Here is a 56840-nt window from a genome sequence, read left to right on the forward strand (position 1 = left end):
TGCTGCGGGAGTGGAATTCTACTCAACCGCCTTCTCGAGTCAAGCCTTATTTTCAAAGGCTTTTCGAGGTTACCGACTTGGCTTTCTGCGTTGCCGCTTGCCCTGTCGATGGACGCGCATTATAGAGATCCAGCTCACATTGGCAAGGCTTTACCGCAATAAAATTGCAAAAAAGTGCAATTTCTTGGTTATTCATATCAATGCACAGCCTTTATACAGACTTATCCACAGGGGGTGGGTGAAATGCGGGGTTTTGTCTCCGGATAAGCGCCTCACAAGGGGACAGGCACTCATCCATCATCGCAGCACCGTCGCGTCCGACGCACTGCACCAACGGCCGCTTCTATATAAAGAGGCTTATATAGCAGTGCTTATCCCAATCCAGCCTCTTTGACCCAGCACGCTATCAGCTCGCCAGCGGGAAGATCCCGGCAGCCCGATACATTCTGGCCAGCCCAGAGCGGAGAGAAGCCACTGTCCCCCGCCTTCTCGGCGGCGGCACGCAGCGGTGCCAGTGCGCCACTGGCATAGGGGAAGTGAGGGGCAAGATCCGAGAGCGGGCCCAGCTCACGCATCAGACGGTTGACGATCCCCCGCGCCGGACGGCCACTGAACAGATTGGTCAGTGCCGTCTGCTGGCCCTCTGGTGAATGGATGGCGGCGCGATGCAACGCCGAGGTGGTCGCTTCATGGCAGCAGAGAAAGACGGTGCCCATCTGCACGGCACTCGCCCCCATTGCCAACGCGTTGGCGATCCCCTTGCCATCGACGATACCGCCAGCGGCAATCACCGGCAGATCGGTCACCGCGAGGATCTGCGCCAGCAGGGTCAGGGTGCTCTGCTGCAAGGCGAGATCATCGGAGAGGAAATGACCGCGATGACCGCCCGCCTCCAATCCCTGAGCGATGATGGCATCGGCGCCGTGTTGAGCCAGCCATACTGCCTCCGCCACCGTGGTGGCACTGGCAAATACCTTGGCCCCCGCAGCCTTCACTTGGACAAGCAGCTCGGGCGCGGGCAAGCCGAAGTGAAAGCTGACCACCGCCGGTCTGAACTCAGCCACCATGGCGGCATGATCCTCATTGAAAGGGGCACGGCTTGGCGCCGTCGTAACAGCTGGGGGCTGTACGCCGAACTCGGCGTAGTAGGGAGCAAGGCGCTGCTGCCAGCGGGCTAGTGCAACGGGATCCGGTTCCCGTTGCCGATGGCAGAAGAAGTTGATGTTAAATGGCCCAAGACCGCTTTGGGCAAGACGCCCCAGTTCGTTGCGTAGCTCCGCTGATGTGAGCATGGCGGCAGGCAAGGAGCCCAAGCCGCCCGCACGGGTCACGGCCAGCGCCAGCTCGCTACCCTGCACACCGGCCATCGGTGCCTGAATAATGGGATAACGCATCCCCAGCTCGGCAAACAGGCTCATCCGTTCACCCCGAGCAGCATTGCCCGCTCTTGCGGGCCAAACCGGTTGTTGCCATCCATCTGTCAGACTCCTTTCCGATAACCGTGGTTACACATCAGGCCCGCAAGGGGCCTGATGAAGAGAGTGGAGGCTTAACGCACGCTGCGCAGCAGGAAATCCGGCTGACCGCAGGAGCGGCGCTCGCGCTTTTGCATCTCGGCGGAGCAGGTGACCGCATCTGTCCCCTCTTTATTGACGCAGATGTAGATCTCCCGCAGGAGGCGGCCACCATCGGCGCAAGCCACCGTGATGTTGTCGGGGGCTAGCCACTCGTTGGCGCTCGCCAAATCGGCCTTGAGCTGGAAACTGGTTTTGCGCAGCGGCTCTTCCGGGGATTGATAAGCCGCCGGGATCTTCACCTTCTGGCGCAAATCGCTCGCCAGCTGATGGAAGGCCTGCTGGCTCAAGCCGGAGCAGGTGCCGTGCTTCTCCCACTCATGGCGATAGAGGAAACGACTGGGGTAGAGGTCGGCAAACTCACTCTCCATATCGGGATTGAGCCGTTCGCGGGTGCAACTGCTGGGATAACCGCGATCGTACTGGGGCCAGAGACCGTGCAGCACAAAGCCCAGCTTGCGGGAACACTGGTCCCGATCCGCCGGTTTGACGGCGCAATGCTCGGGCGACCAGGAGAGCGCCATGGCGTAATAGTCAAACTCCCCCGCCTCCCCTTTGGCCTGCACGGCCGAGGAGAGCAACAAACCACCCGCCAACAGGGCAATCATCTTCTTCATCTTTATATGTCCATTTCAACCAACTCGGGAATGGCTGCAATGCTCCCATATTCCAGCGCGCGGAAACAGTGATCCCGCCAAGGCTTGCGACAAGGGTCAGACCACTTCGGGGTTTCACCAGATAATAACGAGGCGTAAGCTGGCATCCTGGCGCCGGGTGCGCCACCGCATCATTTCAAGCAACCACAGGATGTAACATGATCCGCAAGAATCCCTCCGGCCATCTGCCTGTCATCGACGAATCCGCCTATATCGACAAGACCGCCATCATCTGCGGCAAGGTGATCATCAAAGAGAATGTCTTTGTCGGCCCCTATGCGGTGATCCGTGCCGACGAGGTGGATGAGAGTGGAGATATGGAACCCATCGTCATCGGCGCCAACTCCAATATCCAGGATGGCGTGGTGATCCACTCCAAATCCGGCGCCGCCGTCACCATCGGCGAGTACACCTCCATCGCCCACCGCTCCATCGTCCACGGACCGTGCGAAGTGGGAAACCGGGTCTTTATCGGCTTCAACAGCGTGCTGTTCAACTGCCATATCGGTGACGGTGCCGTGGTGCGTCACAACTCGGTGATCGATGGCTGCGATCTGCCGCCGGAATTCTACGTCCCCTCCACCACCCGCATCAACCAGCAGAGCGATCTGACCCATATCCCGCGGGTTTCGGTAGATGCCGCCGAGTTCTCCGAGGACGTGGCCCACACCAATATCGATCTGGTCAAAGGGTACAAGGCGCTCTCCAACGAGTTCTGATCCCTTTCTTTATTAACAGAGAACAAAACGGGCGCCGAAGCGCCCGTTGCTGTTTCTATCTCTACTTATATATGTGCGGGTCAGGAGCACTTCTTCAGGCTGATATGCCAGTTGGCACCGGATTGCACCTGATGCTTGGCGGCGAAGCTGTCCATGTTCAGCGCCACCGACACCTGCAGCAGGCTGTTGAGGTAGACCAGCGGCTGACCTTCCGGCACGTCACCGAAGCTGCTGACGTAAGGGGCCTTGCCGTCATATTTGACCACATCCCCTTCGCGGATCTTGATGCAGGCGTTATCCCCCTTGTTGATCCCCGCCTTGGTCAGCAGGACATCATCGATATTGGTCCAGACGTTGCCGTACTGCACATCGAGGATCGGGATGGTGCCCTTGAGGGTGCCATCTTTCTCGGCGACCGCAGGCTGATAGGGGATCTTCACCACTTCGGCAGGCAGCAGCGGGCCAACCTGCTCATAGCTGATGGCGCCAGAGGCGAGCCGTGCGCCCGTATAGGCGTACACATCGCGGCCATGGAAGGTGTAGGACTTCTCGGAGCCCTTGAGGCGGTTGAGCTTCTCATCGATCTGGCGCACCGCCTCGATGCCGAAGTGCTCGGCCACCAGGGTCAAAGTGCCATTGTCCGGGGTCACGATGTAGTGGCCGCTCCTGGTCTTGAGCACTACTGACTTGCGCTCGGTGCCGACACCGGGATCAACCACGCTGACAAACACAGTCCCCTTGGGCCAATACTGCAGGGTCTGGTAGAGGCGGTAGGAGGCTTCCCAGATGTTGTAAGCCGGGATCTCGTGGGTCAGGTCATAGAGCGGCAGAGTGCGGTCCACCCCGAAGGCAACCCCCTTCATGGCCGACACGGCGCCATCTTTGAGGCCGAAATCGGTCTGGATCACCAGCGCTTCGTTGGCGGCGGCGATGCCGCTTGCCAGCATGAGAGCGAGCGCGATGGCACGGGGAGCGGTGCGAATATCCATATCTGAACTCCTGAATCATCTGAGGATAACGAAACGGCGAAAGCCATTTAGACATCCAGACTGCCACCAATGAATTTTTTTGCAAGGGGTTTGCCACAAAGTGAGGGACGACTCGCAGAAATTGTGCTCGCCAAACGGCGACAGCAGGGGTATCAAAGGCGGAATGGGAAAACGTTTACAATACAGGAGCTCAGCACCATGACACAACCCGAACCGGAGATGATGACCCTGCTGCTGGAGGTTGGTGAACAGAGCAGTCAGCTCTGGCTGAGCCAGCCAGATGCGGCCCCGTCACACTACCCGCTGGCCTTTGGCACCCACGCCATCCAGCCAGGACCATTTCGCCACGCGCCGCCCACCCCGCTCGAACTGGAGCGGGCCATCATGGTGGTGGAAGATGAGCTGATGCGCATCGCCCCGCAGATCCCGCCCGGCTTGCAGCTGACCCTGCGCAGCCAGCCATCACTGGCCGAAGCGCTGGGGGACAACCAGCTCGACCGGGATCTGGTGGAGCAAGCCTTTGGCCAGCTGGCCGCCATGGCGGAAGGGGATCCCCTCGCAGCCAGCTTGCTGCCACGCGACGAGCACTTTGCCGCCGTGCTGCTGATCGTCAGGGAGTGGCTGCACCATCTGGCTAGCGAGAGCGTGCTGATCGTGGAGTAGGGATAAATAAGTGGTGAGGTCTTCAGCTTCAGGCAAGGTTTGTCGGTGGATCCTGTCGGGATTTCATTCGCGTATACTTTGCCCGTATGGCGCCCACGCCCCTATCGGTACTCTAACCAGACACCTATGACCTTATTTTCAGGTAACCCCCCAGCCTTGCGCTGGCCACCGGCGTTTGCTCGCCAGTTCATCGTCAAAGTGGCCGGATTGGCCCTGCTCGCCCTGACCGGGTTGGGCACTGTCTTCTACTACACCTATCTCACTATCCAGCACGACATGGATCTCATCACCGCCAGACAGAAGAACGTGTTCGAGGTCTTCTACCAGCGAGCCAAAATCCTCAAGGTGGAGAACATCACCAGCTATCTGGCACAACACCATCTGCTCGATCAGCCACCGCCCCCGAATAGCATTGGCAGCGACTATCTCTACGGGTATGACCTCAAAAGCAAATACCGCTTTGCCGATATTCCGCTGCGATACCCGGCCGCCAATATCCTCAACACCTTCCGCTATGCCCTCTCCTATCCGGAGGTGATCAACATCTACACCATCTGGAATGACTACCGGCTGATCGGCATGGTGGCCGACAACAATGTGCTGCCCGCCAGACTGGCGCCGATCAAGGTGGATCTGATGACCCTGCCCGCCTGGTATCACTACTTCGGTTGCGCCAGCTTTGCGCCCGGCCGCCCCTTGTGCAGCGCCGATGAAGCCTTTGTCTCCGATATCGAGATCGACAGCTTCAGCATGCGCAACACCATAGTGATGTACTTCCCCTTCATTCATCAGTCGGGGCGCGGCGGTTACAAATACGGGCTGCTCGGTATCGATATCGCCGTCGATGAAGCATTTAACGATGTGTTGCGCCCCTTCGATACCATCAACCCGACCCGCACCAACATATCGTTTGAAGCCGCCGAGCCCTGCAGCCCGAGGCATCTCTGCCTGAGCAAACCCTTTATGCGCACCAAGGCGGGGGATGATCTCTATCTGAAGTGGTCCTACAGCGGGTTCGATTTCGTCAAGCTGGCCCTGCATGGCGCAGCATTCAAGGTCTATCTCATCGTGCTGTTGCTGGGCATGGTGGCCTGGAAGCAGATCTACCTGCGGCTGCGCACCCTGGCGCACACCGACCACCTGACTCGGCTGCCACGCAGGGATGTGCTCTGCCAGAGTCTGCTCCATGAGCACGACTACCTGATGATCCTGGATATCGACAACTTCAAGTCGATCAACGACACCTATGGCCATGGCGTCGGGGATCTGGCACTGGTCGCCTTTGCCCGCCACCTCAGAAGCAATATCCGCAAGGTGGACAGCCCCATCCGTTGGGGCGGCGAGGAGTTTATTGTGCTGTTCAAGGGGATGGAGGATGACGAGATAATGATCCACTCCGCTGGCCGCCTGCTGGATCGCCCATTGGGGATCCCCGAGCTGCCCACCCCCATCACCTTCTCTGCTGGGGTGATCCGCATTCGTGACTATCTCACCGTCACCGAGGCAGTGCATCTGGCCGACGAGCTGCTCTACCACGTCAAACAGCACGGCAAGCACAACATCGCCTGCTACGAGGGCAAAAAGATCCGGCTGATCCGCCCGTTGCCGGACGACGCAGAGGCATAGCCGCCTTCTGCCGCTCCCCCAGCTTCTGTTACCATCGCGGCCACGATCACTCATTGCATCGCGGCCGCTGGCCACGATAACCCCGACTGGTGCCCCTATGTCCACAGCCTCCTTTGCCGAACTGGCCCTCTCCCCCCGTCTGCAGCAGACCCTGACCGAGCTCGGCTATGCCGCCCCCACCCCCATTCAGGCTCGTGCCATCCCCGTCATTCTGGCAGGGCGGGATCTGATGGCGGGGGCCCAGACCGGCACCGGCAAAACCGCCGCCTTTGTGCTGCCGCTGCTGGAGCAGTTGCTGGCGCAGCCGCAAGCAGAATCCCCGCGCCCAATCCGTGCGCTGGTGCTGGTGCCGACCCGCGAGCTGGCGGTGCAGGTCGCCGAGAGCGTCGCGCGCTACGGCCAGGGGACAGGTCTCACCAGCACGCTGGTCTACGGCGGGGTGAGCATCGCGGCGCAGGTAGAGGCGCTTCAAGCCGGGGTGGATCTGCTGATCGCCACCCCGGGCCGTTTGCTCGACCATCTGCGTCAGGGGGCCTTGAGCCTGGATAGCCTGCGCCATCTGGTGTTTGACGAGGCCGATCGCATGCTCGACATGGGCTTTATGGACGAGATCAAGGCGCTGCTCAAACAGATCCCGGTGGATCGCCAAACCCTGCTCTTCTCCGCCACCTGCGACGACAACCTGTTTGCCCTCTGCAAGGTGCTGCTGCGCGACCCCGAGTTGATTGAAGTTACACCGCGCAACACCACGGCGGCCGAGGTGGAGCAGCGGGTCTACACGGTGGACAGCGATCGCAAGCTGGCGCTGGTCGAACACATGCTGAAAGTGAAAAGGTGGGCACCGGCGCTTATCTTCAGCCGCACCCGTCAGGGGGCGGACAAACTGGCCCAGCAGCTTGGCAAGACGGGCATCAATGCGCTGGCCTTCCACGGCGATCTGTCGCAAAGCGCGCGGGAGAAGGTGCTGCTGGAGTTTCGCACCGGCACCTTGCAGGCGCTGGTCGCCACCGACGTGGCGGCCCGCGGCCTCGATATCACGGATCTCAACTATGTGATTAACCTCGAGTTCCCGTTTGTGGCCGAGGATTACGTCCACCGTATCGGTCGCACAGGCCGTGCCGGCAACAAGGGGCTCGCCATCACCCTGTTCAGTCCGGAAGATGCCCCCCTGTTGGAGAAGGTGGAAGCTGTGCTCGACACCCGTTTGCCCCAGCAGTGGTTTCCGGGCTTTGAGCCAGATCTCACCCGCTTCGAGCCCGAGCCGCGTCGCAACAGCAAGGCGGCTCAGAAGCAGCGCGCCAGAAAGCAGGCCCTCGCTGGCAACAAGGGTGGCAAGGGCAAGCGTTAAACCTCCCCTGCGCCGCCAATAAAAAAACGCCCGCACGGGCGTTTTTTGTTATCTGACAGGAGCCTGCTCTTGGCGAGTAGCACCCTAGCGGGTCGCCAGCACCAGTGGCAGGGATCGCAAGATCTGCCGCTCCGCCAGGGTCGAGAGAATAAACATCACCATATAACCGAGCCCCAGCGCCACGATAATCGCCACCACGTTGGCGGTGAACTCGGCCACCAGATAGTAGGCGGCGACCAGTGCCACTATGCCCGCCAGCCGGATCAGCAAACTCTGGGTAAAGTGACCGTGAGCCTTGATATAGGCGAGCTGATAGCCGTTAAGCATCATAAAGATAAAGAAGATGGAGAAGTGGAACAGCACAGGCACCGCCCCCACGTAGTCGGCGGGGAAGAACAACAGCACCAGCGGTTTGCCCGCCAGCAGCATCAAACCAAAGAACGCCAGACTGACGATGGCGGAGAGGCGGAAGATCCAGCGGCGAATAAGCCTTATCTGGCGGTGATCGCCGTTGCGCAGATTGACCGCCAGCTCAGGCAGCACAAAGCGGTAGATGGGGAAGACAAACAGGGTGGTCATATAGGTGAAGATGGGGCGAACCACCACCTGAAAATCCCCCAGCTCGTCGATGCTGAAGTGGCGGATGGTGAGCAGCACAGTGATGTAAATCATCAGGATGCTGGCCCCCGCCTCCAGGGATGCGGTAAAGCTCTTCTTCACATAGCTCACCATCTCGGGGCCGAGCGCTACCTTGGCCAGCGGCCTGGTGGCGATGGCCCGACGGCGCGAAACATACATATAACCGGCGATGGCGAGCGACGAGAAGGTCAGCCCGTAGAAGAGCGAGGCAAGCGCATCCATCCCGAGCCCGAAATAGCAGGCCATAAACAGCAGACCGTTGGCCAGCGGCTCCAGCCAGGTGACCCGGTTGGAGAGCTGATACATCCGGTACATGGCCACCAGATTGGTGAAGTAGACCTTGAGCCCCAGGCCGAAGATGACCCCCACCAGTTGCAGATACTCCACCCGGATATGGAGCCCGTGCTTGATATAGGGGATCACCGCCCCCCAGGTGAGCAGCACGATGCCGATGAGGAAGTAGCGAAAGATATTAATGATGTCCCGATCGTTCTTGGTCTGGGAGTAGCTCACCACCATGGAGGAGCGAAAACCTGTCATCAGGATAAAGGAGAGGGAGATCAAATCCACCACGCTGTTGAACAGCGCCAGCTCCCCCTTGGCGACCCACTGCGCCAGCCACACCTTGAAGGCGAAGCCGATAACGATGCTGACCAGTGAGGCCCACATCCCGGTGATAAAGGCCTGCTTGAGGCGCGCGAGAGAGGCGTATTGCATAACGAAAATGGATAACTTTCAGGGAAAAGAGAGAGGGCCATCTTATGAAAGCCCACCCGTCTTGAACAGCCTTAATCCCGCCAGCCCCCCAGGTCGCAACGACTCCTTCACTCACCTCTTCATCAACCCGAGCTCACAAAGCCAAAGACGCCGTTAAAAACAGCCGCAATTAATCGAATGCTCATTTGGTGTAATTGATGGATTTGGCATCCACCATTACCCCTCTTATAGTAGGGCCGAAGCGGCCTCAATCGCTCCCTCCCTACTCATTCCGGACAGGAATCTTATGAAAAAACTCACTCTCGCCCAGCTCGCCGCACTCGTGACCGTGCTGCTGGCTATACTCTGCTGGCAGCTGCCAGCCCCGGCCGGACTGGCACCGGCGGCCTACCACACCGCCATTCTGTTTATCGCCACCATACTGGTCATCGTCACCAACATAGCGCCGACCGGCTATATCGCCATCCTCTCCCTCGGGCTCTACGCCGTGCTCCATACCGGTGGCGAAGCGACCCCCAAGGCGGCCATCGAAGGGGCGCTGGTCGACTTCAACCACCCGCTGATCTGGCTTATCGTCATCGCCTTCATGATTGCCAGCGCCTTTGCCAAGACCGGTCTTGGCAAGCGGATCGCCCTGCTGCTGCTCAGCCGCTTTGGCCAGTCCACCCTGCGCTCCGCCTACTGTCTGGCGGTTGCCGACTTTATTCTGGCCCCCGCTACTCCGAGCAACACGGCCCGCGCCGCCATCGTCGCCCCCATTGCCGACTCGCTGGCCAAGACCATCAACAAGGATGACCGCAAGCTGGGGCAGTTCCTGCTCTCCAGCGTCAGCGCCATGAACGACGCCTCGGCGGTCGCCTTCAGCACCGGCTTTGCCGGCAATCTGGCGCTGGTCGGCATTGCCGCCAGCGTCGCCGGGCTGACGGTCGGCTTTCGCGAGTGGGCGCTCTATCTGCTGCCGCCCGCCATCGGTCTGCTGCTGATCATGCCGCTGGTGCTCTATCTGGTGATCCGCCCCGAGACCCGCGACACGCCGGATGCCCCCCGCTTCGCCCGCGAGGAGCTGGCCAAAATGGGCCCCCTCTCCCGCCATGAGAAGAGCCTGCTCGGGGTCTTTATCGGTCTGGTGGTGCTCTGGGTTGGCGGCAGCAATCTGGGGCTGGATGCCACCACGGTCGCCTTTCTCGGTCTGGCCGCCCTGCAGCTGCTCGGGGTGCTGAACTGGAACGATGTGAAGGGCAACAGCGCCGCCTTCGATACCCTGATCTGGTTCAGCGTGCTGATGGGGATGGCCGACAACCTGAAACGGGTCGGCTTTACCGGCTGGCTGGGGGATGAACTCTCCGGCTTTATGCACAGCACCCTCGGCGGGCTCGGCACCATTCCCATGCTGCTGGTGGTGATGGGGCTCTACCTCTTTACCTCCTACGCTTTCGCCTCGGCCACCGCCAAGGTGGTGGCACTGGCGCCGGTGATTGCCGGGGCCCTGCTGGCGGTCGGCGTACCTGCCGAGCTCGCCATCTTCAGCATCGCCGCCATCACCAACGTCGGCTGCAACCTCGCCACCTACTCCCACGCCCGCATCCCGCTGCTGATGGGGATGGGCTATCACACCAGCGCGGAGTGGATGCGCATCGGTCTGGTGATCGCCATCGTGGGCTTTGCCGTGGTGATGAGCATCGGCCTCACCTGGTGGCAGAGGCTGATCTGATAGCAAAAGGGCCCGTAACGGGCCCTTTTGCATAGAGGGTGTGCAGCGTTGCATACCGGCGCTGCGCTTGCCACAAGCGGCGGCATTGTTAAAAACAGCGCGGGTCAGCTCTGCGGCGCCGCCTTGATCAACTCCTCGTAGTGATCAATCAGCTCGGGGCCATGCAGCGGCGAGTCGTGACCGCCAATCACCGTCTTGATCGGCAACTTCATCGCTTTAAGCCGCTCGATGGTCTGCGGATAGGCCTTCACATCGGCAAAGCTCAGGTTGCCCAGCTTCTCCTTGAGGATGCAGTTGCCATAGAGCACCTGCTCGTCGGGGAAGTAGACAAAGATGCCGTCTGGCGTATGGGCCGGTCCCGCATAGAAGGCGCGCACCTTGCCCTCTTGCAGGGTGAAGTCGCCATCGTGCACCACGTTGGGCAGCACCAGCGGCAGATCCGGATACTCCGGCAGCCCCTTGCGGGTAAAGGCGACAATCTCGGCCCAGTCGCTCTTCATCAGATCCCGGGTCTGGCGGGTCGAGACCACCTTGGCGCCAATGGACTTCCAGTAGGCGTTACCACCCGCCCGATCGGTGTGGTAGTTGGTGTTGATCACCTCCAGCACCGGCTTGCTGCTGACCCGTTTGATCAGCTTGTGCAGCTCGCGGGCGGTATCCGGCGTCCAGGTCGCCCCCACCACCGTCACCCCCTTGGCCCCGAAATAGACCATGGAGTTCTCTTTGACGTAGTAGTTGTCCTCCACCACATAGACAGGGCCGCTCACCTGCTTGAGGGAGATCCCCGCCGCCCGCACGCTGCCGCCCCAGAAACTCGCCATCAGCACCACGGCTCCGGCCAACCCGCATTTCATCCAACCTTTCATCATCTTGCTCCCTCGAACCAATCGCCCCCTCGCCACCCCTGTGGCAAGCCGGGCCTTTTAAGCAGTGAGCAGAAGATACGGGGGATTTGTGAGGGGAAAATGAGGTTGTGTGAAGTCTGAGTGAAGTCAGGATCAATCTGCAGCGACCCACTATTCGCGAACGTCCGAATACGCTGCGCCATTCGAACCTGTAACACAGATAGCGGCCCCTCACCCTAACCCTCTCCCGAGGGAGAGGGTTAGGCCCGTGCCAATTCCAAACTCTCATCCCCACCCGAACCTCGTACGTAAAGCACAATCAGCGGAGCCTATTTGCTCCCTTCTCCCCTTGCGGGAGAAGGGCTGGGGATGAGGGGGAGGTAACAATAAGCCACATCATGTAGGGTCGATTAGCGCAGCGTAATCGTCCGCATACCGCCACGCACCGAGTCATGGCAAGACCGCTAATAAATTCCAGATATCAGCAGCCTCTCGGCCACGACCTGTTCGCGATCGTCAGAATCCGCATCTCTAATCTACTGCCCTGCATCATTCCTGCATTATAATCCCCTTCATTAAACAATATTTGTAACTCGAAAGGCTGTATATGTTTCAACATTTGAGAGAGCATAATAAGTACTTGTATCACTACACTAGCACTCACACAGCTATAAATTACATTCTGAAAAATAAAACACTAATGTTTAACTCCCTACGAGGAACCAATGATCCCAAGGAGTCAAAAAATTGGAAATTTGATTTCCATATTTTAGAAAACATCTCGCCTTCTCATGATGAATCAATAGAGTTATGGCAAGAAATATCAAACGAGATAAAAACAAAATGTAAGGTTCTTTGCTTTACAAAAGACATGCCACATTTAGGAAAAGATTTCCTGAATGATATATACCTTAGAGGCTTTGCAAAACCAAGAATGTGGGCTCAATATGGGGATAATCATAAGGGGGTCTGTCTAATATTTGATAGGCAACGCATTGAAACTCTGTTAAAAGAACAATATAGCTCTATAGCAGATTTATATGCAAGTGACATTAAATACAAAAACACTTTATTGAAAGGGGATATATTTAAGAGCCCTTACACTTTGAACTATCCACTTCTAAAAGAGATTGGAATAACAGAGTATGTTCGTCAACACATTGACGAATACAACAACGAACTGATTTTTGAAAAATCTTTGGATTGGCGAGATGAAAATGAATTCCGCTACTTAATGTATATTGACTCTACAGAAAACCAATTCCTTAAATTTGGTAACGCTTTGAGTGGCATCGTTTTTGGCACTGATACCACTGAGGAAGATCAACGTTCAGTATTCCAGGCCACATATAAAGAGGGGATTCAATTTGAGCAAATCAGTTATTCTAACTCTACACCTTGGCTTTCGTATAAAGATTTTCGCATTTATAATAGAAAGTGAAACACCATACAAACATCGAGAGCTCAATTATTTTAAAAGCTGGATGAAATTCGTATTTCATCGTTATTTATATGAATATTGTCGGACGTTAACCATCCCGAAATTGAGCCAATTAGTCAATCACTGTCAGCTTTTAATTCTCCCTGCACTAAAAATAAAAAACCACCCGCATAACGGGTGGTTTTTTCATTATCTCAGAATGAACCCGAGAGATTTAACTCACACCAACAATCACCCCAACGGCGGCGTCCGCGGCGGCACCATACGCTTGCTGCCGGTGGACTCGAAGGCCGAGGCGAAGCGCAGCAGGTTGTTGTCGTCATAGGCGCGACCGGCGAAGGTCAGCCCCACCGGCATACCGATATCGGCCATCACGCCCATGGGGACGGTGACGGTCGGCACGCCGAGGTGGCGAATGGCGAGGTTGCCGTTGGCGACCCAGATGCCATTGCTCCAGGCGATATCGGCGGAGGCCGGGTTCACGTCCGCGTCAGCCGGGCCCACGTCGGCCACGGTGGGGAACAGCACGGCGTCGAGCTTGAGCCCGTCCATCCACTCTTCCAAGTCCAGCTTGCGGGTTTTCTCCAGCCCGCGCAGGCCGTCCGGCACTGTGGGGATCTCGTCAAAGCGCTTGAGGCCACGTTTGGCCATATTGACGTACTCGTCCATGCCCGCCGCCAGATCCCCCTCGCGGTTCGGCAAGGTGCCCGGATCGTGGGGGAAGATCTGGGGGCCATCGACATCGGCCAGCTTGTTCAACTTGGGATCGCCGTTGGCGCGCAGGAAGTCGTCGAACGCCCAGCCGGAGAGCTCCCACAGCTCGTCGTTGAGAAACTCCGGGCTCACGATGCCGCGATTGAACACGGTGGGCGCGCCGGGTCTGTCCCCTTCGCAGTTGGAGACCAGCGGGAAGTCCACTTCGATGACTTCCGCGCCCGCGGCTTCCAGTGCCTGACGGGCCTGCTCCCACAGCGCGATCACAGTCGGACGGGTATGGATGCGCTGACCGGTCGGGCCGCCGATACCGGGGTTTTCGCTGGTGCCGGCCAGTTCATCCTTGTTGATAAACATGCGCGGCACGCCGAGCCGCTTGCCCTTGAGGGCATCGGGCTTGGCGGCCAGATCCAGATAGGACGCCGGACGCACCTCGGAGGCCTTGGGCAGTTGCACCCAGGGCTGCATCCGCCACAGGTCACCACGAGTCTCGGCATCGTCGGCGACGACCACATCCAGCACTTCCAGCAGATCGGCCATGGTGCGGGCGTAGGGCACGACGACGTCCATGGTCGGGGTCAGCGGCCAGTTGCCACGCACAGAAATCACGCCACGGGACGGGGTGTAGGCACACAGGCCGTTGTTGGAGGCCGGGCCACGGCCGCTCGACCAGGTCTCTTCGGCCAGACCAAAGGCGGCGAAGCTGGCGGCGGTGGCGGTGCCGGCACCATTGGAGGAGCCGGAGGCAAACGGCGCGGTCAGGTAGTCGGCGTTGTAGGGGCTCTCGGCGCGGCCATAGACGCCGCGCTGCATGCCGCCATTGGCCATGGGCGGCATATTGGTCTTGCCAAGGCAGATGGCACCGGCGGCGCGCAGCCGCTCCACGGTAAAGGCGTCGCGCTGGGCCACCAGATCCTTGAAGGCCGGGCTGCCGGAGGCGGCAGTCAGCCCCTTGACCAGGTAGCTGTCCTTGGCGGTGTAGGGGATGCCGTCGAGCGGCCCCAGGGTTTCGCCACGGGCACGGCGCGCATCGGACGCTTGCGCCTCTTTCAGGGCATCGGGGTTGGGCACCACGACGGCGTTGAGGCGGGTTGATGTCTCGGGGCCGTCATAGGCTTTGATCCGCGCCTGATAGGCCTCGACCAGTTCGACCGCTGTGGTGCGGCCCGATTCGAGCGCGGCACGCAGCTCGGCAATGGAAACCTCTGTCACTTCGATCATGGGGATCTCCTGTAAAAGGGTGACTGTTTGTCATGATGATCGCCGCATCGGCGCCTGCGACCATCACGTCATCAAGGGATAAAACCCCACTGAGTGGGGTTTTGAATACCAATCTCTGCTGGCTTGGAACAGGTTCTTACTTGCCGGAGGGGATCTGCTGAGTAATGCAGTGGATATTGCCACCGCCCAGTAGGATCTCCCGGGCCGGTACGCCGACGACCTTATGCTCCGGGAAGATCTCTTCCAGAATGCGCTGGGCTTCGCCGTCGGTGGCGGCATCCAGCAGCGGGTAGACGATGCGATCGTTGGTGATGAGGAAGTTCACGTAGGAACCCGCCAGACGACCTTCCGCCTCGCGCGGCACACCGGTGCCGCTCTCGACGCCGGCGGACTCTTCGAAGGTCGAGTAGAGCGGGCCCGGCTGGGGCAGCTTCCACACCTTCAGCTTGCGACCCTTGGCGTCGACCGCCGCTTCCAGCACCTTGAGGGCGGCCAGGGAGCGGGCGTACTGGGGATCGGTCTCGTCGTCGGTCCAGTGCAGGGCCACTTCACCCGGACGCACGAAGCAGCACATGTTGTCGATGTGGCCGTCGGTTTCGTCCATGTAGACGCCTTCGTCCAGCCAGATGAAGCTCTTCACACCCAGATAGTCGCGCAGGTGAGCCTCGATCTGATCCTTGCTCAGGTGCGGGTTGCGGTTCTCGTTGAGCAGGCACTCGGCGGTGGTCAGGCAGGTGCCTTCGCCATCCACGTGGATGGAGCCCCCTTCCAGAATGAGCGGCGCGACGTAACGATCCATGCCGTGCTGCTCCAGCATCCGGGCCGCCACTTTCTCGTCCTGATCCCAGGGATAGTAGAGACCGCCCTTGTGGCCGCCCCAGGCGTTGAAGCCCCAGTCCACCCCGCGGCACTCGCCGGCGGCGTTGGTGACCACGGTGGGACCTGTGTCGCGGGCCCAGCAGTCATCGCTGGCCATCTCCACCAGGGTGACGTGGGCGGGCATGATGGCGCGAGCCTGCTCCATAAACTGGGCCGGTACCCCCATAAAGACCGGGGTGGCTTGCCCGATGGCATCCGCCACCTTGGCGAAGGTGGCCTGCGCGAAGCGACCGGCGACGCGCCAGTTGTCCGGGCGGAACGGCCAGATCATCCAGACGGCCTGCTGGTGCGCCCATTCGGCGGGCATGATGAAGCCGTCGGCGGCCGGAATGGAGTTGATGGTCTTGATGCTCATCGCAAGGCTCCTTGCATGGATTGAGGCCCCCGGATTGATGCAGGAACCCTGGAAAAATAAGAGTGGACGCAGTGTAAGAAGTTGCGCGCCCATCCATCAAATGAATAGGATGGATTGTCCCATAAGCACGGCGAATAATCCTCCATGAAACTGCACCAGCTCGACCTCAATCTGCTGCTCGCCTTCGACGCCCTGATGACGCAAGGGAGCGTGACCCGCGCCGCCGAGTCGCTCTTTATCAGCCAGCCCGCCATGAGCCACTCCCTCAACCGGCTGCGCACCTTTCTCGGCGACCCGCTGCTGGTGCGCACTCCCCAGGGGATGTTGCCGACTCCCCGGGCCCAGCGGCTGCACCTCGGGGTGCAGCAGGCGCTGCGGCTGCTGGAGCAGCAGCTGTCCGAGGAGGACGAGTTCGCGCCGAGCCAGTCGAAGCGCCGCTTCGTGCTCTGCACCACGGACTACGTGGAGTGCGTGCTGATCCCGCCGCTCATCCAGCGCCTCAGGACGCTCGCCCCCGGGGTTACCATCGAGATCCGCATCCTGCGCGACACCCTGCCGGAGGCGGAGCTGGCGAGCGGCGAAATCGACCTGGTGCTGGGGTTTGACGAGTACATGCAGGTGCCGGGGTATCTGGGCAAGGAGACCTGGCTCACCGAGCCCCTGGCCGGGCTGGTGCGCGCCACCCTGGAGCTGGAGGAGGAGCGCATCACCTTGTCGCAGCTTATCGAGATGCCCCATGTGTTCCACTCGCCGCTCGGCACCTCGGAGGCGAGCCTGGATCGCTATCTGAAGACGCTGGGATTCAGTCGCACCATCTCGGTCAACAGCCAGAGCTATATGTCCGCCGCCGCCATCGTCAGCCAGAGCGACCACCTGCTGGTGCTGCCCAGCATGGTGGCCGAGCTGCTGGCCAGCCACTGGCCGCTCAGGAGCCTGCCCCTGCCCGAAGACGTGCCGGACTACCACCTCAACTGCGTCTGGCACCCCGTTCATGCCCAACAACCCGCACTGGTATGGCTGAAAGATTTGATGAAGGAGCTGGTGGGGCCGAGGTGAGGCCGCAGCGTCTGGCATACCCCATCGGCGCATACGCAACAACCGGCGCAGGTGTGGCTCAAGGATTTGATGAAGGAGCTTGTTGACCGACCATGATGCCCAAACCGAACCTCGATCAATTCCCTCTCCCTCCGGGAGAGGGTTAGGGTGAGGGCTGCTCCTGCTCCATCCCCTCATCCCCAGCCCTTCTCCCGCAAGGGGAGAAGGGAGCTGATCCAGTACAATCGGCAACATCACGGGTAACCAACTAGCAGGGCAATGCCCATCCACTCATCAGCTCATCAGCTCATCAGCTCATCATTACCAAACACAACGATAGCTCGGTTGGGGTCAACAAATCCTGACAGCACCTAGATCTGTTCCCTCTCCCTTTGGGAGAGGGCTAGGGTGAGGGGACGCAATATCCAACCGGTAAACACAAAGGAAGCTGGCTATATCTATAGGGCCAAACAGAACTGGAGCCCTTTATGGAAAGCAACCGCTTTGCCAAACGACTGAGACGTGATGCCACGCTGGCAGAGCAGAAACTGTGGCAACACTTGCGCAATCGCCGTCTGGCGGGAGTGAAATTTCGCCGCCAAATGCCCATCGGCCCCTATGTGGTGGATTTCATCAGCCTTGAACAGGGATTGATCATCGAAGTGGATGGTTCGCAACATGGAACACTAGCGAACCAGATGCATGATGAGGCTCGGACAGCCTATCTCAATCAGCAGGGATTTCGGGTGATACGAGTGTGGAATAACGATGTACTGGGCAGGCTCAACTCCGTGCTGGATTTTATCCTGTTCTCATTACGTCAATCCGATTGACCCCTTCCCCTCAATTCAAAAAGCAAAAACGGAGAAGGGGAAACCTAACTTACGCCCGCAGGGCCCGCATCAGCTGGGCGACTACGTCGTCGAGCAGGGGGCGATCGGGGCGGCACTGGGCGAAAGTGACCAGCCCTTGCAGGTTGATCAGCAGCAGTGCGGTGAGGGTGTGGATATTGCTATCCGGGGCCAGTTCACCCTTGGCCTGCGCCTGTGTCAGCAACTCGGCCAGATCCTGCTCCAGCTCGCCATAGATCCCCTTGACCCGCAGGGTCAGCTCCTCATCCTGCTCGCTCAGCTCCATCATGGTGCGAGTCACCAGACAGGAGCCGCAGAGCGCCTCCCCCACAATCCGGTCGAGATAGGCAGCAAGACCCGCCAACGGGCTCGGGTTGTCGAGCAGGGAGCGGCGCAGGGTGCGTTTGCCCTCGACATAATGATCCACCGCCGCCAGCAGCAGGCCGCGCTTGTTGCCAAAGGCGCCGTAAATGCTGCCCGGGTGCAGACCGGTGGCAGCCACCAGCTCCTGCATGGTGGTCTTGGCATATCCCTTGGCGCGAAACGCTTCCATGGCATTTCGCAGTACCTCGTCCCGATCAAACTCGGCTATGCGCATGGTTCCTCCCGTGGGAAATGGTTCACCGGCAAGGAGCAACAGGGCCCGCCGATAAAGAGTGACTGGAAAGGGCGGCAAGTTTACCCCAGCCGCCCGCTCGGGCCAACCTTCTTGAACGCGCATTCAAAAAAAGCTTGCGCCCGACGCAAAAAACGTCTTGAATGCACGTTCAAGAATAACCCGTTCAGGACAACCTATCATGAATACCCTGTTTCAGCCGTATCGACTCAATGACACTCTGACCCTGGCCAACCGTTTCATGATGGCCCCGCTCACCCGCTGCATGGCAGGCCCAGGTCTGGTGCCGACCGAGCAGATGGCTGCCTATTACGGCCGCCGCGCCGACATCGGCCTGATTGTTTCCGAGGCCGTCATCATCCGCCCCGACGCGCAGGGTTACCCCAATACCCCGGGCCTCTTCACCCAGGCGCAGATCGATGGCTGGAAGAAAGTGACCAGCGCCGTGCACGCCAAGGGCGGCAAGATCTTCGCCCAGCTGTGGCACGTAGGTCGCCTCTCCCACCCCTTCTTCCATCAGGCTGAAGTGTTGGCCCCCTCAGCCGTGGCGCACGAGGGCACTGTGCCCCGCATGCGCGAGCTCACCTATCAGGTGCCGCGCGCCCTGACCGAGGCGGAAATCGCCCAGCTGGTGCTGGATTACGCCCAAGCCGCTGCCAACGCCATCGAGGCGGGCTTTGACGGGGTGGAGATCCACGGTGCCAATGGCTACCTGATCGACCAGTTCCTGCATCACTCCACCAACCTGCGCACCGACAACTACGGTGGCAGCCCGGAAAAGATGAGCCGCTTCGCGCTGGAAGTGGTCGATGCCATCAGCACCCGCATCGGCGGTGATCGGGTTGGTATTCGCCTCTCCCCGGGTGCCTATGTCCATCTGGCGGGCAGCCCGGAAGATCGCGCCGTGTTCGACTACCTGCTGGGCAAGCTCAACGATCGCCCGCTGGCCTATATCCACCTCGGCATCTTCGATGACAACCTCACCTTCGATTATCTGGGTGGCCGCGCCTCCGACTATCTGCGCGCCCACTACAAAGGAAATCTGGTCGGGGTGGGCAACTACGACGCCGAGCGCGCCGCTGCGGCCATTGAGGCCAACCGCTTCGATCTGGTGGCTATCGGTCGTCCGCTTATCGCCAACCCGGACTATCTCGCCAAAGTGAAAAATGGCGAAGCACTGGTGCCCTACGCCGACACCATGCTGGCTGAGCTGGTATAACCACGAAGCCATCGCCAGACGACAGGCAATAAAAAACGAGGGGAGCAGTTGCTCCCCTCGTGCTATCTGGCTGATGCCGTATTCCGTTGCTGCGGACTTAATTGGTGCGGAAGAGAGCCTCAATGGAGAGCCCCTGGCTCAGCAGGATCTCCCGCAGACGGCGCAGCCCCTCCACCTGGATCTGGCGTACCCGCTCGCGGGTCAGGCCAATCTCGGCCCCCACATCCTCGAGGGTAGCGGGCTCGTAGCCCAGCAGACCGAAACGACGGGCCAGCACTTCCCGCTGCTTGGGGTTGAGCTCCTCAAGCCAGTGGACAATGCTGCTGCGCATATCATCTTCCTGTGACTCCAGCTCCGGCCCCATGCCGCGCTCGTCGGAGAGCACATCCAGCAGCGCTTTGTCGCGATCGCCACCAATGGGGGTGTCCACCGAGGTGATCTTCTCGTTGAGCTTGAGCATGCGGTTCACATCATCCACCGAACGATCCAGCGCGAAGGCGATATCCTCGGCGGTCGGTTCATGATCGAGACGGTGAGAGAGTTCGCGCGCGGTGCGCAGGTAAACGTTTAACTCTTTGACCACATGAATGGGCAGACGGATGGTACGGGTCTGGTTCATGATGGCCCGCTCTATGGTCTGGCGGATCCACCAGGTAGCATAGGTAGAGAAACGGAAGCCGCGCTCGGGGTCAAACTTCTCGACCGCGCGGATAAGACCGAGGTTGCCCTCTTCGATAAGATCCAGCAGCACCAGGCCACGGTTGTTGTAACGGCGGGCGATTTTCACCACCAGTCGCAGGTTGGACTCGATCATGCGCTTGCGGGCGGCTTTATCACCTCGCAAGGCACGACGGGCGTAGTAGACTTCCTCTTCGGCAGTGAGCAGCGGGGAGAAACCTATCTCCCCCAGATAGAGTTGCGTGGCATCCATCACCTTGTTCAGTTCCGGTGCCAGCAACTCATCGGAGATAGTCTCGTCCGCCTCGGCGGCTACCTCCTGCAACTCTTCTACTTCATGAGATTCGGGTTCAGCGTCAAACTCTAACTCTGCATCCTGCATTACCAGTTGTTCTTGGCTCATGGTGTGTCTCCCTGACGTTACCAGAGTAAGACGGTCTCTCTGGGGTTAACGCTTTGGCAAATAGCTCATCGGATTGATCGACTTGCCTCTGTACCGGATCTCGAAATGCAATCGCACATCCGGCGCGTCCGTGCTACCCATGTTGGCAATGACCGAGCCCCCCTTGACGCTGTCCCCTTCCTTCACCCGCAACTCGTCGTTGTGTGCGTAAGCGGAGAGATAGTCATCATCATGCTTGAGGATAATCAGCTTGCCGTACCCCCTTAAAGCACTGCCAGCGTATACCACTTTACCGCTGCTGGCGGCGTAGACGGGTTGCCCCTTCTGGCCGGCTATGTCGATCCCCTTGTTACCCTGTTCTGCAACAGAGAACCCCTCGACAATCCGGCCCTTTGCGGGCCAGTGCCAAGCAAGTCTCGACTGGGAGTTGTTTGTTTTTTGTTCTTTGACCTGAGCGTATTCCTTCGGTGCTGCCGGAGCAACGGATTTCTGAGAGATGAACGGCGTGGTCTGACCAGATCCACTCGGCTCGGCCAACGGACGCGGACCGCTGCTCGGACGGCTCACGGCCACCGGCGTCACGGTTGCCGGACGAGCCGCAGCCACCATCTGGGTCGAACCGCCGCCTGCGGTCTGGACATTGAGCACCTGACCCGGTTGCAGCGCATAGGGGGCGCTCAGGTTGTTGCTCTGGGCCAGCGCCTGCGGCGTCATGCCGAACTGGCGGCCGATGCTGCTCAGGGTATCGCCGCGGCGCACCTCATAGGTACCGGCACTGCGGCTGCTGCCAACACTGGCGCTGGAACCATCGAGTCGCAGTCGCTGCCCCGGATAGATGTTGTAGGGCGGGCTGATGTTGTTGAGGCTGGCCAGCGACGGCACGTCGTTGCCGGAGTTGAAGGCGATGGAGTAGAGGGTATCGCCCCGCTTCACCACATAGCTGCCGCCCTGAATGGGGGCGCTGACCTGGGCACCGCTCTGGCGAGCCGGAATGGTCGAGACAAACTGCCCCTCATCAACACCATCTACCGGAGCTGCATTTTTACTGGAGGAGCAGGCAAGCAGCAGCCATGACAACACCACGACACTGCTTCCTTGCCAAATACGCGAACGCATAATGGATCCTTAACGACTAAACCAGAAATAGGCCACCACGGCCAGACCAATACAGAGCCAACCGAGCACATCTACATAGTGCATCAGTTTGCGTTCCATCTTCTCGCCACCCCAGCGCATCAGGCCCGCCACCAGGAAAAAGCGCATGCCACGACCGATGAGGGAGGTGATGATGAAGGGCAGCAGAGCCATTTGCAACAACCCTGCCGTCACGGTAAACACCTTGTAGGGGATAGGGGTGAAGCTGGCAATGAAAATGACCCAGATCCCCCACTGCTCAAACCAGTTGCGAGCAATCTCGATCTTGTCCTGATAGCCCACAGACTCCACCAGTGGCAGCACGACCGGATCCCACAGGGCATAGCCAAGGGCATAGCCAAACAGGGCGCCCAGCACAGAGAAGAGGGTAGCCAGTGTGGCGTAGTGCCACGCCTTGTGGGGCTTGGCGAGCGCCATCGGCGCCAGCATCACATCCACCGGGATCGGCCAGAACACCGACTCGATGAAAGCAGTGATGGAGAGATACCGGGGGGCATGCTTGTGGCGAGCCCACTGCATCACCAGTACGTACAAACGGGAAAACAACTTCACTCAACATCTCCGTCAATCAGGGGAACAAAACGTACCGGCTCCAGAATACGGCTGGTCAGCTGGGATCCGGATCGTTCGATCAGCTGCAGGGTCTGCTGGCTGTCACCCACGGGCAACACCAGTCGGCCCCCTTCGGCCAGCTGATCGGTCAGTGCCGTCGGGATCTCGCTCGCCGCGGCCGTCACCAGAATGGCGTCATAAGGCCCCTTGTTGGGCCACCCCAGCCAGCCGTTGCCGTGCTTGGCCGAGACATTGTGCAGATCGAGCTGGCGCAGTCGGCGTCTGGCCTGAAACTGCAGCGACTTGATCCGCTCCACGGTATAAACATGCTCCACCAGATGGGCGAGGATCGCCGTCTGGTAGCCCGAGCCAGTGCCAATCTCCAGCACATGGGCCGGATTGTTTTGCATCAGCAACTCGGTCATTCGCGCCACCATATAGGGCTGCGAAATGGTCTGGCCGTGGCCAATGGGCAGGGCGGTGTTGTCCCACGCCTTGTGCGCCATGGCCTCGTCCACGAACAACTGGCGCGGCACTTTCGCGATGGTCGCCAGCACACGAAAATCGCGAATATCCTGCGCAATGAGCTGATTTAACAGGCGCTGTACTATCACACCACCCTCATCCCTGCAGATCTAACCAGGCCCCCAGACCGGCGAGACTGTCATAGGCAGTCATATCGATGGTCAGGGGGGTAATCGAGACATAGCCCTGCTCGATGGCAGCAAAATCGGTGCCTTCACCGGCATCCTGCTGGCTACCGGGGGGGCCGATCCAGTAGATGGGCTGGCCACGGGGATCCTCGGTGCAGATCACCGACTCCGCCCGGTGGCGATTGCCAAGGCGGGTGGTCTTGATCCCCTTGATCTGCTCGAGGGGCAAGTCCGGCACGTTGACGTTGAGGATCTGATCGGCAGGCAGGGGGTGTTTCATCAGCCCCTTCACCAGCAGGGCCGCATAGTGGGCCGCCGTGGCGAAGTGGGTCTTGCCCACCAGCGAGATGGCGATGGAGGGATAGCCAAGATGGCGCCCCTCGGTGGCCGCGGCGACCGTGCCCGAATAGATGACATCATCCCCCAGGTTGGCGCCGTGGTTGATACCGGCCACCACCATGTCGGGTTCAGGGCGCACCAGCTCGTTGACCGCCAGATGCACGCAGTCGGTCGGCGTCCCCTTCACCGCATAGCTCTCGCACCCATTAAAGCCGTTTTCTGCAATGCGGGTAACCCGCAGCGGTACTTCCAGCGTCAGGGAGTGACTCGCGCCGCTGCGGTTGCGATCCGGCGCCACCACAATGACCTCGCCGCAGGCGCGCAGCGCCTCGCTGAGGGCACGAATGCCCTCGGCATGCACACCATCATCATTACTGACCAGAATTCGCATCGGTCTGATTCCTGAAACCGTGATCGGCCTCTTCGGCCTGCAATAACTCGCGCACCACGCTGGTGGCAAACGCGCCCGCCGGCAGGAAGAAGGAGAGGGTCAGCGCCTCGCCGTCCAGCTGCCAGCTCATCTGCTCCGGCTTGAGCAGCAGGGGGCGCCTGTCCTGATCCAGCCCGGCTTTCTCCAGCCCGTCACACCAATCGCTGTAAGGGGCCAGCACGCCCTGTTCGAACTCGGCAGCGGCGCCCTGACTGGCCAGACGGCCACGGCCCCACTGGGGGGCGGTGAGCTGCACGTCGCCGGAGGCAAGACGCGCTTCCAGCTCGGGGGTCACGCTCTCTTCGCTGAAGATGGAGTGGCTGCCCTTGAGCATCACGCAATCACCGGCCAGCAGCTGATGAGCCAGCCCCTGCTCGATACGGGCGCTGACAATGGCGTTGAACAGCATGCTGCGGGCGGCAGAGAGGTAGAGGGAACGTTTGTTGCGATCCTTGATCCGCTTGCCGGCAAACATCGCCTTGGCAGCTTCCAGGTTGTTGCCATCGCGGCCAAAACGCTGTTCACCATAGTAATTGGGTACGCCCTGAGTGGCGATGGCCTGCAGGCGCGCTTCCAGCCCGTCGGCCTGTTCCAGACCGGTGAGACGCAGGGTGAAGTGGTTGCCCTTGAGGTAGCCAACCCGCAATTTGCGGTTGTGACGCCTGGCTTGCAGGATCTGGATGCTGTCGCTCTCGATAACCGACAAGTCCGGTTCGGCCTTGCCTGGCAGGTGAATACCAAACCACTGCTCGGTCACCGCGTGACGATCTTTCAGGCCCGCCCAGGTCACCGCATTGCGGTTGACCCCGGCCGCATCGGCCAGCAGACCCGCCACCCAGGCGGTGTTCTCGCCGGTTTTGCGCACCCGGACGAAGATGTGTTCCCCTTCACCGCAAGGCTCAAACCCGAGATCTTCATTGACCACGAAGTCGGCGGCCTCGGCCTTGAGGATACCGCGGGCAGTGGGCGCCCCGTGCAGATAGGCAAGTTGTTCCAGCATTATTGTTTCACCAGTAGGACGACGGCTTCGGTGGCGATCCCTTCCTTGCGCCCCGTAAACCCAAGCTGTTCGGTGGTGGTCGCCTTGACGTTCACCCGGTTCAAATCACATTGCAGATCGGCGGCCAGCACGGCGCACATGGCGTCGATATGGGGCGCCATTTTGGGGGCCTGGGCGATGATGGTCACATCCAGGTTGCCGATGGCATAACCCGCCTTCTGTACCCGGGCAAAGACATCCCGCAGCAGGATGCGACTGTCGATCCCCTTGAACTCGGCAGCGGTATCGGGGAAGTGGCGACCGATGTCACCGGCACCGATGGCCCCCAGCAGGGCATCGCTCACCGCGTGCAGCACCACATCGCCGTCAGAGTGGGCAACCAGCCCCTGCTCGTAGGGAACCGGCACGCCACCCAGCATGCAGGGGCCAACACCACCAAATTTATGGACATCAAAACCATGACCAATGCGCATCATCAGCGGCAACCTCCCAACATGCTGAAACCAACCCCATCAATTTTGTGTACGTCCACACCATGTCCAATCCGGATCATGCTAACTCCTTGTTCGGGCCTGTTTGTTCGAGACACTCTGCTCTGAACGGTCTGTTCTGACTGAGGGGCTTATGCCTGCTGGCTTAAAAACAGCCCCGCCAGCGACAAATCTTCCGGCCGGGTCACTTTGATATTGTCGGCGCGCCCCTCCACCATCCGCACCGTGAATCCGGCCCGCTCCATGGCGGAGGCCTCGTCGGTGATGGTGGCGCCCAGCAGCAACCCCTCTTCGAGCGCCCGTTTCAGGGCACGGGTCGGAAACATCTGCGGCGTCAGGGCATGCCAGAGCTGCTCGCGCTCGACGGTGGCGATGATATTGCCCTCCCCATCGGAGCGTTTCATGGTATCGCGCACCCGGCTGCCGAGAATGGCACCGCCGCAGTTCATGGCCGCGGCAATCAGCGCATCGAGATCGCCGTGAGTCAGACAGGGGCGGGCCGCATCGTGCACCAGCACCCACTCCCCTTGCGCCACATGGAGACCATTGAGGACGGAAAAGGCGCGCTCGGCGCCTCCCTCTACCCGCACAATCCGCGGGTCGGCCGCCACGGGCAGTGCCTCGAACCAGCGATCATGGGGCGCCAGCGCCACGATCACCTGGGCGATGGCCGGGTGGGAGAGCAGCCTCTCCAGGGTATGTTCGAGAATGGTTTTACCCGCCAGTTGCAGGTACTGTTTGGGGCAATCGGCCCCCATTCGGCTGCCGATACCGGCGGCAGGGACGATCGCCGTCAGGCCGGATACCCGGCTGGCATCAGTCATCGTAGGGCTCATCGTCCGGCGCTGTCTCTTTGTCTTTCTCTTTGGGGATGATCCGGTAGAAGGTCTCCCCCTGCTTGATGTAACCCAGATCGTTGCGCGACAACTCCTCGATGGCCTCGAGGCCAGAGGTGAGATCATCTATCTCGCGGTAAATGAGGTCGTTACGATCCTTGAGAGTCTGGTTGTCCCGCTGTTGCTGCGAGATGGCCTCCGACAGGTTCTGATAATCGGATAGCCCGTTCTTCCCCAGCCAGAGGTCATATTGCAGTCCCCCCAGCAGGAGGATCAGGATCAGGGTGAATAGCCGCATGCACTAGGTCTCCTTCAGGCGGCCTAGTGTCCCATATTCGGTGCCAAGACAAAAGAAAGCGAGCACACGGGAGCCACCGGCCGAACATAAAAAAGTGCCCAAGAGTGAATCAGATAGCACAAAGCCCCGCCAAACCGGTGCAAGGATGGCCAACCAGGGCGCTCCTTGTCCGGGGGCGGGGCTCTCAATCAGAAAGCGGTAAGGGGGATCAGTTCACCGCGACCGGCTCTCCCGCGCTCTCGGCCGGGGTGTTGTACTCCTCCTCGGCATCGCGGAAACGCTCCAGCATCGCTTTTGAGGGCGCTTCGCCCAGCAGACTGCCCACCACGATGGCCAGCAGCGCAAACAGGAAGCCCGGGATGATCTCATACAGCCCCAGCCAGCCGAACTGCTTCCAGACGATGACGGTGATGGCACCGACCAGCATGCCGGCCAGCGCGCCGTTGCGGGTCATCCGCGGCCACAGCACGGAGAGCAGCACCACGGGGCCAAAGGCGGCACCGAAACCGGCCCAGGCGTAGCTCACCAGCCCCAGCACCCGGTTTTCCGGATTCATGGCGACGGCGATGGCAATCACCGCGATCAGCAGCACCATCAGGCGACCCACCCACACCAGCTCACGCTGAGAGGCGTTCTTGCGCAGGAAGGGCTTGTAGAGATCCTCGGTGATGGCGCTGGAGCAGACCAGTAATTGACAACTTAGAGTGCTCATCACCGCCGCCAGGATGGCGGAGAGCAGCACCCCGGCGATCCAGGGGTTGAACAGGATTTTGGAGAGCTCAATAAAGACCCGCTCCGGGTTGCCGGTCACTCCAGCCGCCACTTCCGGGAAGCGGGCAAAGTAGGCCAGGCCGAAGAAGCCGATGGCCACCGCACCAGCGAGGCAGAACACCATCCAGGTCATGCTGATACGGCGGGCATTGGCCATGGAGTGGTGGGAATCGGCCGCCATGAAACGGGCCAGAATGTGGGGCTGACCGAAGTAACCAAGACCCCAGGCCATCAACGAGATGATGGCGATCACATCCAGATTCTTGAACATGTCGAGGTTGGTGGCGCTCTTGGCGGCCACCTCGATCATGGCGCTGTCTATCCCGCCGACGGCGATGATGACGAAGACCGGGGTCAGGATCAGGGCGAAGATCATCAGGGTCGCCTGTACCGTATCGGTCCAGCTCACCGCGAGGAAGCCGCCGAAGAAGGTGTAGGTAATGGTGGCGGCGGCACCGACCCAGAGGGCGGTGTTGTAATCCATGCCGAAGGTGCTCTCGAACAGACGGGCACCGGCCACCACGCCGGAGGCGCAATAGATGGTGAAGAAGAGCAGGATCACTAGCGCCGAGAGAATGCGCAGCACCTTGCTGTGATCTTCAAAGCGGTAGGTGAAATAGTCCGGCAGGGTCAGGGCGTTGCGGTTCTTCTCGGTATGTACCCGCAGGCGACCCGCTACCCAGCGCCAGTTGAGGTAGGCGCCGATGACCAGACCGATGGCGATCCAGCTCTCGGAGATGCCGCTGACGAAGACGGCGCCGGGCAGCCCCATCAGCAGCCAGCCGCTCATGTCGGAGGCGCCGGCAGAGAGAGCGGTAACCCAGCTTCCCATCCGGCGGCCGCCCAGAATGTAGTCATCAAAGTTGCGGGTGGCGCGATAGGCGACGAAGCCGATCAACACCATTCCGAGGATATACACCAGGAAGGTGATTAACATGGGTGTGCTAGCTGTCATGCAAAACTCCGTTTTGTGTCATTTTCTGCCCGCTCTGGTGACGGGCTCATCCCTAAAAAACCGGCCTAGCTTAATCAGCCGTTCGCGCCAGCTCAACCACTTTTAACAAACACAAAACACAATAAAAACCTTTGCGCATCAAATCATCTGCCGCATCAAGAGGATGGCGCCAGATTTCCTGCCGTGGCCGTGACGGCCATATCGTCGCAACGGCGACTATTGAGCGTTATGTTTTCACATTTTGTTACTATCCATTTTTTACAAGCCGGCGCCCCGCTCCTACACTCCCCGCCCTGTCTCATCACTCCAGTCAGAGGTCGGCACCATGTCATCTCATCTGTCACACCTGCGAACCCTCGCCCGCCGCCTTCATCCGGTGGAGGAGTCGGGTCATCTCATCCGACGGGCCAAGTATGTGGGGCGTCTCTGGCTCAATCCTGGCGCCCGCGCCCTCTATCGCCAGCAGCAGGAGCAACCGCTGCTGGCGCAGGCGATCAGCCGCTTCCCCGATATTCTGGAAAAGCCGCTCCACCCCTATCGCCACAAGGGGCTCCGCAAGCGCCTGCGAGCCGGGCTTATCAGCGGCCACTACCAGCAGCTGGCACGTCAGCTGCCCAAGGCGCAACAACTGGCAATCTACAGCGGGCGCGGCCTGCTGCTGGCCCAGTGGCAGAGCGACAAGCTGACGGCCCCCCTCACCCTGCAACTGGATTACCAAACCCACATGGGCAAAGAGGGGGAGATGAGCCTGACCCTCAAGCTGGGTGACGCTGCGCTCTATTACATGGCCCTCAATCTGCGTCCCGCGCCAAACCCGACCCTCGAGATCTGTTCGCTGCAGGGCGGCAAGGGGCAGAGCGAGGAGATCAAGCTGGTCACCAAGGCGTGCGGCGGGCTGCGCCCTATGTCCCTGCTGGTCTATATGGCCGCCGAGCTGGCCCGAGGATTGGCGTGCAAGAGCCTGCTCGGGATCCGCACCCAAAGCCACGTCTATCAGTGCAGCAAGCGCACCGCCGATCGGGTCAAGTTCGATCTCGACGGCTTGTGGCAGGAGCATCAGGGCTGCGTGCAAGATGAACTCTGGATGAGCCTGCCGCTGGAAGTGCCCCGCAAGACGCTGGAGGAGATCCCCTCCCGCAAGCGGGCCAGCTACAAGGCGCGCTACCAGCTGCTCGATCAGCTCGGCAGCGAGCTGCAGGCAAATCTGCTGCGAAGCTGAGTCAACGCAGCAGAAACAAAAAGGGCGAACAGCTTGCTGTTCGCCCTTTGTCATGACGGGGATTTGCCCTTAGCGGTTGATCGCCATCGGCATACCGTTGCGCTGCTCCAGCGCCTGCTTCACCAGTTGGGAGTCGCTGTCGGCGTGGGCAATGAAGCGGGTCACCGCCGGAGTCATCGGCAGCGGTGCCGGCAGCTTGGAGTTGAACTCCTCTTCGCTACGCGACAGCGGCTGGTGCACTTCCAGATAACGAACGCCGTTGGGCTCGAGAGAGGCCTTGATCGGCTGGTTAACGAACTGGACGCGGGTACCGACCGGCACCTGCTTGAACAGGTACTCGATATCGTCGTTACGCAGCCGCACACAGCCGTGACTCACCCGCAGACCGATACCGAAGTTGGCATTGGTGCCGTGGATGGCGTACATCTTGCCGATATAGAGTGCAAACAGCCCCATGGGGTTGTCCGGGCCGGCCGGCCATACCGCTGGCAGGCTCTCGCCACGGGCGGCATATTCGGCATGCATCTTGGCAGTCGGGGTCCAGGTCGGGCCCGCTTTCTTGCGCTGCACGCTGGTCACCCAGTTTTCCGGGGTGTCGGTGCCGAGCTGGCCGATGCCGATGGGCAACACTTCTACCACCTTCTTGCCTTTCGGGTAGTAGTAGAGGCGCATCTCGGCCACGTTCAGCACAATGCCTTCACGAGGGGCATCCGGCAGGATGAGTTGCTGGGGGATCACCAGCTTCTCGCCGGTCTGTACCAACAGGGGATCCGCATCGGGGTTGGCCTCTATCATGTTGGTCAGCCCCAGCTGGAATTTGGCAGCAATGGCCTCCAGCGGCTGGCCATTCTCTTCGGCCGGAACCACATATTCCAGATTTTCCCCCACCAGACGGCTGTTGGCCGCAGGCAGAGCATATTCAACAGCGAAAACCGGCGCAGCGGTCAGCAGCAGGCTGTAGCAGAGTGTTGCCACACTATTGCGAAGGAGCTTCATAACTTTCCCATGATAATGACTGAATTGACATCTCTGAGCTGACGGCTGATCAGCAGAAGATCAGGGGCGCGAAGAGAAGGCCGCCATTTTTCTCCTCTGCTGACCAAATATCAACTGACAAGTGGTGACGGGTCGATGATTAATATGCGGATTATCCAACGCCCTCGACTCGCCCTCTCCCCCTGTTTATCCCCGTTGCCAGAGGCGCATATCATAACCTGTGGGAGATTGATGCAACCGCAGATGAAATTGCTCAATGATAGCGAAGATATGGTCGAAAATATCGGCTTGGATCCCTTCGTAATCAGCCCATGCGGTGGTCGCGGTAAAACAGTAAATTTCCAGCGGCAAACCGTCTGACGTGGGCGCCAGCTGGCGCACCATCAGGGTCATGTCCTTGCGAATGCCGGGGTGAGCACGCAGATAGGCATCCAGATAGGCGCGCAGGGTGCCGAGGTTGGTGAGGTGACGACCGTTGATAGGGCAGCTCAGGGCATCGCTCAGCTGCTGATTGTAGGCACTCAGCTCCTGCTCCTTGCGACTGAGATAGGGAGCCAGCAGTTGCGCCTGCTTGAGCTGCAACTGCTCCTCGGCCGTCAGAAAACGCACGCTGGTCATGTCGATATTGACGCTGCGTTTGATACGGCGGCCACCCGACTCGGTCATCCCCTGCCAGTTCTTGAAAGAGTCGGAGATCAGGGCATAGGTGGGAATGGTGGTGATGGTCTTGTCCCAGTTCGACACCTTGACCGTGGTGAGGCCAATATCGGTCACCTCGCCATCGGCGCCGTACTTGTCCATCTGCAGCCAGTCACCGACGCTCAGCATCCGGTTGGCGGAGAGCTGGATCCCCGCCACCAGCCCGAGGATGGGGTCCTTGAATACCAGCATCAGCACTGCGGTCATGGCACCCAGACCGCTGAACAGGAACAGCGGCGACTTGCCGAGCAGCAGGGCGATCATCAGGATGCCCACCAGAATGCTGCCTACCAGCTTGGCCCCCTGGAAGATGCCGCGCAGGGGCAAATCCCGACCAAGGCGGGTGTAACGGCTCACCGACAACAGGCAGTCGAGCAGGGCGAAGAAGGCCAGCAGCAGGAACAGCAAAATCCAGAGCTGGGCCACCATCTCGATAAGCTTGAGGCTATCCGATTGACGAGGCAGCCAGATCTCCGCCTGACCGAGCAGCACGGCCCCCTGCAACACGAAAGCGAGCCGGTTGAAGAGGCGCTGTTGCAGCTGGGGCGGCAGCCACACCTGCTTGGCCTTGCCGAGGATCCCCACCAGCCGGACCAGCAACACCCGGTGCAGCGCCATGTGCAGCAGCAACGAGGTGATGACGATAAAACCCAGCGCGATCACCAGCGCCATCAGGTTGGTCACTTCCACCCCAAGGCCAGACAACCAGTTAAAAAACGCCTCTTTCATTGCTCTCTCCCGAACCTGGCAGCCCGCTGGCTGCAAAAACAGTGGTGGTCAGGGTACCGCTCCCCTCCCCCATGTCAAATCGGTGAACGCCAGAAACGACAACGCCCGGCACTGGCCGGGCGTTGTTTCAAAGCGAGGCTGACTTAGCAGACCAGGCTCAGGGCATCGCGGGCGATGACCAACTCTTCGTTGGTCGGGATCACCATGGCGCAACGGCTGTCGGCGGTGGTGATGCGACCTTCGCCACCCAGTACTGCAGCGTTGTTGGCCTCTTTGTCCACCTTGAAGCCGAACAGAGCCAGACGGTTCAGCACCATCTCGCGCACCATGGCGGCGTTCTCACCGATACCACCGGTAAAGACCACGGCGTCCAGACGACCGTCCATCGCAGCGGCATAGGCACCGACATACTTGGCCACACGGTAGGTGAAGACATCCAGCGCGCGCTTGGCACCGGCGTCGGTGGCGTAGTTGGTGGTGACGTAACGGCAGTCGCTGCTCGCTTCGGTCATCCCCAGCAGACCGGACTCACGGGTCAGGGTGTGGTTGATCTGCTCCACGCTGTAACCGAGCTGGTCGTGCATGAAGAAGACCACGGCCGGATCGATATCACCGGAGCGGGTACCCATCGCCAGACCTTCCAGCGGAGTCAGACCCATGGAGGTGTCTACGGATTCGCCGTTCTTGATGGCGCAGACAGAGGCACCGTTACCCAGGTGGCAGTTGATGATGTTCAGTTCATTCAACGGCTTGCCCAGCTCTTTTGCGGCTTCTTCCGCAATGTAGCGGTGAGAAGTACCGTGGGCACCGTAACGACGAATACCGTGTTCGCGGTAGAGCTTGTGCGGCAGCGCATAGAGGTAGGCCTCTTGCGGCAGAGTCTGGTGGAAAGCGGTGTCGAACACGGCCACGTTCTTCTCGGACAGCTGCGGGAACACTTTCAGCGCGGCGCGAATACCGATGAGGTGGGCCGGGTTGTGCAGCGGGGCGAACGGAATGGCGGCTTCGATACCGGCGATCACGCCGTCATCAATGCGCACGGAGCGGGAGAACTGCTCGCCACCGTGTACGATTCGGTGACCGATGGCCACCAGTTGCTCGGCAAGAGTCGGATCCTGCGGCAGGATGTGACCCACGATATGGTCGAGGGCCTCCTGGTGAGCGGCACCCGCTCCCAGCATGGCTTCGCCCTTGACCCCGTGGAGTTTCCATTTGATACGTGCATCATCCAGATTGAAGCATTCGGCCAGGCCGGACAGCATGTCCTCACCTGTTTCGGCGTCCATTACGGCAAATTTCAGGGAAGAGCTACCGCAGTTAAGGATCAATACCAACTTGCTCATTTTCTACATCTTCCTGTGCTTCGGCTTTATGCCGACAGTGTCGTGTCATCCAAAAGAGGATGGGATTCCCCTGCCGGGGGCTTATGGTCGCAGGAGGGTGCGTCCAATTTTTCAATTCTTGCTCTTGAAAGAGTCATCGCAACCTGTGGTGCGTATCACTGGTTTCAATTCTTGCTCTTGAAAGAGTGATCGCAACTTGTGGTGCGTATCACTGGTTTCAATGCTTGCGAGTCTCAACGCATCAGCTGCGCAGGGCTCGCCTCAATGGGAATGCTCAGGCGATAGCCAGCAGATCCTTGTGTACCTTGACCACCAGCTTCTTCACCTTGGCGGGCTGGTTGAAGGTACAGAGCGGGCGGTGCAGCTCGCCCGGCCAGAAGATGGCAAAATCGCCCGGTTGCAGCGCCAGATAGCTGGTCTGCTCGTCCTCGACAAACCAGAGGTCGGGATGGGGATGGTCGGCGCCGTCGCTCACATAGTCGTGGGGGCCCACACCTATCCACTCTTCACCGCGCAGCAGCAACTGGATATCGAGATACTGCTGATGGAATTCGCCACGGCGATCCGCGGCTGGCTCGGTCAGATCTTCGCTCACCAGACAGAACAGGTTGAGGCCATCGATCTCGCTCTTGCCGAGCGGAGCGTCACCCCAGTGAGCCACGCTCTTCACCACCTCGGCCATGATGCGGGCCAGCGGGGCGGGCAGCGGCGTCCGCTGCAGGGTGTTCAGGCTACCGGTGATCATGGCGTCTGTTTCCTGTTAGGTATATCTGGGCGGCATCTTTGCCAGCCAATGAAAAAGGACCTGTGACAGGTCCTTCAATAATGCCGTCTGCAATCCGTGCAAACCGGTTTAGAGCTTTTGCTCATGTTCAGCTATATGGGCACTGTTACACACTCGTCAGCACCTTGCCAAGAGACATAATCCCATTTTCATAGTGATCGTACCAGCTGAAACCATATTATTCACCACCCTTTCCCCCTCGACTTTGACCAGACGCAAAAACGGGCGCATCAGCGCCCGTTTTTTCGCAAAACCGTTTAACAACCGGTTTCATTCAAGCCTTTTGGGCATTTTCCACCGGTTTGGCGTACATGGCCCGCCAGATCGCCTTGTGCTCTTCCGGCACCTCTGACTGACGGGTCAGGAAGGCCGCCTGCTCGATGGTATTGGCCTTGCCGGAGACATCGGCCGCCAGATAGTTGCTGGGGAACAGGTGGTAGCTGCTCCAGATCGCCTTGTCGATCAGCGCGGCCAGTTCGTCCGGATCGCTGAAGCCCTCGGTGATCGGCGCGCCGAAGGAGACATGTACCCGCCCCTTCATGCCGACGATACCGGCGACGATACTCTCGATATCCTCGAACTCGCCCTTCTCATAGCTGCCGTTGACCGACTTCTCGTAGAGCTCGCGCGCCTTCGCCTTGTCGGTCGGATCCAGCTCGTAGCTGATGCTGACCGGCACGATATTGAGGCTGCGCATGTAGTCGACGAAGTCGATCTTCTGCTTCTTGCCGTCGACGTAGAACATCTTGAGGATGGCGGGATCTGTCTTGTCATCGCCATTCTTGGCGCGTCCTTCCTTCTGGGCGATCCAGATGGAGTGACCTTCGTGAACCGAGTTGCCGATATAGGCAGACAGCTCGCCGAGCGCCTTCATCATCTCCCGCGGCCCCTTGGCGGAGCGTTTGACGATAAAGCTCTTGTTGAGCTTCATCAGCTCGGTGGCGCAGGGTTTGCGCAGCAGGTTGTCACCGATGGCGATGCGCACGGTATCGAAACCGTGGGTGTGCAGCCCCCAGTTGACGAACGCAGGATCCATGGCGATGTCTCTGTGGTTGGAGACAAACAGATAGCCCTGCTCTTTCTTCAGATGCTCGATCCCGGAGAAGGTCACCCCCTTGGTAGAGGTGGCGATCATGCGGGACATGTACCGGGTGACCCCCATCTGGACCTGATGCACCGTGGTCACTTTTGACCATTTACGGCGCAGAAACAGGCGGATCATCGGGCGAATGGCCCAGCCCAGCCAGCTCATCAGGGAACCGAAACGATACTTGGCGATGGCGCCGATAAATTCATCATCCTGGATCAGCCGTTCGATGGCTGCCGGCACTTCTTCATCGCGGTAGGGGCGAATATCCGCGAATCTATCTACTTCAGTCACAATGTCAGCCTTGCATGCTAGGAAACCGCAGCCAACCCGTGTTGGCCGGGGAAAATTCAGGGCGCAATTTTACACGCTTTTATGGCAAGGGGTATGAGACAAGCATGAATAGTGAGATCTGACCAGTTAATTAATCGGAGCAGAGCGCCAGTGCCACGGCGGCCTCGGCATGGATGGCAGTGGTGTCGTAGAGCGGCACCGCCGCCCGGGCATCGCCCACCAGCAGGGCAATCTCGGTGCAACCGAGGATCACCGCCTCGGCACCAGCATCCACCAGCGCCTCGATAATGGCCAGATACTCGGCCCGCGACGATTCACGGGTCTCCCCCAGACAGAGCTCGTCATAGATGATCCTGTGTACCCGCTCCCGCTCAGCTTCGGCAGGCACCAGCACCGCCAACCCGAAGCGATCCTGCAAGCGCCCTTTGTAAAAATCCTGCTCCATGGTGAAGCGGGTGCCGAGCAGGCCGACTCGGGTGATCCCGTCAGCCCGCAATTTGGCCGCGGTGGCATCGGCGATATGGAGCAACGGGATATCGATGGCGGCCTCAATCTCGGGGGCGACCTTGTGCATGGTGTTGGTGCCGATCAGCAAGAAATCGGCGCCGCCATCCTGCAACTTGCGCGCCTCCGCCGCCAGCAAACGAGCGGTAGCGGGCCAGTCACCGGCATGCTGCAACCGCTCGATACCGGCAAAATCGACGCTGTTGAGCAGCACCCGCGCCGAGTGCAAACCGCCGAGCTGTGCCCGCACCCCACGGTTGAGCGCCTGATAGTAACTGACGGTGGACTCCCAGCTCATGCCACCCAACAGACCGATACATTTCATAGGAACTCCTTCATTCCAAGGGAGGGCAGAACCACGCCACCTTGCAGGCAAGGTCACGCAGGCGAGATAAAAAAGGCCCCGCAGGGCCAACAAGACAGCCGGTAAAGGCCCGGGTCAACCCCGGGCTAAATCCAGATCATCCCGACACAGGCGGCCGTCGCCAGCCCCATGCCGAGATTGAAACGCCGCCAACCCCGGGCAGTGCGAATGATTTGCCGCACCTGGGCACCAAACAACACCCAGAACGCCCCGGTGTAGAGGCCGGTAATAAAGAAGATCACCAACACCCAGAGCGCGGAGGGCCAGTAAGCCTCCCCCGCCAGAGTGAAACCGCTGATGGCGGAGAGCGCCATCATCCATGCCTTGGGGTTGAGCAGTTGCAGCATGGCCCCCTGATGGGCGGGAATGAGCGGACGGTTGCCCTCGGCCGGGCCGCTGGCGGTCGCCACCTTCCACGCCAGCCAGAGCAGATACGCCGAGCCGATAATCTTGAGGCCATCGTGCAGCAGCGGCACCTTCTCGAACACCACGCCAAGCCCCAGCGCGGTAGCGAGGATCATCAGATTGATCCCCCCCACCACCCCCACCAGCAGGGGAATCGTGCGGCGAAACCCCTGCGCCGCCCCGGCGCTGGTGAGCAACATGTTATTTGGCCCCGGCGTGCCGCAGGTAACCAGGGCAAACCCCGCCAGGGGCAGTAACCAGTTCAGATCCATCTCAACCTCTTGTCGATTCAACGCCCCCGTTATGGGGAAAGCCTTCTAATATGCAGAGCCAACCCCGTGGCGACAAGTCAGAAATGCCTCTTTCTCGGCCACCTCCCCCTCCAGCGCAACACGGCTCAATACCAGAGCATCACCACACAGAGTGCCGTCAGCAGGCCGAGAGAACCGTTGAGTCGCCGCCAGCCCCGATCCGAGCTGATCCAGTTGCTCAGCTGATGGCCGAACAGTACCCAGACAAAGCAGACCGGCAGGGCCACCAGCGCAAACATGACCATCACCGCCAGCTGACTCGACCAGTAACTGGCGCCGGGCAGGCTGAAGAGACTGATGGCGGAGATCCCCATCATCCACGCCTTGGGATTGAGGAACTGAAAGCTCAGTCCCTCCAGCATGGTCAACGGGCGCGCGCGCCGAGCCGGATCCCCCGGCGCCCCGGCCACCGCGATACGCCACGCCAACCACAGCAGATAGAGGCTGCCGAAGATCTGCAAACCGAGCCGTAGCAGGGGCCAGCGCTCGAACAGCGGATAAAGCCCCAGCGCCAGCACCAGTTGCAACACCGGCTGCCCCAGCCCCACCCCGAGCAGATGTGGCAGAGTGCGACGCACCCCGAAGTTGGCGCCGGAGGCCGTCAGCATCAGGTTGTTGGGCCCCGGCGTACCGCAGGTGAGTACGGCAAAACCGAACAGGGTAACATACCACTCCATCGTCATATTGTGACTCCTTACTCGCTGAATTGTATCGATACAATGCAAGCTATTTGATTGTTATCAGGCTGAAATTCACGCTATATTGACAACAAATTTGGATCAATGGATTTATTGTCACCATGACAATCTGGACGCCCGACCTTGCGGCCTTCGATGGCCCCCTCTACCTCAAGCTGGTCAAAGCAATCGAACAGGGGATCGCGAATGGCGAGCTGCCACCGCAGACCCGATTGCCTACCCACAGATCCCTGGCGGATCGTCTGGGTGTCACCGTAGGCACCGTCACCCGCGCCTACAGCGAGGCGGAGCGGCGCGGCCTGCTGGCCGCCCGGGTGGGCCACGGCACCTGGGTCAAGCGAGCGAACACGGATCCCGCCAATGAGTGGGTGATCCGTCAGGAGGAGGGGCTCCGCATCGAGCTGTGGCAGAACCTGCCGGTGCAGCTGGATCGGGCGGCCATCATTCGCCCCAAGCTGGGGGAAGTGGCGGACGGGGATCTCAACGCCCTGCTCGGCTACGACAAGGAGGCGGGACGACCGGATCAGCGCCAGCAGTTCGTCAACTGGCTGGCGGAGCAAGGGGTGGCCTGTAGTGAGGATCGCCTGCTGTTCAGCCACGGCGCCCAGCACGGCATCATGCTGGCGCTGCTGGCGACCAGCTGCGTGGGGGAGACCATCCTGTGCGAGGGGCTGAGCTACCCCGGTATGCTGGGCAATGCCCGCCAGCTGAAGAATCAGGTGGTGGGACTGGCGATGGACGAGGAGGGGCTGCTGCCCGAGGCGCTGGACGCCGCCTGCCGCACCCGCCGGGCCAAGCTGCTCTACCTCACCCCGACCCTGCAAAACCCCACCACCGCCATCATGAGTCTGGCGCGGCGGGAGGCCATCGTCGCCATCGCCCGTCGCCACGATCTGCTGATCATCGAGGATGACGTCAACGGCCTGCTGCCCCAGCAACCTGTGATCCCTCTGGTCAATCTGGCGCCGGAGCGGGTCATCTATCTGGGCAGTCTGGCCAAGATCGCCTGCGGCGGCCTGCGGGTGGGCTTCGTGCTGACGCCCCCTGCCCTGCGCAGCGCCTTCGCCCAGACCATGCGGCTGTCGAGCTGGATGGTGAGCCCGCTGTTGATCGAGCTCGCCTGCAAAATGGTCAGTCAGCGCCAGATCATGCCGCTGGTCGAGCAGCAGCGGGAAATCCTCAAACGCCGTGGCGAACTGCTGCGCCACCTGCTGCCTGCCGCCCGCTGGCAGCCGGGCAGCATGCACGCCTGGCTACCGCTGCCGGAGCCCTGGCGCAGCCAACAGTTTGCTGCCGCCGCCGATGCTCTTGACGTTGGCGTGGCGAGCGGGGAACACTTCGCCGCCGGTCAGTTTGCCGCTCCGCAAGGGGTGCGCCTGAGCCTGAGCCAACCCGCCACCGATGCCCGGGTCGGCGAAGGGCTGGCCCGTCTGGCGCAGCTGCTGCAGGGGACGCCCCCGAGCAATCCCCTGCTATAGTCAGGGCCAGCCGACCTGACCTTCACGCTTCATCGTCATTGCCAAGGAGATGCCGTGCCCCCCATCAGAGCCGCCCTGCTGATTGCCACCCTGTTGCTGGGTGGCTGCGCCTCGTCAACGACCCACCAGCAGCTGGGGGCCGCGCTCAATGGACTGGAAGGGGAGTTGCAACGGCTGGAAGAGGAGCTGGCGGCCATGAACGGCCTGCACTATCAAAAGGCGATCGATGCACCGCTCAGTTTGCGCCGTGCGCTCGGGGCGCCGCAGCCCACGCCAGAGGGGCTGGTGCCGGTGGCCAGCAAGCTGGAAGATGGGCCGATCCTGCGCTATCAATACCGCCTGCCAGCGGGTATGACGAGTCTGCCCCAAAACAACCTCTGCCAGCGCTACGAGTTCGAGCTGCGCCATCTGGGCCGCCTCGGCAAGCTGGAATTAAGCTGGCAGGGGGAACAGGGGAGTGGCTCACACCAGATCCGTCAAACAGAGTGTGTCTTTCTCACCGAAGCACATAAATCCCGGTAACCGCCTATAATGCCCTTCCTCGTCTCGCGCCGACTACTGTCACTTTTCCTCCCCCGCAGAGTTGTCGCTATGTTCCTCTTGGGTCTAATCTGATCTACTCGTGGAGTATTGAAAGGACGCGTGCATGACGATACTGCTGCTCGAAGAGGATCCACTGCTCCGTAGCGCCATCACTCGGGAACTGACCGAACAGGGTATCCCTGCTGAACGGATCCACCACCACAGCCACCCAGGTCAGGAACGCAGCGGTCTGCTCACCCTGCTGCAACAACAGCCATTCGATGCCATTATCTGCCAGCAAAATAGACAACTGGGGCATGACGGCGCCCGCCTGCTGCATGAAGCACACTACCTCGGCCTGCTACAACCCGCCTGCGTACTACTGTTGATGGATGCAGACCAGAACGAGCAGGATTTTCTCCCCTCTGACCTCTACTTCTCCCTCCATCTGCCACTCCCCTTCATGACTGGGGAGCTCACAACTGCGCTCAAGCAGTTGACACAACTGAGCAGGATGACCCACACCCTCGCCCCTCCAACCCTGCTGCGGGAGTGGAAACTGGCGACCGCACTCTGTGAAGACCTGCTCTATCAACGGGACAACCGACCCCTTGCCCCCTGGCTGGATCGGTTCAAGGGTTACCTGCTGCTGCAGTCCAGCGAACAGCTCACTGCCGCCCAGCATTATGCCCTGTGTGCCAACGAGTATCGGGCAAGCTGGCCGAGGGCCGGATTGTTCTACGCCATGTTGGGATTGGGCAAACTGCAGAGTGCCGAAACCGACTTGCAGCGTCATCAAACCATATTGCCGACCGCCACCCGACTGGAGCTGCAACTCGCCAGTCAGTTGCACCAACATCAGTGGCAGGCAGCCTGGGAGACCATGGTGCAGTTGCAACAAGTCCGCCCCCATCAACCCCGCTGGCATCAGCTGGCCATGATGCTGGGACTATTACAGCAAGACGAGAGGAAGGTGCTGGAACAAGCCAGTACCCTGAATCTTCACCATTTCAGTGAACAGCGCGTCCGGCTGGCCATCGACCACTTCATGATCAGCGCCATGCTGGCGGTGCTGTGGCATACACCATCCAGCAACCGGATCCGCTCCCTGCAACAGGAGTGGGCCCATCTGAAGCGAACAGTGAACCTGCCCGCGCAGGAGTTCGAGCTGCTGCAAGCACTGATGCAGGGATTGGATTACCGCTTCGACGAGGCGCTGATCCTGATCGCCCACCATCAACCCAGCCAGGCGAGCGAGAACCATCTCACCCTGTTATTGGGCTTTGCCGTCTGTCAGTTTTGTGGCCTGCCCCACCATGCCCAGCGCTATCTGGCGCAGCTTACACACTACCGTGACCGTGTCGCCCCCCACCCCCTGACCCGTCAGCTGTTTCACCATCTGCTAACGGAACTGGGCCAACAGCTGACGGCGCGGGAGCAGCGCCTGACCAGCTTGCGCCAAACCCGTCATCAAGGGATACAAAAAGGTGACTATCAACTGGCACTGCAGGCCGGCTTGCAACTGCTGGAGGAATTTCCCGCCCTGCCCGGCGATGCCTGGCAACTGCTGGAGCTGCTACAGCACAGCTGGCCGGCGGGCATGGCGGCCCCCAGGGTTGCGCTGCTGGTCGATACCCTGGAGCGGCGCCTCAAGCACAGCCCTGCGTTTCTGGATCAACATGCCCAGCAGTATCAGCGTACTCTGCACGAGATCCGCACTCACTTGCAGCCGCACCTCTCCGGCAGCGCCCCCGTCAGCCTGGGCAAGGGGCCCCCGGAATCATGATGAGGCTGGCCTGTGCCGCCAGCCACATAAGAGAGAGGGGAGCCTTGGCTCCCCTCTATTCATTTCGTGTAACCTTATGGCCCTCAAGAACGAGCACAAGCAGATACGGTGACAGATGACTGTTAAGTCCCCGGGCTCAGCCCAGCGCGTCACTCTCCAGCGCGACCTTGAGAAAATCTTTCCAGCTGATGATGCCGACCAGGGCGCCATTCTCCAGCACAGGCAGACAGGAGACCCCCTTCTCCAGCATCAGCTTGACGCCGTCGCGCACGGTGAGATGGGGAGCGATGGTGACGAGCTGACGACTCATGATCTGGTGGGCACGCTTGTTGAGGGTTTCGGTATCGCGGCTCATCTCGGCTTCGGAGTCGAGATAGGGGCTGATGGCGCGGAACAGATCCCGATCCGAGATGACCCCCACCAGTTCCTCCTCTTCCAGCACCAGCAGGTGGCGAAAGTGTGCCTGCTCGAAGATATCCCTGATGACTCGGAGTCGATCATCCATTGAAACGGTGGCGACCCGGGTCGTCATAATATCCCTGATATGCATGCTAACCTCCCGTTACCAAACTGGTTTCTCTGTTATGGCATGTTTTTACGATGCCAGCCAGTGGCAAGCCCCTCACCAAAGTGCAAATCTGCGTCATTTCACGTAAGATCCGCGCCAGTTTTTCTCCTCCATTTTGAGCAAGCAGATCCCACCCATGATAGTTGCCAGTCAAATCGAACTGATCCGCGGCGGCCGCAAGCTGCTGGACAACGCCTCCGCCACCATTCACCCCGGCCACAAAGTGGGTCTGGTGGGCAAAAACGGCTGTGGCAAGTCCACCTTTTTTGCACTGGTACGGGGCGAGCTGGCCATCGACAGCGGCACCTTCAGCCTGCCCGCCGGTTGGCAGATTGCAGGCGTCGCGCAGGAGACCCCAGCGCTGGACTGCTCCGCCCTCGACTACGTGATCGACGGCGACAAGGAGTTCCGCTCGCTGGAAGCCCAGCTGGTGCAAGCCGAGCAGGATGACAATGGCCTGTTGGTAGCCGAGCTGCACGGTCGCCTCGATACCATAGGCGCCTACAGCATTCGCGCCCGCGCCGCCGAACTGCTGCACGGCCTCGGTTTCAGCGACGAGCAGCTCAGCTCGCCGGTGCGCAGCTTCTCCGGTGGCTGGCGCATGCGTCTGAACCTCGCTCAGGCGCTGCTCTGCCGCTCCGATCTGCTGCTGCTCGATGAACCGACCAACCACCTGGATCTCGATGCGGTAATCTGGCTGGAGAAGTGGCTCAAGGGCTATCAGGGCACGCTGGTGCTTATCTCTCACGACCGCGATTTCCTCGATTCTGTCATCAGCCGCATCATCCATATCGAGAACGGCAAGCTCAACGAATACACCGGCGGCTACTCCGACTTCGAACTGCAGCGCGCCGAACATCTGGCCCAGCAGCAGTCGATGTACGAGAAGCAGCAGCGGGAGATGTCCCACATGCAGGCGTATGTGGACCGCTTCCGCTACAAGGCCTCCAAGGCCCGTCAGGCCCAGAGCCGCCTGAAAGCGATGGAGCGGATGGAGAAGATCCTGCCCGCCCACGCCGACTCGGAATTCAGCTTCGAGTTTCGCGAGCCGTCGGCCCTGCCGACCCCGCTCATCGCCATGGAGAACCTCTCTGCCGGTTACGGCGACAAGGTGATCCTGGAGAAGATCAAACTCAATCTGGTACCGGGTTCGCGCATCGGTCTGCTCGGTCGCAACGGCGCCGGTAAGTCGACCTTTATCAAGATGCTGTCGGGCTCCAACCCGCCGCTCTCTGGCAAGCTCGAAGTGAGCGCCGGGGTGAGCATCGGCTACTTCGCCCAGCATCAGCTGGAGACCCTGCGTCTCGATGATTCCCCGCTCGATCATCTGGCCCGCCTCGCGCCGGACAAGACCGAGCAGGAGCTGCGCAACTATCTGGGCAGCTTCGGTTTTCACGGTGACAAGGCGCTCGACAAGGTGGCGCCCTTCTCCGGCGGCGAAAAAGCGCGGCTGGTGCTGGCGCTGATCACCTGGCAAAAGCCCAACCTCTTGCTGCTCGATGAACCGACCAACCACCTGGATCTGGAGATGCGCCACGCCCTCACCATGGCGCTGCAAGGCTTCGAAGGGGCCATGGTAGTGGTCTCCCACGACCGTCACCTGCTGCGCACCACCACCGACGACTTCTATCTGGTACACGGTGGCCGGGTCGAGCCGTTCGACGGCGATCTGGACGATTACCACAAGTGGCTCGGCGAGCAGGAGAAAGAGGCCAACGCCAAACCGGCCGATGGCCCCGTCTCTGCCAACTCGGCGGTGGCTCGCAAGGATCAGAAGCGGCGCGAGGCGGAGTTCCGCCAGCAAACCCGCCCCCTTCGCCAGAAGCTGGAAAAGCTCGAAGCGAGCATGGAGAAGCTGCAAGGCAAGCTTGGCGACATCGAGAGCCAACTGTCCGACCCCGCCATCTACGAAGAGAGCGCTAAAACCAAGCTCTCCGAGCTGCTCAAATCCCAGGGCCCCCTCAAGGAGCAGCTGGAAGAGGTGGAGCTGGAGTGGATGAGCCTCTCCGAAGAGCTGGAAACCATGGAGCAGGCCTTCTTTGCGTGACGAACAGCTGATGGCCAGCGAGCGGGTCGCGGTCCACGAATTGCCGACGCCGATCGGCTTCTGGCACTGGAGCGGCAAGGTCTATGGTGAGCGCAGCCAGGATTGGCTCACCGTGCAGGAGCAGGGGGGCAACGTCAATCTGGCGCTGCTGCTGCACCGGCTCGATCAGCTCGGCATCGTGGTCGATCTCACCGATCTGCAACCGGCGCTGGTGCAGACCGAGGCGGTGCTGACCCCGTGGCGCGCCCTGCGCCAGAGCGCCAAGACGCGGCTCGACGAGCAGCAGTATCAGTCGATGCTGGCCCACGAACTGGAGCTGGAGCGGCTGCAACAGGGCGTCCTGTTGCAGACCCTGCGCAGCCTCTCCCTATTTCGCGGCAACAGCCGCAATTTGTTGAACTATCTATCGTTACTGGGTGTCCAGCAGGGCCCCCTCAGAGATCTAATATGCTGAGCTACCGCCACGCCTTTCACGCCGGCAACCATGCCGACGTGCTGAAACACGCCGTTCAGGCCCTGATCATCGAGTCCCTCAAGAAGAAGGAGAAACCCTTCATCGTGCTGGACACCCATGCCGGTGGCGGTCTCTACGACCTGCGCGGCGACTGGTCCCAGAAGAAGGCCGAGTATGCCGACGGCATCGGCCGCCTGTGGGACGAGCGGGCCCAGTGGTCTGCCCTGGCCCCCTATCTCGGCGTCATCGAGGAGATGAACCCCGCTCAAGAAGGAAACAGCGGTGAGCTGCACTACTACCCCGGCTCGCCGGAGCTCTCCCGTCGCCTCACCCGCGAGCAGGACAAGCTGGCGCTGATGGAGCTGCACAACAACGAGGTCGAAGACCTGCGCGCCAACATGGGTTACGACCCTCGCGTCGCCGTGCACCACCGTGACGGCTTCGAGGGGCTGATCGCCCTGCTGCCACCGACCCCGCGCCGCGGGCTGGTGCTGATCGATCCGCCCTATGAGCTCAAAGAAGATTACTTCGCCGTGGTCGATACCCTGAAAAAGGCGCAGAAACGCTGGGCGACCGGCATCTACGCCCTCTGGTATCCGATCCTCGGGCAAGAGGCGGACAAATCCCGCGACATGCTGCGCGCCATCAAGCGGGAGAACTTTGGCAACGTGCTGGTGGCCGAGCTGGAAGTGGCCGGTCAGACTGCCGACTGGGGCATGAACGGCTCAGGCATGCTGATCATCAGCCCGCCCTGGATGCTGGACGAGCAGATTGAAGCGTTCCTGAAACCGCTGTGCGCCAAACTGGCGCAGGGTGCAGGCGCCCAGTACAAGGTGGAGTGGCTCAACAAGGCCGCAGAGTAGGCCCGGTCAACGCGCCAGCAAGTCGCTCACCCAAGCCGTTCACAGTGGCGGCATGGCCAGCAAAGAGAAGCCCCGTTCAGGGGCTTCTTGTTTTTTACCCGCTACCGCTTTACCCACTCACTCTTTTCCCCACTAACGGTTTTCCTCACCAATGGCGGCCACGCATCCCATCTGCACACCAGATCAGTCGTTATTGACCAATTAGTCGATCCAGATCAGAAATCGGCCATCTGGCCCTTTCCCTCCGCCTGCCCGCCACTAATATACCCGATTGGCAACAAAGCCTCGTAGGAGTCACCCCATGAGCCATGTCAACCCCATCCCGTTGGTTAAACGCAGCAGACTGGAAGCTGAAATTCAGGGGCGGTAGCCATGCCGGATGGAATGGATAAGCGAACGTTGCCCACGACTACCCAGTCAACATATGACGGCCTCATTTTTATTTCTGACCTGCTCACGCAGGCGTGATCTGGCGGCGCTTGCCAAGAGTTCGCTGAGTACTTATTTTTTATACCGTAGTAACGGTGGCGCAAAAAGAGGAAGTCAAGCGAATACGCCCAGCATGCGAAGAAAGCTGATGACGTTATGATTTAATGGTTGTTTTTACTTGGCGGCAATGAAAATGTTACGGAGTTATATGGAATGCTCTGCTAACGGATTAGTGCCGCCTTCTATCTAATCACTGTTAGCCGACTTGTCATAGAATAGGTACTTTAAATGACCATATATCAAGACTTTTTTAGGGCAAAAGTGATTGGAGCAATCACTGAAGCTAAAGCTGCGAGCAAGCTGACACATCAAGGTGTAAAGGGGACAGTGTTAGAGATTCTGATTTCCAAATTATTTCGGCCGCTATTGCCAGCAGATATCGGTGTGGGAACTGGACAGGTTGTTGAACAAGCAACGGGGAAAATGTCGAATCAGATTGACATTATACTTTATGACAAATCCATATTGCCTCCGGTGTTGTTTGATGAAACCACAGGTATTTTCCCAATTGAAGCTGTTTTATACGTAATTGAAGTGAAAACAAAACTGACAATGAAAGATCTAAGAGTTGCTCATGACAGCGCTTCTTTTTTGGAAACATTTAGCTTTCTGCCAGGTTTTTTTGACCAAAATGGCCAAGCAATTCAAACGCCAGCGGTAAGTCCAATTAGTGTTCTATTTGGTCTTGATAGTACATTAACCGGTAGCCAAATTTCGGAAGCTGAGCGATATAAATCGTACTATGGGGAGATAAATCGGCCTAGTATAAAAGCTATTTGCATTGCAGGAAAAGGTTATACGTGGATGGAAGGGTTTGAGTTTTGGAAGCACTTTCCTGCGTCAGATGATTATGATGAAATACTAGCATTCATTGGTGGTATTACTAACACATATAAAGATATAGCCGCATATCGAGGACAGCCAAAACTAGGTCATTACATCATTCCAGACAAACAAGCTGTTCGAGGGATTGATGTTTAACTCCAGCATATTCGGCTAACAAACTGCTTAAGAGGGATTCGCAATGCTTGGCATTTTTAGGATGCTTTGGGTTTTGTGATTAAGTTGGTGTGCGGTAGCTTTCCTAGTGCATTGCTCACCCCTTAGCAGGGTGTTAGGCGCCAGAAAAGTTTCAAATTATTTTAAGGATTAAAAAATGAATAAAAATATAGTGATTGAAGATCATGTTGTACCTCAACTATTCACTACGGCCATAGAGGCTTACGAGTTTGAACATAAGGCGCATAAAAATGGTAAATCGCATAAAAACTTGGAGACCTTCGGGTTGTTATGGGGTTATTCGATTCCTCAAAAAGGAAATTTACCCGCTCGGGTAGTAGCTACAATGGCTACAGTGGAGACATCTGCTTTAAGACATCAGGATTGGGTTCAGCCTGATTTAAATTCAATAATCGCGAAAAAACGCTTTTTCGAAAAATATTGGCCAAATATCGAATTAGTAGGAACGTTCCACTCTCACCCATACGCTAACTTGACTGAGGTAAACGAAGTGAAAGGCTGGCGAGCATCTCCAGGAGATGAAGGATTTTGGCCTTGGTTCCATAAAATTGTGTCACCTGAACAACCTTTGTTGGCTCACTTGATTGTTACGATTACTAAACTTGAAAAAAAAGGTTGGGCATATCCGGATCGCCTTAAAGGAACAGAAGAGCTTAAAGGATATGCGCTCTCGGCCGAAGACAGGAAGCTCTGGTTGCGCTCATACGCCACTGAGTTACATATGTCTGATAACAATGAAGAAAATTTTGAATATGCAGATGATTTGCAATTAGAAATCCCTTCGCTCCAAAATAGGTTCTGGTAAAGCGCCTAACAAACCACATCACAAATCTGGGACACCCACCTTTTTGAGCAAGACGTAGCATAGCCCGAACCCAAAAGATGGGTGTCCAAGGTCTTAAAGTAGAGCAAATAGCCTCATGACCGAAATGCGTTGAAATGTGCATGAAGTACTGAAATCGAGGAAAAAATGAAGAACCTGATACCTGTAGTTGCCAGTGCATTTTTGATAGCTGGTTGCCAATCCAACCCTTCCCAGAACACACCTGCATCGGGAATTGAGTTCGCACATGACAAATTCAGCGTTCTCATGGTTTCGGTTGATGACACATTTGATTTTCCGAGAGGTAAGTTTTTCCGCTCCTCCTATGCTATCCAGGAAAAATTAACGGTCAAATTGCCTGGTGTTGTGGGCATCTATGCTGACTTCTTCGACCACTGCCTGAATACCGGCAATAAACCGCAGATTATCGATGGCGTCGCGCTAGTCTGCCGATCTGATCAGGTCAATCTTTATGCCGTTATCGCTGTAGAGGCTGGCAGGACAGCGTGGCTGCAAGTCGTTGAACCGAGTGACATGAGTTTACAGATAAGTGCACAAGAGCTTGCTGACTATGCAATGAATAATTTTGCCAATTATGTTGAGGCTGATGTGAGCAGTACCAAGCGGCTGCTTGGCACCAGCTCTCTTTACAAAAACGTTCCCGATTGGCCGTAACAAAGTAACGGGAGTATAAGAAATGCAGCAAATCTCCAAATCTGGGACAAATCTGGGACACCCACCTTTTTGAGCAAGGCGTAGCAGAGCCCGAACCCAAAAGATGGGTGTCCAAGGTCTTCTGCTCACCGAGTTCAAAAGCAAAAGCCCCATCACGGGGCTTTTTCTATTGGTGCGGCCGGTGTGTGCGGCAGCCTGAACCAGCCCGCCCTATGAGCGGACAGGCAGATCCTGTTTCAGCGCAACCAGCAACAGGGCCAGCAGGCCAAAGGGCGGAAACAAGCAGAGCAGGGAGCAGATAAGGGTGATCAGCGCCGGATGCTCGCTCTTGCGGCGCGCCAGTCGCCAGGCGATGACGCCGACGATGACCATCAGCAACGCAATGAACTGGCCAAGCAGGGTGACATTGATATTCATGAAAGATCCTTTTTCATGGGCAAGTGTGAAGAACCTGTACTTTATCGCCTTGGTTGCGATTGGCAACCGCTGAACCGCACCGGCCACTCGCCCGTTGATAGGTTCTCTCTATTTCGGCAATAGATGAGAATAGTTTTCATTTAATCTCATTTCGGCGGATACTCTCATCATCAACAGAGGGAGCCGTCATCATGAAAAAGACCATCAGCTTTGCCATTCTGCACTTCGGTGTCGCCTTTACCGTGGCTTACCTGCTGACCGGTGAGCTGCTGACCGCCAGCCTGATCGCCCTGATCGAGCCCGCCGTCAACACGGTCGCCTTCTACTTTCATGACCTTGGCTGGCACAAGCTCAAACCAAAGCACAGCCTGCAGGCCAAGACCAGCAGCTTCGCGGTGGTCCATTTCTCGGTGGCCTTCGGGGTGGCCTTCCTGCTGAGCGGCGAGCTGCTCACCGGTGGTGTGATGGCGATGATCGAACCGGCCATCAATACCGTGGTGTTCTTCTTCCACGAGCGGCTGTGGCGCGCCCGCAGTCAACAACTGGCGCTGGCCTGATCGACCGGGCAACCCGCCTACCCTTTATCGCGGCCACAAAAAGCCCGACATTCCGGCCAGGAGTGTCGGGTTTTTCCGCTTTGCAGCCATTCAGCTGTGCAAGTGCGCTCAGCTCCCCTGCTGCATTGCCCTGTAGAGTGTGCTGTAGTAGGCAGATATGCCCTCCTCATTGCTGGAATCTATCGATGAACAAGACCTTGCTTGCCACCCTGCTGTTTGCCCCTCTGCTGGCCAGCGCCGCAACCCCCTCCTTTGACTGCACCAAAGCCTCCGGGTCGGTCGAAACCCTGATCTGCAAGGATGCCGGACTGGCCGCCCTTGATAACGAACTGGCGGCCCTCTACCCCAAGGCGATTGCCGCGCTCTCTCCCGAACAGCTCAAGACCGAGCGCGCCATGCAGCGCGGCTGGATCAAGGGTCGCAACGACTGCTGGAAGGGGCAGGATCTGCGCCAGTGTGTGGAGGATAACTACCTGCTGCGGATCACCGAACTGCAGATCAGCGGCGGCCAGCTGATGGTGCCGGCTCCGGTCAACTACAAGTGCGGCAAGAGCGTCACTCTCTCTACCTACTTCTATAACGATGCCAAGCTGCCCGCCGCGGTGATCAACCTGAGCGAGGGTGACAAGCAGCAACAAGTGCTCGCCTATGAAGCCCCCAGCGCCAGCGGCGCCCGTTATGAAGGGCAAAACCTCACCTTCTTCACCAAGGGGGACGACGCCACGCTGGAGCGTTACGGCCAGCCAACCCTCACCTGCATGGAAAATCCGACCAAGGGCTGAGGCTCATAGGGGCGGCTCATCTTGCCGCCCCACCTTGACTAGATGGCGATATCCAGCGGTTTTCCTTCCCGCACAATCCGCAACTTGAGCGACCCCGGCTTGCTGGTGCTGAGCAGTTCACGCACCTTGTCGATCTCGAGGGGACGATAAGCCACCCCGTTGATCTGCTCCAGAATGTCGCCGTTGGCCAGACCATAGGGGGCAAGATCCCGTTCGTCGCTGTAGTAGACCTGCAGATGCTCGCCATCAAAACGCACCCCGATATTGCGCAGGATTGGCGGCACTTTGCGCGCCAGGCTGTCAGCGTCGTAGCAGAGCATCATCCGCCCGGGCATGATCGCAAAGCGATTGAAGCGGTTAACAAAATCCAGCCCCAGACCATACTGCTCATTGCTGTTTTCAGACACGCGCAGCTCACCGAGCTGGCGCTCATCAAAGTGCAGGCCGGTGAGGATATGGTCACGCCCCTCCACCATACCGCTGGCGTCCACCCCTTTGCGTGGCATCGCATCTTCGCCAGAGATCGCCTTCTGGCTGGCCATAAAGTCGATAAAGGCATGGTCGGCATAGCTCTGATCGGCCCCGGTATCCAGATACATGCGCACGCTGCTCTCGCCGTGGGTCAGATACACTGCCGGGGAACGGTTGTAGCTGTCTTCATAGCCGATGCAACGCTCGAAGGTGGCTGCCGACGGTGCCGTCAGCGAAGCCGTGAGCTGATGCCTGTCGTGATCAAACACCCAGTTGAAACGGCGGATGGTGTCGATCCCGAGGATGCCATCGATACGGCTACCGAGAGACTGGGAGATGAGATCGAAATCAACTGTTGCCCACAGATCGCTGTCATCAATGGTGACCGACCCCAGCGAGAAGGGCTGCGGCTCAACAAAGCCAAGCTGCTCGCTGCCCAGTTGGCTCGACACGCTGCTCACAGTGGCAAAATCAGCCTGATAGGCCCTGGGCAATTCGCTTAAGGTCAGCGCCTTGAAACGGCTGGCCAGACGACGATCGATAAAGGTGATACTGGCCCCGGTATCGAGCAAAAACTGGTACTGCTCACCCGCTATGGTGACGGGGATCAGGGGGGCGCTTTCGTAATGCACTGTCAGCACCGGGCCGGGTGCATTGTGCTTGGTGGATGAATCCGGGGCTGTGCAGCCTTGGACGACGAACAGGGCCAACATGGCCAGCGCCACTTTGAACTGCGACTTCATAACTCTCCTTCCCGATAGCAGATGCCCCCGCAACGCCACCGCATAATGCTATCTTGTTGATTTGTAGATAAATAAGCTATTTCAGCGGGGAGCGCGGACAATAACAAAGAGTTTTATGCTGGTTCAAGCCAGATATGACCATGAATATTCTATGGAGATAATTCAAGAATGGTTGTTCACGCTATCTCGGCGCGTCATCAATCGTGGGCGACATTTGATTAATTTATTGATCTTGCACAGAAAATCTCAATATTGAGCTTTCTCTCCACAGCGCCATGGTTAATATTGCCATTTGGCAACACTTGCCTCGTCGGAGTCTCCCATGAGCCATGCCAACCCCATCCCGTTGGTGAAACGCAGCAGACTGGAAGCTGAAATTCAGGGGCGGTAGCCATGCCGCTATTTGCCATGACTAACGTCATACTGATTTTCTATACAGTCGCAATTGTTGTGTAAAAAGAAGAGGTCCATCGAATACGACCAGCTTCAGAGGCAGGAACTTAACCAATTGATTTAAAATATAATTTTCGGAGTGCCATATCGGGCAGGAGTGGAGTTAGATAGAAGGTGGTATTAATGTGTTAGTACCACCTTCTATCTAATCACTGTTATGAATCAATGGATCTCCTATGAAAGATGACCTCGTATTAGTGGCACTGGATGCAGAGCAGATAGCCAAAGCGAAAGATGAAAATGGGAAGCGTAAGCAGATAACCCATGCGCTTGTCGTTGGAAACTACGGGGTGATGTTCGGTACTGAGAAGCAATGCATGAAGTATTACTCGGTCTGGAAGGATATCTTCAAAGACCTATTCGGCAAGTGCTACGAAACAGACCAGTACTATCTCACCACCTATACAAGCTCTGGCAATGTGGTGATGGACCTGATAGAAGAGTCCGATAGACGCAAACCCAAAATAGATTTCATCGAAGATGCGATGAAGCACGAGAAAAAAGGCTTTTGGGCCAAATTGTTTAGCCGCCAGCAAAACTCATAACCAGAAATGTCAGTTCGTTCCGGCCTTGAAGGGTCTACACCGGACGCCCTTTTCTCCGCTTCGCTACAAAAGGTCGATGCTAAACAATGGTGTTATGGCTAAAGGAAAGAATTGTGATACACGAAAGCTACTATTGGAAACAACTCTTATTGGAAAGTACTGAAGAGTTTAGGCGATTCAAAGATCTTCCTGATATTGATGAGGAAACACATGTCAAAATCGAGAAAGCCATATTTATTGGTTTTTACTCGATTAGAAAATTGCTAGAGACCGAGACTAAATTGACGGATAGTCTTAAATCTGGACTTCATAAGGTGTCTTGGTTTCAGTGCGTCGGTACGGAAGTCACGTGGCGCAATAATCACAAACTAGACGAGCTTTACAATTTAAATAGACCTCACTCAGAAAGTCGAGATCTCTGGTTCATTGCTAGCCGAATAATACATAGTTTTATTTTCAATATCTATGTTAACGAAGGCGGAGGTTTTGATGGAGCATTCTTCACTTCAGATAGTGACAAAAACAAAAAGCTATACTCCCTAACCACTGATGAAATCATTGATATCTTTGAACTTGTTGGCAATAATAATGTTACAGAATTAGAGTGGTATCGCTGCCCTGAAACAGGAAGAGGAATAACACGAGCCACATAGCCATAACATGTAAATTAACTACGCGCCTACGGCGCTAGACGCGGCAGAGCCGCGCAGCTTATTGAGGCGTTAAGCATCAGGAGTTAATGGTGGCATACGAGATATACGATTGGCTTGATATCAGCAGAAGATATAAAAGCTCCATATTATTGGGTAATGGTGCATCAATTAGTCTAGATAAATCATTTACATATGCATCGTTAAAAAAACATGCAATCGATCATGGGTTGTTATCTGAAGATGTAGAAATGCTATTTGAACATTTCGAAACGGATGATTTTGAGTTGATATTGCGTTTAGTCTGGCAGGCAAACAAGGTAAATTCAGCTCTAAAAATTAAAGATAATGCAACAGAAAAGGCATACAAACATGTTCGAGATTGCTTAATCAAGGCAGTACGCAGCATCCACCCTGAATACGATGAAATTGAGGGAGATCTAGATACAGTAGGTGAATTTTTAAGTAGGTTTAAAACGGTTTTTTCATTAAATTATGACCTTACATTATATTGGGTCATGATGAAAGCTAATAGCAATGAAGATGGGCATAAGTTCAAGGATTGTTTTCTTCACGGTAAATTTGATGAAGATTGGGCTAGATTCAGAGAGCCGTATAGCTGGCAAGATAAGCGTATAACGTTAGTTTTCTATCCTCATGGCAATCTGGCATTAGCTCGCAATGTTGTAGAAGAGGAAATTAAACTAAGTAGCCGAGTCGGCTCAGATTTGTTGAATAGTATATTGCATGAGTGGAAATCAGGCGAGTGTATTCCTCTATTCGTAAGCGAGGGTATTTCTAACCAGAAAGTTCGCTCAATCCAAAACAGTCATTACCTCAACACTGTATATAGAGAAGTGATCCCAGATATATGGCGTAGTTTGGTTATATATGGGTGGGGGCTTGGAGATCATGATGTTCATATTATCGAGCGCATAAGAGCATCGAATGTTAGGCGAATAGCTGTGTCTGTATTTGGATATGATCAAGCATACTGCCGTAGAGTAGCCGAAATTATTTACGATAGTTTTGGTCGCGATTTTATAATCGATTTCTTTGATAGTAAAAGTCCAGGGTGCTGGAACAATGATGCTTAATAAGTATTTTAAGACGGATTCGCAACGCTTGATATTTGCAGTTAGCGGTAAACTTATTTAGGTGGTATGCGGAAACATCGTATTGCCTTACTCACAGCTTGATCGGGTGTTATGTGCTAATACTCAAGGAATAAGGAGCTTTACTTGTCTCTATCTAATAATGCAAATTTGGTTTATGACTTTTTACGTAATCAAAGTTCAATGGGGCGAGTCGTTACGTACGGTACTGTAAGCAAAAATACGAATGTTCCTTTGGGAGAAGGTGGCGGAGCTGTAAGAGATGCCTTAGCCGAGATTTTCAAAAAGTGTGATGCAGCAAACTTACCACCGATCACTTCTATTGTTGTACAAGAAGCTAATTTGTATGATCGAAAGATGAGGTATGGAATGCCAGGTGGTGGATATTTATCAGCTGAAGCTCAAAGTGCTAATTTAGCAAATCGCCCTCGTCAATCTGGAATCGAAAGATGGGCTGAAAAGCCTAGACCGAAAGATACTGAAGTATGGCTTTTTAAAACCATGATAGAGCAACATCAAGATCTTGTATGGAATTACCAAGGTTCTTGGCCTTTATCTTTATAGAGAAGAAATTAGGACACCCACCATTCATGAATCTTGGCTCGCGTACCCTTCCAAGGAAATTTATGAAGCCCGACTTAACCGGTAGGCGGATTGTACTACGCACCATTGGCCCGCAGGATGCTGCCGATCTGTTCGAGATTTATGGCAATCCACTGACCATGGAGTTTGCCTCTGATCCCTGCTTTACCTCTCCCGCCATGGTGGCGCAGATGATGGCGAGCGTGGTGCGGCTGGAGCAAATGGGGGAGTCGCTGGAGTGGGCGATTGTCGAGCGGGAGGGCAACAAGGTGATCGGCACCTGCGGCCTGCACAGTTTCAGCGAGGCGGGCCGCTGCTGCGAGGTGGGTTGCCTGCTCAATGCGGCCTATTGGCGCAGAGGGTTTATGTCGGAAGCGCTGGGATTGCTGTTCGCCCACGCTAGCACACTGGGAGTCACCTGCCTCACCGCAGATATCGATGCAGATAACGTCCGCTCTATCGCCCTGTTTGAAAAGCTGGGCTTCAAGGCGCATGCAGGGCGCTATCAGCGCATGCTGCCCTTTGTCTGACCCGAAACCAGAGGCATGACCCCCTCGCCTCTCAGGGCGTTGTGGCAAGGCTCAGGCATAAAAAAACCGGAACCCAAGGGTTCCGGTTTTTTTCATTCCAGCCGAGGCTGGCAAACCAGCAAATTAAGCCTGGTTTTTAACTTCTTTCAGACCGCGGAAAGGAGCTTTGGCACCCAGAGCTTCTTCGATACGGATCAGCTGGTTGTACTTGGCAACACGGTCAGAACGGCTCATGGAACCGGTCTTGATCTGGCCAGCAGCGGTACCAACAGCCAGGTCGGCGATGGTCGCGTCTTCGGTCTCACCGGAGCGGTGGGAGATGACGGCAGTGTAGCCAGCGTCTTTGGCCATCTTGATGGCAGCCAGAGTTTCGGTCAGGGAACCGATCTGGTTGAACTTGATCAGGATGGAGTTGGCGATGCCGTTGTCGATACCGCGCTTCAGGATCTTGGTGTTGGTTACGAACAGGTCGTCACCCACGATCTGGATTTTCTTGCCCAGTTCAGCAGTCTGGTAGGCGAAGCCTTCCCAGTCAGATTCGTCCAGGCCATCTTCGATGGAGACGATCGGGAACTTGGTGGTCAGGTCAGCCAGGAAGTCGGAGAAACCGTTGGAGGTGAAGACACGACCTTCGCCTTTCAGGTTGTACTCTTTCTTCTCTGCGTCGTAGAACTCGGAAGCAGCGCAGTCCATAGCCAGGGTGATGTCGGTGCCCAGTTTGTAACCGGCAGCGGCAACGGCTTCAGCGATAACTTCCAGCGCTTCGGCGTTGGATTTCAGGTTCGGAGCGAAACCACCTTCGTCACCAACTGCAGTGTTGTAGCCCTTGGACTTCAGCACTTTGGCCAGGTTGTGGAACACTTCTGCGCCCATGCGAACAGCTTCTTTCAGGGTCTTGGCGCCAACCGGCTGGATCATGAACTCCTGGATGTCGACGTTGTTGTCGGCGTGCTCACCACCGTTGATGATGTTCATCATCGGCAGCGGCATGGAGTAAACACCCGGGGTGCCGTTCAGCTCGGCGATGTGGGCGTACAGCGGCATGCCTTTGGCAGCAGCGGCAGCTTTGGCGTTAGCCAGGGAAACAGCCAGGATGGCGTTGGCGCCGAACTTGGATTTGTTCTCGGTACCGTCGAGGTCGATCATGATCTGGTCGACAGTGGCCTGGTCCTTGGCATCTTTACCCAGCAGAGCTTGAGCGATCGGGCCGTTTACGGCTTCGATGGCTTTCAGCACGCCTTTACCCAGGAAACGGCTCTTGTCGCCGTCACGCAGTTCCAGCGCTTCGCGGGAACCGGTGGACGCGCCAGACGGAGCGGCTGCCATACCAACAAAACCACCTTCCAGGTGAACTTCGGCCTCAACGGTCGGGTTACCACGGGAGTCGATGATTTCACGACCGATCACTTTAACGATCTTGGACATGTGTATTTCCTCAGGTTTCGTAAAAAAACAACA

Annotated in this window: 56 protein-coding genes; 26 read left to right on the forward strand and 30 right to left on the reverse strand. The window is 58.1% G+C overall.

The window, feature by feature from the left end; translation table 11 throughout:
• Positions 1 to 371: 371 nt before the first annotated feature.
• Positions 372 to 1418: an NAD(P)H-dependent flavin oxidoreductase gene (locus G5137_RS13175; RefSeq protein WP_421255511.1), complete on the reverse strand. Its 1047-nt coding sequence runs from the start codon at positions 1416 to 1418 to the stop codon at positions 372 to 374.
• A 131-nt stretch (positions 1419 to 1549) separates the two neighbouring features.
• A complete protein-coding gene (locus tag G5137_RS13180; RefSeq protein WP_421255512.1) occupies positions 1550 to 2191 on the reverse strand; it encodes a ribonuclease T2 family protein in 642 nt (213 codons plus the stop codon).
• Between the two features lie 197 nt (positions 2192 to 2388).
• Between G5137_RS13180 and G5137_RS13185 the strand changes: the two genes are divergently transcribed.
• Entirely contained in the window at positions 2389 to 2949 is a 561-nt protein-coding gene (locus G5137_RS13185; protein ID WP_005335471.1) for a carbonate dehydratase, read from the forward strand.
• An 80-nt stretch (positions 2950 to 3029) separates the two neighbouring features.
• Here the strand turns inward: G5137_RS13185 and G5137_RS13190 are convergent, their stop codons facing one another.
• Positions 3030 to 3938, reverse strand: coding sequence for an SAM hydrolase/SAM-dependent halogenase family protein (locus tag G5137_RS13190; RefSeq protein ID WP_021229492.1), 909 nt, complete (start codon positions 3936 to 3938; stop codon positions 3030 to 3032).
• Positions 3939 to 4136: 198 nt separating this feature from the next.
• Here G5137_RS13190 and G5137_RS13195 point away from each other — a divergent pair, with 198 nt between their 5' ends.
• The 3 genes from G5137_RS13195 (at position 4137) to G5137_RS13205 (ending at position 7575) form a co-directional block, all read left to right on the forward strand.
• On the forward strand, positions 4137 to 4601 hold the full coding sequence (locus G5137_RS13195) for a hypothetical protein (RefSeq protein ID WP_421255513.1): 465 nt from the start codon (positions 4137 to 4139) through the stop codon (positions 4599 to 4601).
• Between the two features lie 156 nt (positions 4602 to 4757).
• Positions 4758 to 6227, forward strand: coding sequence for a GGDEF domain-containing protein (locus tag G5137_RS13200; protein WP_421255555.1), 1470 nt, complete (start codon positions 4758 to 4760; stop codon positions 6225 to 6227).
• 97 nt (positions 6228 to 6324) lie between these two features.
• Positions 6325 to 7575 carry a DEAD/DEAH box helicase gene (locus tag G5137_RS13205; protein WP_216979423.1) on the forward strand — a complete coding sequence of 417 codons (1251 nt, stop codon included), beginning with the start codon at positions 6325 to 6327 and terminating at the stop codon, positions 7573 to 7575.
• 84 nt (positions 7576 to 7659) lie between these two features.
• Here the strand turns inward: G5137_RS13205 and G5137_RS13210 are convergent, their stop codons facing one another.
• A complete protein-coding gene (locus tag G5137_RS13210) occupies positions 7660 to 8931 on the reverse strand; it encodes a hypothetical protein (protein WP_139406937.1) in 1272 nt (423 codons plus the stop codon).
• Positions 8932 to 9217: 286 nt separating this feature from the next.
• Between G5137_RS13210 and G5137_RS13215 the strand changes: the two genes are divergently transcribed.
• Positions 9218 to 10642, forward strand: coding sequence for a DASS family sodium-coupled anion symporter (locus tag G5137_RS13215; protein WP_421255514.1), 1425 nt, complete (start codon positions 9218 to 9220; stop codon positions 10640 to 10642).
• A gap of 104 nt (positions 10643 to 10746) precedes the next feature.
• Here G5137_RS13215 and G5137_RS13220 read toward each other — a convergent pair whose 3' ends face one another.
• Positions 10747 to 11511, reverse strand: a complete 765-nt coding sequence (locus tag G5137_RS13220; protein ID WP_421255515.1) for a CphA family subclass B2 metallo-beta-lactamase — start codon at positions 11509 to 11511, stop codon at positions 10747 to 10749.
• Between the two features lie 676 nt (positions 11512 to 12187).
• Between G5137_RS13220 and G5137_RS13225 the strand changes: the two genes are divergently transcribed.
• A complete protein-coding gene (locus G5137_RS13225; RefSeq protein WP_201907653.1) occupies positions 12188 to 12928 on the forward strand; it encodes a DUF2971 domain-containing protein in 741 nt (246 codons plus the stop codon).
• 231 nt (positions 12929 to 13159) lie between these two features.
• Here G5137_RS13225 and G5137_RS13230 read toward each other — a convergent pair whose 3' ends face one another.
• Together G5137_RS13230 and aguA are read right to left on the reverse strand one after the other, a co-directional pair.
• Positions 13160 to 14863, reverse strand: coding sequence for an amidase (locus G5137_RS13230; RefSeq protein ID WP_421255516.1), 1704 nt, complete (start codon positions 14861 to 14863; stop codon positions 13160 to 13162).
• A 136-nt stretch (positions 14864 to 14999) separates the two neighbouring features.
• Positions 15000 to 16097 (reverse strand): agmatine deiminase, encoded by a 1098-nt coding sequence (gene aguA, locus G5137_RS13235; protein WP_421255517.1) that lies wholly within the window; start codon positions 16095 to 16097, stop codon positions 15000 to 15002.
• Between the two features lie 144 nt (positions 16098 to 16241).
• Between aguA and G5137_RS13240 the strand changes: the two genes are divergently transcribed.
• Positions 16242 to 17153, forward strand: coding sequence for a LysR family transcriptional regulator (locus G5137_RS13240; RefSeq protein WP_421255518.1), 912 nt, complete (start codon positions 16242 to 16244; stop codon positions 17151 to 17153).
• A 467-nt stretch (positions 17154 to 17620) separates the two neighbouring features.
• Positions 17621 to 17965 carry an endonuclease domain-containing protein gene (locus G5137_RS13245; protein ID WP_139406923.1) on the forward strand — a complete coding sequence of 115 codons (345 nt, stop codon included), beginning with the start codon at positions 17621 to 17623 and terminating at the stop codon, positions 17963 to 17965.
• A 49-nt stretch (positions 17966 to 18014) separates the two neighbouring features.
• On the opposite strand, the gene G5137_RS13250 is transcribed toward G5137_RS13245, so the two are convergent.
• Positions 18015 to 18581, reverse strand: a complete 567-nt coding sequence (locus G5137_RS13250) for a TetR/AcrR family transcriptional regulator (RefSeq protein ID WP_216949235.1) — start codon at positions 18579 to 18581, stop codon at positions 18015 to 18017.
• Positions 18582 to 18780: 199 nt separating this feature from the next.
• Here G5137_RS13250 and G5137_RS13255 point away from each other — a divergent pair, with 199 nt between their 5' ends.
• Positions 18781 to 19818, forward strand: coding sequence for an alkene reductase (locus tag G5137_RS13255; RefSeq protein ID WP_270905575.1), 1038 nt, complete (start codon positions 18781 to 18783; stop codon positions 19816 to 19818).
• Positions 19819 to 19915: 97 nt separating this feature from the next.
• Here the strand turns inward: G5137_RS13255 and rpoS are convergent, their stop codons facing one another.
• From rpoS to putP, 10 genes are all read right to left on the reverse strand, one after another.
• Positions 19916 to 20899 carry an RNA polymerase sigma factor RpoS gene (gene rpoS / locus G5137_RS13260; RefSeq protein ID WP_005335504.1) on the reverse strand — a complete coding sequence of 328 codons (984 nt, stop codon included), beginning with the start codon at positions 20897 to 20899 and terminating at the stop codon, positions 19916 to 19918.
• 45 nt (positions 20900 to 20944) lie between these two features.
• Complete coding sequence (locus G5137_RS13265; RefSeq protein WP_319919626.1) at positions 20945 to 22015, reverse strand: LysM peptidoglycan-binding domain-containing protein; 1071 nt, start codon at positions 22013 to 22015, stop codon at positions 20945 to 20947.
• A 9-nt stretch (positions 22016 to 22024) separates the two neighbouring features.
• Positions 22025 to 22606 (reverse strand): YqaA family protein, encoded by a 582-nt coding sequence (locus tag G5137_RS13270; protein ID WP_263719204.1) that lies wholly within the window; start codon positions 22604 to 22606, stop codon positions 22025 to 22027.
• Positions 22603 to 23220, reverse strand: a complete 618-nt coding sequence (locus G5137_RS13275) for a protein-L-isoaspartate(D-aspartate) O-methyltransferase (RefSeq protein WP_005335507.1) — start codon at positions 23218 to 23220, stop codon at positions 22603 to 22605. Before G5137_RS13275 ends, G5137_RS13270 begins: the two co-directional genes overlap by 4 nt.
• Positions 23221 to 23227: 7 nt before the next feature.
• On the reverse strand, positions 23228 to 23989 hold the full coding sequence (surE, locus tag G5137_RS13280; RefSeq protein WP_005335515.1) for a 5'/3'-nucleotidase SurE: 762 nt from the start codon (positions 23987 to 23989) through the stop codon (positions 23228 to 23230).
• Positions 23970 to 25028, reverse strand: coding sequence for a tRNA pseudouridine(13) synthase TruD (gene truD, locus G5137_RS13285; RefSeq protein WP_139443360.1), 1059 nt, complete (start codon positions 25026 to 25028; stop codon positions 23970 to 23972). Before truD ends, surE begins: the two co-directional genes overlap by 20 nt.
• Positions 25028 to 25504, reverse strand: a complete 477-nt coding sequence (gene ispF / locus G5137_RS13290) for a 2-C-methyl-D-erythritol 2,4-cyclodiphosphate synthase (RefSeq protein WP_005335518.1) — start codon at positions 25502 to 25504, stop codon at positions 25028 to 25030. The genes truD and ispF overlap by 1 nt, the downstream gene beginning before the upstream one ends.
• A gap of 146 nt (positions 25505 to 25650) precedes the next feature.
• On the reverse strand, positions 25651 to 26343 hold the full coding sequence (ispD, locus tag G5137_RS13295; RefSeq protein ID WP_021229511.1) for a 2-C-methyl-D-erythritol 4-phosphate cytidylyltransferase: 693 nt from the start codon (positions 26341 to 26343) through the stop codon (positions 25651 to 25653).
• Positions 26336 to 26653 (reverse strand): cell division protein FtsB, encoded by a 318-nt coding sequence (gene ftsB / locus G5137_RS13300; RefSeq protein ID WP_005335520.1) that lies wholly within the window; start codon positions 26651 to 26653, stop codon positions 26336 to 26338. The genes ispD and ftsB overlap by 8 nt, the downstream gene beginning before the upstream one ends.
• 208 nt (positions 26654 to 26861) lie before the next feature.
• Positions 26862 to 28379, reverse strand: coding sequence for a sodium/proline symporter PutP (gene putP / locus G5137_RS13305; RefSeq protein ID WP_201986304.1), 1518 nt, complete (start codon positions 28377 to 28379; stop codon positions 26862 to 26864).
• A gap of 325 nt (positions 28380 to 28704) precedes the next feature.
• Here putP and G5137_RS13310 point away from each other — a divergent pair, with 325 nt between their 5' ends.
• The gene (locus G5137_RS13310; protein ID WP_421255519.1) at positions 28705 to 29598 is read left to right on the forward strand and encodes a VirK/YbjX family protein; all 894 of its coding nucleotides are present in this window, start codon (positions 28705 to 28707) and stop codon (positions 29596 to 29598) included.
• A 69-nt stretch (positions 29599 to 29667) separates the two neighbouring features.
• Here G5137_RS13310 and G5137_RS13315 read toward each other — a convergent pair whose 3' ends face one another.
• The 8 genes from G5137_RS13315 to G5137_RS13350 all read right to left on the reverse strand — a co-directional run bounded on the left by G5137_RS13315 (position 29668) and on the right by G5137_RS13350 (position 37797).
• Positions 29668 to 30594 (reverse strand): L,D-transpeptidase family protein, encoded by a 927-nt coding sequence (locus G5137_RS13315; RefSeq protein WP_270905581.1) that lies wholly within the window; start codon positions 30592 to 30594, stop codon positions 29668 to 29670.
• A 186-nt stretch (positions 30595 to 30780) separates the two neighbouring features.
• Positions 30781 to 32022, reverse strand: coding sequence for a mechanosensitive ion channel family protein (locus G5137_RS13320; RefSeq protein WP_270905582.1), 1242 nt, complete (start codon positions 32020 to 32022; stop codon positions 30781 to 30783).
• 143 nt (positions 32023 to 32165) lie between these two features.
• Positions 32166 to 33365, reverse strand: a complete 1200-nt coding sequence (locus tag G5137_RS13325) for an acetate kinase (protein WP_005354534.1) — start codon at positions 33363 to 33365, stop codon at positions 32166 to 32168.
• 274 nt (positions 33366 to 33639) lie between these two features.
• Positions 33640 to 34110 (reverse strand): YhcH/YjgK/YiaL family protein, encoded by a 471-nt coding sequence (locus G5137_RS13330; RefSeq protein ID WP_421206962.1) that lies wholly within the window; start codon positions 34108 to 34110, stop codon positions 33640 to 33642.
• Between the two features lie 313 nt (positions 34111 to 34423).
• A complete protein-coding gene (locus G5137_RS13335) occupies positions 34424 to 35530 on the reverse strand; it encodes a 1-acyl-sn-glycerol-3-phosphate acyltransferase (protein WP_042084524.1) in 1107 nt (368 codons plus the stop codon).
• A gap of 130 nt (positions 35531 to 35660) precedes the next feature.
• The gene (locus G5137_RS13340; RefSeq protein WP_421206960.1) at positions 35661 to 36359 is read right to left on the reverse strand and encodes an aspartate/glutamate racemase family protein; all 699 of its coding nucleotides are present in this window, start codon (positions 36357 to 36359) and stop codon (positions 35661 to 35663) included.
• Positions 36360 to 36484: 125 nt separating this feature from the next.
• A complete protein-coding gene (locus G5137_RS13345; RefSeq protein ID WP_040068358.1) occupies positions 36485 to 37075 on the reverse strand; it encodes a LysE family translocator in 591 nt (196 codons plus the stop codon).
• Positions 37076 to 37200: 125 nt separating this feature from the next.
• Positions 37201 to 37797, reverse strand: coding sequence for a LysE family translocator (locus G5137_RS13350; protein ID WP_421255520.1), 597 nt, complete (start codon positions 37795 to 37797; stop codon positions 37201 to 37203).
• Between the two features lie 116 nt (positions 37798 to 37913).
• Here G5137_RS13350 and G5137_RS13355 point away from each other — a divergent pair, with 116 nt between their 5' ends.
• From G5137_RS13355 to G5137_RS13365, 3 genes are all read left to right on the forward strand, one after another.
• Complete coding sequence (locus G5137_RS13355; RefSeq protein WP_421255521.1) at positions 37914 to 39290, forward strand: PLP-dependent aminotransferase family protein; 1377 nt, start codon at positions 37914 to 37916, stop codon at positions 39288 to 39290.
• A 54-nt stretch (positions 39291 to 39344) separates the two neighbouring features.
• Positions 39345 to 39812, forward strand: coding sequence for a hypothetical protein (locus tag G5137_RS13360; protein WP_421255522.1), 468 nt, complete (start codon positions 39345 to 39347; stop codon positions 39810 to 39812).
• Between the two features lie 124 nt (positions 39813 to 39936).
• Entirely contained in the window at positions 39937 to 41598 is a 1662-nt protein-coding gene (locus tag G5137_RS13365; protein WP_421255523.1) for a hypothetical protein, read from the forward strand.
• A gap of 136 nt (positions 41599 to 41734) precedes the next feature.
• Here G5137_RS13365 and G5137_RS13370 read toward each other — a convergent pair whose 3' ends face one another.
• On the reverse strand, positions 41735 to 42148 hold the full coding sequence (locus G5137_RS13370; protein ID WP_005343339.1) for a CBS domain-containing protein: 414 nt from the start codon (positions 42146 to 42148) through the stop codon (positions 41735 to 41737).
• A 154-nt stretch (positions 42149 to 42302) separates the two neighbouring features.
• Between G5137_RS13370 and G5137_RS13375 the strand changes: the two genes are divergently transcribed.
• From G5137_RS13375 to G5137_RS13400, 6 genes are all read left to right on the forward strand, one after another.
• Entirely contained in the window at positions 42303 to 44213 is a 1911-nt protein-coding gene (locus tag G5137_RS13375; protein ID WP_421255524.1) for an ABC transporter ATP-binding protein, read from the forward strand.
• On the forward strand, positions 44206 to 44667 hold the full coding sequence (locus G5137_RS13380; protein WP_421206952.1) for a DUF2390 domain-containing protein: 462 nt from the start codon (positions 44206 to 44208) through the stop codon (positions 44665 to 44667). The genes G5137_RS13375 and G5137_RS13380 overlap by 8 nt, the downstream gene beginning before the upstream one ends.
• Positions 44661 to 45530: a 23S rRNA (adenine(2030)-N(6))-methyltransferase RlmJ gene (locus G5137_RS13385; protein ID WP_158112824.1), complete on the forward strand. Its 870-nt coding sequence runs from the start codon at positions 44661 to 44663 to the stop codon at positions 45528 to 45530. The genes G5137_RS13380 and G5137_RS13385 overlap by 7 nt, the downstream gene beginning before the upstream one ends.
• 717 nt (positions 45531 to 46247) lie before the next feature.
• The gene (locus G5137_RS13390) at positions 46248 to 47000 is read left to right on the forward strand and encodes a DUF6602 domain-containing protein (protein ID WP_421255525.1); all 753 of its coding nucleotides are present in this window, start codon (positions 46248 to 46250) and stop codon (positions 46998 to 47000) included.
• 175 nt (positions 47001 to 47175) lie between these two features.
• Positions 47176 to 47844, forward strand: coding sequence for a hypothetical protein (locus G5137_RS13395; RefSeq protein ID WP_421255526.1), 669 nt, complete (start codon positions 47176 to 47178; stop codon positions 47842 to 47844).
• 165 nt (positions 47845 to 48009) lie between these two features.
• Positions 48010 to 48537: a hypothetical protein gene (locus G5137_RS13400; protein WP_236351254.1), complete on the forward strand. Its 528-nt coding sequence runs from the start codon at positions 48010 to 48012 to the stop codon at positions 48535 to 48537.
• 210 nt (positions 48538 to 48747) lie between these two features.
• On the opposite strand, the gene G5137_RS13405 is transcribed toward G5137_RS13400, so the two are convergent.
• The gene (locus G5137_RS13405) at positions 48748 to 48954 is read right to left on the reverse strand and encodes a hypothetical protein (protein WP_421255527.1); all 207 of its coding nucleotides are present in this window, start codon (positions 48952 to 48954) and stop codon (positions 48748 to 48750) included.
• Positions 48955 to 49145: 191 nt separating this feature from the next.
• Between G5137_RS13405 and G5137_RS13410 the strand changes: the two genes are divergently transcribed.
• Positions 49146 to 49511 (forward strand): DUF2061 domain-containing protein, encoded by a 366-nt coding sequence (locus G5137_RS13410; RefSeq protein ID WP_005343334.1) that lies wholly within the window; start codon positions 49146 to 49148, stop codon positions 49509 to 49511.
• A gap of 185 nt (positions 49512 to 49696) precedes the next feature.
• Positions 49697 to 50293 carry an MliC family protein gene (locus G5137_RS13415; RefSeq protein ID WP_064341585.1) on the forward strand — a complete coding sequence of 199 codons (597 nt, stop codon included), beginning with the start codon at positions 49697 to 49699 and terminating at the stop codon, positions 50291 to 50293.
• Between the two features lie 38 nt (positions 50294 to 50331).
• Here G5137_RS13415 and G5137_RS13420 read toward each other — a convergent pair whose 3' ends face one another.
• Positions 50332 to 51507, reverse strand: coding sequence for a retropepsin-like aspartic protease (locus G5137_RS13420; protein ID WP_201954278.1), 1176 nt, complete (start codon positions 51505 to 51507; stop codon positions 50332 to 50334).
• Between the two features lie 629 nt (positions 51508 to 52136).
• On the opposite strand from G5137_RS13420, the gene G5137_RS13425 reads away from it, so the two are divergent.
• The 5 genes from G5137_RS13425 (at position 52137) to G5137_RS13445 (ending at position 55382) form a co-directional block, all read left to right on the forward strand.
• The gene (locus G5137_RS13425; protein ID WP_106844368.1) at positions 52137 to 52505 is read left to right on the forward strand and encodes a hypothetical protein; all 369 of its coding nucleotides are present in this window, start codon (positions 52137 to 52139) and stop codon (positions 52503 to 52505) included.
• A 113-nt stretch (positions 52506 to 52618) separates the two neighbouring features.
• Positions 52619 to 53158 carry a hypothetical protein gene (locus G5137_RS13430; protein WP_106844369.1) on the forward strand — a complete coding sequence of 180 codons (540 nt, stop codon included), beginning with the start codon at positions 52619 to 52621 and terminating at the stop codon, positions 53156 to 53158.
• Positions 53159 to 53247: 89 nt separating this feature from the next.
• Entirely contained in the window at positions 53248 to 54252 is a 1005-nt protein-coding gene (locus G5137_RS13435) for a DUF4917 family protein (RefSeq protein WP_235657041.1), read from the forward strand.
• 144 nt (positions 54253 to 54396) lie between these two features.
• On the forward strand, positions 54397 to 54834 hold the full coding sequence (locus tag G5137_RS13440; protein WP_146142134.1) for a hypothetical protein: 438 nt from the start codon (positions 54397 to 54399) through the stop codon (positions 54832 to 54834).
• A 62-nt stretch (positions 54835 to 54896) separates the two neighbouring features.
• Complete coding sequence (locus G5137_RS13445) at positions 54897 to 55382, forward strand: GNAT family N-acetyltransferase (protein WP_421255528.1); 486 nt, start codon at positions 54897 to 54899, stop codon at positions 55380 to 55382.
• Between the two features lie 123 nt (positions 55383 to 55505).
• On the opposite strand, the gene eno is transcribed toward G5137_RS13445, so the two are convergent.
• The gene (eno, locus tag G5137_RS13450; protein WP_005335583.1) at positions 55506 to 56807 is read right to left on the reverse strand and encodes a phosphopyruvate hydratase; all 1302 of its coding nucleotides are present in this window, start codon (positions 56805 to 56807) and stop codon (positions 55506 to 55508) included.
• Positions 56808 to 56840: the final 33 nt, after the last annotated feature.

It is taken from the genome of Aeromonas sp. 600282 (genome assembly GCF_049175755.1).
Lineage (GTDB): Bacteria > Pseudomonadota > Gammaproteobacteria > Enterobacterales > Aeromonadaceae > Aeromonas > Aeromonas veronii_A.

Bases quoted from the DNA above. Each gene is read 5' to 3' on its own strand.
- G5137_RS13175 (WP_421255511.1), bottom strand. From the start codon at position 1,418: ATGAGCCTGTTTGCCGAGCTGGGGATGCGTTATCCCATTATTCAGGCA.
- G5137_RS13180 (WP_421255512.1), bottom strand. From the start codon at position 2,191: ATGAAGAAGATGATTGCCCTGTTGGCGGGTGGTTTGTTGCTCTCCTCG.
- G5137_RS13185 (WP_005335471.1), top strand. From the start codon at position 2,389: ATGATCCGCAAGAATCCCTCCGGCCATCTGCCTGTCATCGACGAATCC.
- G5137_RS13190 (WP_021229492.1), bottom strand. From the start codon at position 3,938: ATGGATATTCGCACCGCTCCCCGTGCCATCGCGCTCGCTCTCATGCTG.
- G5137_RS13195 (WP_421255513.1), top strand. From the start codon at position 4,137: ATGACACAACCCGAACCGGAGATGATGACCCTGCTGCTGGAGGTTGGT.
- G5137_RS13205 (WP_216979423.1), top strand. From the start codon at position 6,325: ATGTCCACAGCCTCCTTTGCCGAACTGGCCCTCTCCCCCCGTCTGCAG.
- G5137_RS13210 (WP_139406937.1), bottom strand. From the start codon at position 8,931: ATGCAATACGCCTCTCTCGCGCGCCTCAAGCAGGCCTTTATCACCGGG.
- G5137_RS13215 (WP_421255514.1), top strand. From the start codon at position 9,218: ATGAAAAAACTCACTCTCGCCCAGCTCGCCGCACTCGTGACCGTGCTG.
- G5137_RS13220 (WP_421255515.1), bottom strand. From the start codon at position 11,511: ATGATGAAAGGTTGGATGAAATGCGGGTTGGCCGGAGCCGTGGTGCTG.
- G5137_RS13225 (WP_201907653.1), top strand. From the start codon at position 12,188: ATGTTTAACTCCCTACGAGGAACCAATGATCCCAAGGAGTCAAAAAAT.
- G5137_RS13230 (WP_421255516.1), bottom strand. From the start codon at position 14,863: ATGATCGAAGTGACAGAGGTTTCCATTGCCGAGCTGCGTGCCGCGCTC.
- aguA (WP_421255517.1), bottom strand. From the start codon at position 16,097: ATGAGCATCAAGACCATCAACTCCATTCCGGCCGCCGACGGCTTCATC.
- G5137_RS13240 (WP_421255518.1), top strand. From the start codon at position 16,242: ATGAAACTGCACCAGCTCGACCTCAATCTGCTGCTCGCCTTCGACGCC.
- G5137_RS13245 (WP_139406923.1), top strand. From the start codon at position 17,621: ATGGAAAGCAACCGCTTTGCCAAACGACTGAGACGTGATGCCACGCTG.
- G5137_RS13250 (WP_216949235.1), bottom strand. From the start codon at position 18,581: ATGCGCATAGCCGAGTTTGATCGGGACGAGGTACTGCGAAATGCCATG.
- G5137_RS13255 (WP_270905575.1), top strand. From the start codon at position 18,781: ATGAATACCCTGTTTCAGCCGTATCGACTCAATGACACTCTGACCCTG.
- rpoS (WP_005335504.1), bottom strand. From the start codon at position 20,899: ATGAGCCAAGAACAACTGGTAATGCAGGATGCAGAGTTAGAGTTTGAC.
- G5137_RS13265 (WP_319919626.1), bottom strand. From the start codon at position 22,015: ATGCGTTCGCGTATTTGGCAAGGAAGCAGTGTCGTGGTGTTGTCATGG.
- surE (WP_005335515.1), bottom strand. From the start codon at position 23,989: ATGCGAATTCTGGTCAGTAATGATGATGGTGTGCATGCCGAGGGCATT.
- truD (WP_139443360.1), bottom strand. From the start codon at position 25,028: ATGCTGGAACAACTTGCCTATCTGCACGGGGCGCCCACTGCCCGCGGT.
- ispF (WP_005335518.1), bottom strand. From the start codon at position 25,504: ATGATGCGCATTGGTCATGGTTTTGATGTCCATAAATTTGGTGGTGTT.
- ispD (WP_021229511.1), bottom strand. From the start codon at position 26,343: ATGACTGATGCCAGCCGGGTATCCGGCCTGACGGCGATCGTCCCTGCC.
- ftsB (WP_005335520.1), bottom strand. From the start codon at position 26,653: ATGCGGCTATTCACCCTGATCCTGATCCTCCTGCTGGGGGGACTGCAA.
- putP (WP_201986304.1), bottom strand. From the start codon at position 28,379: ATGACAGCTAGCACACCCATGTTAATCACCTTCCTGGTGTATATCCTC.
- G5137_RS13310 (WP_421255519.1), top strand. From the start codon at position 28,705: ATGTCATCTCATCTGTCACACCTGCGAACCCTCGCCCGCCGCCTTCAT.
- G5137_RS13315 (WP_270905581.1), bottom strand. From the start codon at position 30,594: ATGAAGCTCCTTCGCAATAGTGTGGCAACACTCTGCTACAGCCTGCTG.
- G5137_RS13320 (WP_270905582.1), bottom strand. From the start codon at position 32,022: ATGAAAGAGGCGTTTTTTAACTGGTTGTCTGGCCTTGGGGTGGAAGTG.
- G5137_RS13325 (WP_005354534.1), bottom strand. From the start codon at position 33,365: ATGAGCAAGTTGGTATTGATCCTTAACTGCGGTAGCTCTTCCCTGAAA.
- G5137_RS13330 (WP_421206962.1), bottom strand. From the start codon at position 34,110: ATGATCACCGGTAGCCTGAACACCCTGCAGCGGACGCCGCTGCCCGCC.
- G5137_RS13340 (WP_421206960.1), bottom strand. From the start codon at position 36,359: ATGAAATGTATCGGTCTGTTGGGTGGCATGAGCTGGGAGTCCACCGTC.
- G5137_RS13345 (WP_040068358.1), bottom strand. From the start codon at position 37,075: ATGGATCTGAACTGGTTACTGCCCCTGGCGGGGTTTGCCCTGGTTACC.
- G5137_RS13350 (WP_421255520.1), bottom strand. From the start codon at position 37,797: ATGACGATGGAGTGGTATGTTACCCTGTTCGGTTTTGCCGTACTCACC.
- G5137_RS13355 (WP_421255521.1), top strand. From the start codon at position 37,914: ATGACAATCTGGACGCCCGACCTTGCGGCCTTCGATGGCCCCCTCTAC.
- G5137_RS13365 (WP_421255523.1), top strand. From the start codon at position 39,937: ATGACGATACTGCTGCTCGAAGAGGATCCACTGCTCCGTAGCGCCATC.
- G5137_RS13370 (WP_005343339.1), bottom strand. From the start codon at position 42,148: ATGCATATCAGGGATATTATGACGACCCGGGTCGCCACCGTTTCAATG.
- G5137_RS13375 (WP_421255524.1), top strand. From the start codon at position 42,303: ATGATAGTTGCCAGTCAAATCGAACTGATCCGCGGCGGCCGCAAGCTG.
- G5137_RS13385 (WP_158112824.1), top strand. From the start codon at position 44,661: ATGCTGAGCTACCGCCACGCCTTTCACGCCGGCAACCATGCCGACGTG.
- G5137_RS13390 (WP_421255525.1), top strand. From the start codon at position 46,248: ATGACCATATATCAAGACTTTTTTAGGGCAAAAGTGATTGGAGCAATC.
- G5137_RS13395 (WP_421255526.1), top strand. From the start codon at position 47,176: ATGAATAAAAATATAGTGATTGAAGATCATGTTGTACCTCAACTATTC.
- G5137_RS13400 (WP_236351254.1), top strand. From the start codon at position 48,010: ATGAAGAACCTGATACCTGTAGTTGCCAGTGCATTTTTGATAGCTGGT.
- G5137_RS13405 (WP_421255527.1), bottom strand. From the start codon at position 48,954: ATGAATATCAATGTCACCCTGCTTGGCCAGTTCATTGCGTTGCTGATG.
- G5137_RS13410 (WP_005343334.1), top strand. From the start codon at position 49,146: ATGAAAAAGACCATCAGCTTTGCCATTCTGCACTTCGGTGTCGCCTTT.
- G5137_RS13415 (WP_064341585.1), top strand. From the start codon at position 49,697: ATGAACAAGACCTTGCTTGCCACCCTGCTGTTTGCCCCTCTGCTGGCC.
- G5137_RS13420 (WP_201954278.1), bottom strand. From the start codon at position 51,507: ATGAAGTCGCAGTTCAAAGTGGCGCTGGCCATGTTGGCCCTGTTCGTC.
- G5137_RS13425 (WP_106844368.1), top strand. From the start codon at position 52,137: ATGAAAGATGACCTCGTATTAGTGGCACTGGATGCAGAGCAGATAGCC.
- G5137_RS13445 (WP_421255528.1), top strand. From the start codon at position 54,897: ATGAAGCCCGACTTAACCGGTAGGCGGATTGTACTACGCACCATTGGC.
- eno (WP_005335583.1), bottom strand. From the start codon at position 56,807: ATGTCCAAGATCGTTAAAGTGATCGGTCGTGAAATCATCGACTCCCGT.